The sequence below is a fragment of the uncultured Brachyspira sp. genome (genome assembly GCF_934747485.1).
Classification (GTDB): Bacteria; Spirochaetota; Brachyspiria; order Brachyspirales; family Brachyspiraceae; genus Brachyspira.
In genome coordinates this window covers 1-42775 of sequence record NZ_CAKVGN010000018.1, presented here as the reverse complement: position 1 = coordinate 42775, position 42775 = coordinate 1, and the positions used below count along the sequence as shown (strand labels likewise).

At 28.6% G+C, this 42775-nt stretch carries 38 protein-coding genes, 1 tRNA gene and 1 pseudogene; 19 read left to right on the top strand and 21 right to left on the bottom strand.

Going from position 1 to position 42775, the window contains the following annotated elements; genetic code table 11:
- Positions 1-451 precede the first annotated feature (451 nt).
- Both Q0H31_RS05055 and Q0H31_RS05050 read left to right on the top strand, forming a co-directional pair.
- Entirely contained in the window at positions 452-1852 is a 1401-nt protein-coding gene (locus Q0H31_RS05055) for a sialidase family protein (RefSeq protein ID WP_295296149.1), read from the top strand.
- A gap of 66 nt (positions 1853-1918) precedes the next feature.
- Positions 1919-3229, top strand: a complete 1311-nt coding sequence (locus tag Q0H31_RS05050; protein ID WP_295296148.1) for a sialidase family protein — start codon at positions 1919-1921, stop codon at positions 3227-3229.
- A 287-nt stretch (positions 3230-3516) separates the two neighbouring features.
- On the opposite strand, the pseudogene Q0H31_RS05045 reads toward Q0H31_RS05050, so the two are convergent.
- Positions 3517-3645: pseudogene (locus Q0H31_RS05045) on the bottom strand (IS1595 family transposase); the annotation flags it as partial.
- Positions 3646-3815: 170 nt separating this feature from the next.
- On the opposite strand from Q0H31_RS05045, the gene Q0H31_RS05040 reads away from it, so the two are divergent.
- Genes Q0H31_RS05040 through csrA form a run of 3 tightly spaced genes read left to right on the top strand, consistent with a single transcriptional unit; the run spans position 3816 to position 5830 of the window.
- Positions 3816-5069 (top strand): flagellar hook-associated protein 3, encoded by a 1254-nt coding sequence (locus tag Q0H31_RS05040; RefSeq protein WP_295296147.1) that lies wholly within the window; start codon positions 3816-3818, stop codon positions 5067-5069.
- Positions 5070-5110: 41 nt separating this feature from the next.
- Complete coding sequence (gene fliW, locus Q0H31_RS05035) at positions 5111-5581, top strand: flagellar assembly protein FliW (protein ID WP_295296146.1); 471 nt, start codon at positions 5111-5113, stop codon at positions 5579-5581.
- A 3-nt stretch (positions 5582-5584) separates the two neighbouring features.
- Positions 5585-5830: a carbon storage regulator CsrA gene (gene csrA / locus Q0H31_RS05030; RefSeq protein ID WP_014933220.1), complete on the top strand. Its 246-nt coding sequence runs from the start codon at positions 5585-5587 to the stop codon at positions 5828-5830.
- A 3-nt stretch (positions 5831-5833) separates the two neighbouring features.
- On the opposite strand, the gene murI is transcribed toward csrA, so the two are convergent.
- Entirely contained in the window at positions 5834-6637 is an 804-nt protein-coding gene (gene murI, locus Q0H31_RS05025) for a glutamate racemase (protein WP_295296145.1), read from the bottom strand.
- Between the two features lie 150 nt (positions 6638-6787).
- Here murI and Q0H31_RS05020 point away from each other — a divergent pair, with 150 nt between their 5' ends.
- The 6 genes from Q0H31_RS05020 (at position 6788) to Q0H31_RS04995 (ending at position 13157) form a co-directional block, all read left to right on the top strand.
- Positions 6788-7027 (top strand): OadG family transporter subunit, encoded by a 240-nt coding sequence (locus Q0H31_RS05020; protein WP_295296144.1) that lies wholly within the window; start codon positions 6788-6790, stop codon positions 7025-7027.
- 25 nt (positions 7028-7052) lie between these two features.
- A complete protein-coding gene (locus tag Q0H31_RS05015; RefSeq protein ID WP_295296143.1) occupies positions 7053-8852 on the top strand; it encodes a biotin/lipoyl-containing protein in 1800 nt (599 codons plus the stop codon).
- 29 nt (positions 8853-8881) lie between these two features.
- Complete coding sequence (locus Q0H31_RS05010; protein ID WP_295296142.1) at positions 8882-10261, top strand: sodium ion-translocating decarboxylase subunit beta; 1380 nt, start codon at positions 8882-8884, stop codon at positions 10259-10261.
- A 27-nt stretch (positions 10262-10288) separates the two neighbouring features.
- Positions 10289-10870: a biotin transporter BioY gene (locus Q0H31_RS05005; RefSeq protein ID WP_295296141.1), complete on the top strand. Its 582-nt coding sequence runs from the start codon at positions 10289-10291 to the stop codon at positions 10868-10870.
- A 149-nt stretch (positions 10871-11019) separates the two neighbouring features.
- On the top strand, positions 11020-12045 hold the full coding sequence (locus Q0H31_RS05000) for a DUF1385 domain-containing protein (RefSeq protein ID WP_295296140.1): 1026 nt from the start codon (positions 11020-11022) through the stop codon (positions 12043-12045).
- The gene (locus Q0H31_RS04995) at positions 12036-13157 is read left to right on the top strand and encodes a hypothetical protein (protein WP_295296139.1); all 1122 of its coding nucleotides are present in this window, start codon (positions 12036-12038) and stop codon (positions 13155-13157) included. Before Q0H31_RS05000 ends, Q0H31_RS04995 begins: the two co-directional genes overlap by 10 nt.
- Positions 13158-13239: 82 nt before the next feature.
- On the opposite strand, the gene Q0H31_RS04990 is transcribed toward Q0H31_RS04995, so the two are convergent.
- On the bottom strand, positions 13240-14712 hold the full coding sequence (locus tag Q0H31_RS04990; RefSeq protein ID WP_295296138.1) for a 4Fe-4S dicluster domain-containing protein: 1473 nt from the start codon (positions 14710-14712) through the stop codon (positions 13240-13242).
- Positions 14713-15015: 303 nt separating this feature from the next.
- Here Q0H31_RS04990 and ald point away from each other — a divergent pair, with 303 nt between their 5' ends.
- The gene (gene ald / locus Q0H31_RS04985) at positions 15016-16125 is read left to right on the top strand and encodes an alanine dehydrogenase (RefSeq protein ID WP_295296137.1); all 1110 of its coding nucleotides are present in this window, start codon (positions 15016-15018) and stop codon (positions 16123-16125) included.
- Between the two features lie 110 nt (positions 16126-16235).
- Here the strand turns inward: ald and Q0H31_RS04980 are convergent, their stop codons facing one another.
- From Q0H31_RS04980 to Q0H31_RS04960, 5 genes are all read right to left on the bottom strand, one after another.
- Positions 16236-17717, bottom strand: coding sequence for a M81 family metallopeptidase (locus Q0H31_RS04980; RefSeq protein WP_295296136.1), 1482 nt, complete (start codon positions 17715-17717; stop codon positions 16236-16238).
- Positions 17718-17981: 264 nt separating this feature from the next.
- Positions 17982-18833, bottom strand: a complete 852-nt coding sequence (locus Q0H31_RS04975) for a carbohydrate ABC transporter permease (protein ID WP_295296135.1) — start codon at positions 18831-18833, stop codon at positions 17982-17984.
- A gap of 13 nt (positions 18834-18846) precedes the next feature.
- Entirely contained in the window at positions 18847-19725 is an 879-nt protein-coding gene (locus Q0H31_RS04970; RefSeq protein WP_295296134.1) for a carbohydrate ABC transporter permease, read from the bottom strand.
- Positions 19726-19771: 46 nt separating this feature from the next.
- On the bottom strand, positions 19772-21073 hold the full coding sequence (locus tag Q0H31_RS04965) for an extracellular solute-binding protein (protein ID WP_295296133.1): 1302 nt from the start codon (positions 21071-21073) through the stop codon (positions 19772-19774).
- A 229-nt stretch (positions 21074-21302) separates the two neighbouring features.
- Positions 21303-22205 (bottom strand): hypothetical protein, encoded by a 903-nt coding sequence (locus Q0H31_RS04960; RefSeq protein ID WP_295296132.1) that lies wholly within the window; start codon positions 22203-22205, stop codon positions 21303-21305.
- A 151-nt stretch (positions 22206-22356) separates the two neighbouring features.
- Here Q0H31_RS04960 and Q0H31_RS04955 point away from each other — a divergent pair, with 151 nt between their 5' ends.
- The 4 genes from Q0H31_RS04955 to Q0H31_RS04940 all read left to right on the top strand — a co-directional run bounded on the left by Q0H31_RS04955 (position 22357) and on the right by Q0H31_RS04940 (position 27050).
- A complete protein-coding gene (locus tag Q0H31_RS04955; RefSeq protein WP_295296131.1) occupies positions 22357-23031 on the top strand; it encodes a hypothetical protein in 675 nt (224 codons plus the stop codon).
- Positions 23032-23048: 17 nt separating this feature from the next.
- On the top strand, positions 23049-24410 hold the full coding sequence (mgtE, locus tag Q0H31_RS04950; protein WP_295296130.1) for a magnesium transporter: 1362 nt from the start codon (positions 23049-23051) through the stop codon (positions 24408-24410).
- A 69-nt stretch (positions 24411-24479) separates the two neighbouring features.
- Positions 24480-26114 (top strand): ankyrin repeat domain-containing protein, encoded by a 1635-nt coding sequence (locus Q0H31_RS04945; protein WP_295296129.1) that lies wholly within the window; start codon positions 24480-24482, stop codon positions 26112-26114.
- Positions 26115-26162: 48 nt separating this feature from the next.
- Positions 26163-27050, top strand: coding sequence for a DMT family transporter (locus tag Q0H31_RS04940; RefSeq protein ID WP_295296128.1), 888 nt, complete (start codon positions 26163-26165; stop codon positions 27048-27050).
- Here Q0H31_RS04940 and fliD read toward each other — a convergent pair.
- The 3 genes from fliD to Q0H31_RS04925 all read right to left on the bottom strand — a co-directional run bounded on the left by fliD (position 27047) and on the right by Q0H31_RS04925 (position 30505).
- Positions 27047-29251 carry a flagellar filament capping protein FliD gene (gene fliD, locus Q0H31_RS04935; RefSeq protein WP_295296127.1) on the bottom strand — a complete coding sequence of 735 codons (2205 nt, stop codon included), beginning with the start codon at positions 29249-29251 and terminating at the stop codon, positions 27047-27049. The two genes, Q0H31_RS04940 and fliD, sit on opposite strands and share 4 nt — an antisense overlap.
- A 138-nt stretch (positions 29252-29389) precedes the next feature.
- A complete protein-coding gene (locus tag Q0H31_RS04930; RefSeq protein ID WP_295296126.1) occupies positions 29390-29809 on the bottom strand; it encodes a helix-turn-helix transcriptional regulator in 420 nt (139 codons plus the stop codon).
- 3 nt (positions 29810-29812) lie between these two features.
- Positions 29813-30505: a RadC family protein gene (locus Q0H31_RS04925; protein WP_295296125.1), complete on the bottom strand. Its 693-nt coding sequence runs from the start codon at positions 30503-30505 to the stop codon at positions 29813-29815.
- A 211-nt stretch (positions 30506-30716) separates the two neighbouring features.
- Between Q0H31_RS04925 and Q0H31_RS04920 the strand changes: the two genes are divergently transcribed.
- Together Q0H31_RS04920 and Q0H31_RS04915 are read left to right on the top strand one after the other, a co-directional pair.
- Positions 30717-31739 (top strand): hypothetical protein, encoded by a 1023-nt coding sequence (locus tag Q0H31_RS04920; protein WP_295296124.1) that lies wholly within the window; start codon positions 30717-30719, stop codon positions 31737-31739.
- 415 nt (positions 31740-32154) lie between these two features.
- Positions 32155-32227 (top strand) — tRNA-Asn (locus Q0H31_RS04915).
- A 70-nt stretch (positions 32228-32297) separates the two neighbouring features.
- On the opposite strand, the gene Q0H31_RS04910 is transcribed toward Q0H31_RS04915, so the two are convergent.
- From Q0H31_RS04910 to Q0H31_RS04880, 7 genes are all read right to left on the bottom strand, one after another.
- Positions 32298-33389: a PP2C family protein-serine/threonine phosphatase gene (locus Q0H31_RS04910; RefSeq protein WP_295296123.1), complete on the bottom strand. Its 1092-nt coding sequence runs from the start codon at positions 33387-33389 to the stop codon at positions 32298-32300.
- A gap of 71 nt (positions 33390-33460) precedes the next feature.
- Positions 33461-33829, bottom strand: coding sequence for a DMT family protein (locus Q0H31_RS04905; protein ID WP_295296122.1), 369 nt, complete (start codon positions 33827-33829; stop codon positions 33461-33463).
- Between the two features lie 56 nt (positions 33830-33885).
- Entirely contained in the window at positions 33886-34815 is a 930-nt protein-coding gene (locus Q0H31_RS04900) for a UDP-N-acetylmuramate dehydrogenase (protein WP_295296121.1), read from the bottom strand.
- On the bottom strand, positions 34790-36172 hold the full coding sequence (gene murC, locus Q0H31_RS04895; protein WP_295296120.1) for a UDP-N-acetylmuramate--L-alanine ligase: 1383 nt from the start codon (positions 36170-36172) through the stop codon (positions 34790-34792). The genes Q0H31_RS04900 and murC overlap by 26 nt, the downstream gene beginning before the upstream one ends.
- Positions 36173-36251: 79 nt before the next feature.
- The gene (gene rfaE2 / locus Q0H31_RS04890; protein ID WP_295296119.1) at positions 36252-36710 is read right to left on the bottom strand and encodes a D-glycero-beta-D-manno-heptose 1-phosphate adenylyltransferase; all 459 of its coding nucleotides are present in this window, start codon (positions 36708-36710) and stop codon (positions 36252-36254) included.
- Positions 36711-36821: 111 nt separating this feature from the next.
- Positions 36822-38228 (bottom strand): sodium/glutamate symporter, encoded by a 1407-nt coding sequence (locus Q0H31_RS04885; protein WP_295296118.1) that lies wholly within the window; start codon positions 38226-38228, stop codon positions 36822-36824.
- Entirely contained in the window at positions 38225-39046 is an 822-nt protein-coding gene (locus tag Q0H31_RS04880; protein ID WP_295296117.1) for an ElyC/SanA/YdcF family protein, read from the bottom strand. Before Q0H31_RS04880 ends, Q0H31_RS04885 begins: the two co-directional genes overlap by 4 nt.
- Before the next feature lie 116 nt (positions 39047-39162).
- Here Q0H31_RS04880 and Q0H31_RS04875 point away from each other — a divergent pair, with 116 nt between their 5' ends.
- Entirely contained in the window at positions 39163-39408 is a 246-nt protein-coding gene (locus Q0H31_RS04875; protein WP_295296116.1) for a hypothetical protein, read from the top strand.
- Between the two features lie 9 nt (positions 39409-39417).
- Here the strand turns inward: Q0H31_RS04875 and Q0H31_RS04870 are convergent, their stop codons facing one another.
- From Q0H31_RS04870 to Q0H31_RS04860, 3 genes are all read right to left on the bottom strand, one after another.
- Positions 39418-40131: a hypothetical protein gene (locus Q0H31_RS04870; RefSeq protein ID WP_295296115.1), complete on the bottom strand. Its 714-nt coding sequence runs from the start codon at positions 40129-40131 to the stop codon at positions 39418-39420.
- Positions 40132-41541, bottom strand: a complete 1410-nt coding sequence (locus Q0H31_RS04865; protein WP_295296114.1) for an AAA family ATPase — start codon at positions 41539-41541, stop codon at positions 40132-40134.
- 103 nt (positions 41542-41644) lie between these two features.
- Positions 41645-42499 carry a DUF368 domain-containing protein gene (locus Q0H31_RS04860; protein WP_295296113.1) on the bottom strand — a complete coding sequence of 285 codons (855 nt, stop codon included), beginning with the start codon at positions 42497-42499 and terminating at the stop codon, positions 41645-41647.
- Positions 42500-42775 lie beyond the last annotated feature (276 nt).

The following is a 42775-nucleotide window of genomic DNA, read 5'->3' as shown; positions in this document are numbered from 1 at the left end:
TTTAGTTAATTAAATTATAAGGAATACCTGCTTTTTTTAAACTAAAAAACGTGCAATATGTATGGCTCCTAAACAATTATTAAAATTTGTTTGACTTTAATTTTTATTTTATTATATTATAATTGGAAATAATAAATTGCTTTACAGATGTTTAGCGGTTTTTATTTCAATAATATTGACATAATTTTAATTTTGGATTATACTAATGAGTATGAGAACTAACAGATTGATAAAAATTACAGACAGTCTACAGTCTACAGTCTACAGTCTACAGTCTACAGTCTACAGTCTACAGTCTACAGTCTACAGTCTACAGTCTACAGTCTTAAAAATTTATACTTTACACTTAATGCCTTTTCTTTCGGCATTGCATCAGAAAATAAAAACTATAGCCTAAAATATAGTTTTTTATTTTATAAATTAAATTTATTTTTTATAGGGAGATTTTTATATGAGTAAAAAGATTATTTATTTATTATCTTTACTTATGGCTTTAAGCTTAGTGTTTGTTAGCTGTAAGAAAGCAGGCACTAATCCTATGGGGAACAATAATCCTCCAAGCTTAGATGAGGATAATACAGAGGGTGCAGACAAAGATACAGGTCTTTTTGAAGATTATGAAAAAATAGTTAATGATAAGTACATACTTATAAAAGAGCCTGCAACAAAATCTGGTGAAGATTATGTTAGAAACCCTGTTGTTGTTTCTATGGGTAAAGGCCAGATAATTCTTTTCGCAGAGAAAAGATGGAAAAGTCCCGGTGCAGCTAACGATGTAGGTATAGACGGAGAGCATGTTGTAGATGTAATTTATCATTACAGCAAAGACGGAGGAAAAACTTGGAGCGAAGAAAGATATGTAAATAAAGATAAAAATATTACTACAGATTTTAATAAAGCACATGCAGCTCCTGTAGTATTTAAAAAAGAGAGCAAAATAATTATAGCAGCTACATCAGGATCAGGAATAGCAAGAACATATAACACTGATAAAACACAAAAAATAGACTATATAGTAGGTACATATGATAATAATGGCGGTTTTACTTGGACTGATTGGAAACAAATAACTAATAATAATATTATTACTAATGGAATGGAAATAAACAGTAAAAAATTTAATGCTATAGGAACACAGGCAGGCAGAGGCGTAGTTGATACTACTGATGGCAATTTGTATTTTTCTGTTATAACTTCTTATCAAGGTACTATAAATGATGTGTATGATGCTATGAGTTATACGCCTCTTAAAGGCACTCTAAATAATGATGAAGTAACTTGGGAGATTTTTAGCCAGCCTCAAGGTATTTTTACAACAGTTGATGGCATAACAAGCAGACATAAAGAAGCTAAGCTTATAACTAAAGATAAGTTTATAGTTTCTCCTTATGGCGGCAGTGGTGGTAATAAATTAGCTTTAGGACAAGTAGGTAATGTTAATAATGAAGTTGAAAAATTAGAATCTGGTTTAAATGCTTTCGGATATTTTCTTACAGATAAGTGGTATGGCAAAGAAGGATATGCTATAACAAAAAACACTGATGGCAGTATTGTAGTTACTGAAGGAAGAAGTAAAAAGTACATATTTGCAAGTGCTAAGAGAAATAATGGAGATATGTACTATGCTCTTACAGATGAACAAATAAATCTTCAAGGACAATATTTTGTATTAGACGACACTTTTAGAGATGGCTCTACTCAAATAGGCGGAAGTTTTTCTGTAGATATGCTTGATGACGGCACTATAATTATAGCTAGTGAAGAAGGCAATAACGGCAATGGTGATACCCATTATAGAGTTACAGTCAGAAGATTCTCTCAGAAGTTTCTTGCAGAAAAAACAGGTAATTAATAATTATTTGTGAGTTTAATATATAGAAGGGGTATAATATGTACCCCTTTTATTTCATGTTAATTTATGATGAAAATGAAATATTTTTTTATTTTAATATTTTTTGCAGTATTGAGCTGCAGAACCGATTATATATATTCTGATTTCTATGTGAGAAAGGATAAGGATTGGATGAAGCTTCCTTCGGAGCATAAAGAATTAAATGATAATAATTATCTGATTAGGGGTTCTTATATATCTGAATATAACTCACCTGTCATATCAGAGGCAGGCCAACGTTTATTAATGGTATGTGAAAAGCTTGATCAGCGATGCAGTAATATAATATCTGTAGATGGGAATAATATAGTAAATATTAAAGTGATGATTTCTGATAATGCTAAAGATTTTTCAGAGGAGAAAAATATAGGCGGCAATTCGTCTTTTACGCCTAAAGGTTCTCATGGGTCGCCCGTTGTCTTTACTGCAGGCAGTGATGATGTCATAGTATTGGCTACTGAAGGATCTCCAGGATACGGCGGAGGGAATGCTAATGATATCACAAAATTATCCGTAAGCAGAAGCACTAATCAAGGCAGAACATGGACAAAATGGGCAGATATAGATACAAATGTTTTTGAACCGCTTACAAAAGAAGGGTACAATAGATTCTGTACTTCTGCGGGAAGAGGGCTTATGTTAAGAAACGGCACTTTTGTATGCATGATAGACTATAAGAAAGATACAGACGCTGATTCTAAAGGTACTGCTATGCTTTATTCTAAAGATAAAGGTAATAATTGGGCATTAGGTCCTAAAATGATTTATACAGCAGGTTATCAATTTGCAAGAGTAATGCTTGAAAGAAAAGACGGAAGCTTGCTTATAGCTGCTATGCCTAAAATCCCAAATAATATTTATGATGGGAATGGAAAGTTATATTGGGCATCGGCAGGCAGTCTGCAGGATAATTCTATCAAAGAAGAAAATGTATCAGGGCTTAGCAACAGCAGCGGCGGCAGTATTTCTATGGACAGTATCAAATTTACTGAAAACGGCATGTCTTTTAACGGCTTAGTGTTAATTCATTCTATACCTGATAGAAAGTGGAGAAACCCGAACGGCAGTACAGTTACAGTAAAAAATGCTATGAGTTTATCCATAAGCAAAGATGAAGGCAGAACATGGAGCTTAGTAACCAATGAATTTGGAGTGCCCCCAAATAAAACAAGCTTCAGACAGAGCGTAAAAATATTAAGAGACGGCACTATAGCTGTATGCACTGAGGAAGGAGAAGGTCCTAGTATAAATCCTGCTAGTGATTCTTTCAATATTGTATACAGGAGATTCGGGCTTTCTTATATATCTGATGATAAGTATATATATGAGGGGATGTAATTTATATGTGAGTATTAAATATAATAAAAGTAAAAATTCCAAAATAAAACTATAAAATATAAAGGGTGCGGATTCTGAATAAATTTAAAAAACTAACTTAAAAGATATGAAGTATAATTTTATATTAATAATATTTTAAAATCATGATAAATTTCTAATATATATTCTTATCTATATATACATAAAAAACTACTTAAGAAAAAATATAAAGAAGATAAAATAGTAAAATTACATTATTAAAAAATTTATAATCTAATTCTTATTAATTTAGGGGCTGTCCTAGATAACTAAAAAAGATCCTTTTTTGTTAAATTATATATAATTTCCAACTGTTTTTCAACTTTTGGATTATTAAATCTAAATTGAGATTCTTTAATAAATAAGTGAAAATGTTCTTTTGGTATTCCATTAAATTTGGGAAAAAGTTGAATAAAACAAAAACTTATATAACAAAATATATTTATTTATATATTTAAAAATAATAATAAAAAATCTTCAATAAAATAAAAAAATAATAAAACAAATTTGCATTATGACGATAAAACAAACTGGGATGATATATATTTTTTAATTAGGAGTTAAAAATATGAGAGTTACAGAGCAAGCCCAATATAATAGAGCTATAAGCAGTATTAAAAAAAATTATAGTGAAATGGAAGCATCTCAAACAAGGCTATCTACAGGTCAAAGAGTACAAAGACCACATGAAAATGTTACATCCACAATCAATTCTATTTATTACAGAACAAGAAAATCATCATTAGATAGATATCAAAACAACATAGTAGACGGTAAAGAAAGATTAAGCGTGGCACATGATTCAATGAGTTCTATTACACAAGCCTTAGCAAGAGCAAGAGACTTAGCAGTACAAGGTGCAAACAGCACATATTCTGCAGAAGACAGAGCTAAAATGGCTATGGAAGTAGAAGAAATGATAGAGAGAATATACGATATATCTAAAACTCAAAGCAAAGGAGAGTTTATATTCTCTGGCACAAGTGTAAAAACTGCACCATTTAGAGCATTATACGGACATGATGAAAAAGCAGGACGTTCAATAATTCAAACAGTAATGTATGAAGGTGATGCTAATGCACAAAACAGAGAAATAGAAAATGGTCAATATATAAATGTAGGTACTCCCGGAAACTATGCTTTTTGGGGTACAAATATGGAAATAATATCAACAGTTGATGCAGGCAATTATGTTGCTTCAGAAAACCAAGATATTATGATAGATGATATGGTTATAAACATAAAGCAAGGCGATAATATTGAAGCTATAGTTCAGAGAATAAATGATGCTAATGGAAATGTTAGTGCTACTATAGGAGATTTAAGAGGCGGAGCTAAAGTTATACAATTAAAAACATCTACTCCTCATAAAATACTTTTACAAGATTTAAAAGGCGGCACTGTATTACAAGATATAGGTTTAGTAAGGCAAGGAGCAGGAAACATTCCAGAAAACAATTATGAACCTAGTGCTGTTATTTCCGGTAAATCTTTATTTGAGAGTTTGATATATTTAAGAGATGCTATGCTTAACGATGATGTTAGAGCTATAGGCAGTGAAGCTTTAGGATATATAGATAGTGCTATAGATAATATTACAACTGTTCAGGCTAATGCTTCTTCAAAAGTAACAAGACTCGATATGGGTTACAATAGCTTTGAAGACCAAAAATTTGCAATAGATGAAGCTTTAGCAAAAAATGAAAATATTGATTATGCTGAAGAGATTGTTAATTTCAATATGTGGCAATATGCTCATAATGCAACTTTACAAACTACAGGAAAGTTGTTGGGAAGAACATTATTAGATTATATGAGATAATAAACTATTAAAATAATAATAAACTTAAAGGAAAATATTTAATGCCAGAAATAGAATCTAGAATATTAGGAAAAGTAGAAGTTTCTGATAACAATTTATATCACCTTAACGGAAGCATATTAGCATTTGAGGACTATGATGAGTTTTATTTGCTAAATATGGACGAGGAAGGTACTTTCAAAATACTTCAATCTAAAGATGATAAAAATATATGTTTTATATTGATAGATCCATTTCTGGTATTTAAAGATTATAAGCCAGATGTTCATGATAATGATATAAAATTATTGGAAATTGAAAAAGAAGAAGATATACACTTACTTACAATAGTAACAATACCAAATAACAATTTCAAAGCTATGAGCACTAACTTAATAGCTCCAATAGTTTTTAATATTAGAAATCATAAAGCGAGACAATGTACAGTTATTGGAGATAAATATAATACAAGACATTCTATATTTGCAGAAAACAATGCTGAAAATAATAATAAAAAAGAGGAGAAAAGTTGATATATGCTTGTACTATCTAGAAAAATCAATCAAAGCATTGTTATAGGCGATAACATAGAAATCATGCTTGTTGATATAAGAGGCGATCAAATAAAATTAGGCATCAATGCTCCAAGAGATGTAAAAATATTTAGAAAAGAGGTTTATGAAGAGATAGAAAGCCAAAACTTAGAAGCTTCTAAAACAAATCCAGAACAATTAAATATATTAAGCAGTTTCGTAAAAAACAAATTAGAGAAAAATAAATAATTTCTATAATACAATTCTTTCTAATTCATAATTAATTTTTATATATCGAGAAATAAAATCATTAAAAACTTTTTTATTGCCCGTTGTAAAAAATTTTAAATTTCCGCCGGAAGTATTAATTAAATTATTATCAATAAGATATTTTTTTATAGATAATGCTATTTTTGTACTTGGGTCTATTATATTTTGTATGTTAGTTTTTTTTCTGTTTACAATAGATTTTATATCTTCTAATATAAATGGATAATGTGTGCAAGCAAGAAGTAAAGTATCAGAATTATCATCTATTTTTTTTATATAATCTTCTAAAACTTTAAGCCTATCATCATAACTATACCAATCATTTTCTATCATAGGGCATAATTTTTTACAAGCTACTTGAGTAATTTTTATTTTTTTATTGTAATTAAGTATTTTATCATTATACACATTAGACTGAACCGTAAACTCTGTTGCCATTATAGAGACATTATTGTTTTTAGTATTATCAATAATATCCTCTACCCCATTAGATATTATTTCTATTATAGGTATATTATATTTTTCTTTTAATATATCATAAGAAGAAGCAGTGATAGTATTACAGGCAATAACTGCCATTTTGCAATCTTGCTTTATAAGGAAATCTAATATTTTTATAGATAACTGAGTTATTTCTTCTTTAGATTTATCTCCATATGGTATATTATAATTATCACCAAGATATATATAATTTTCATTAGGAAGAACATTTAACAATTTTTTTAAAACGCTTATACCGCCAAATCCAGAATCAAAAACAGCTATAGCTTTAGACAATACATTCATTAAATAAATCCAAATAAATTTTTGATATTATATATAGTATACTATAAAAGTCAAATATATTGTGATATATAGTTTTTATTTTGTATAAAGATACTTGTATATATGTGTAAAATATTGTATAATGTTTCCAAAATAAAAGAGGAGGATTTCATGAACGGAAGTATCATAGAAGCCTTACAAATAATGCTTATAGGTGTGGGCGTAGTAGTATTGTTCTTGATAATATTAGTTTATGTTATGAAACTAGTAAGTGCTATTATTGCACAAGTAAATAAAATTATGCCTCAAAAAGAGGAAGAACAAACTGCATTACCTGTTCAATCTGTGAGTAATGACAAAATGGTTGCTATAGCTATAGCTTTAGCACATGTTCATAGTAATAAAAAGTAATGGACAAGTATAAGGAGAAAATAATATGGCAAAAAAAGAAGTAAAATTTATGGTAACAGCATTTAGGGACGGATTTCAATCTGTTTACGGTGCGAGAGTATTATCCAAAGACTTTATGCCGGCTGTAGAAGCATTTGTAAAAGCTGGCGTTAAATATTTTGAATCTGGCGGCGGTGCAACTTTCCAAAGTGCATTTTTCTACAACAATGAAAACGCTTTTGATGTAATGGACACTTTCAGAAAAACTGTTGGACCAGATGTTAATCTACAAACTTTAGCAAGAGGAGTTAATGTTGTTGGTTTGGAATCTCAGCCTAGAGATATGATTAAACTTCATGCTCAGCTTTTCAAAAAACATGGTATTACAACTATTAGAAATTTCGATGCATTAAACGATGTAAACAACTTAATTTACAGCGGTCAATGTATTAAAGAAGCAGGTTTAAAACACCAAGTATGTGTTACTATGATGGCTCTTCCTCCAGGCTGTGAAGGTGCTCATGATGCTGCTTTCTACGGAAAAGTATTAACTCAAATTAAAGACAATGTAGATTTTGACTCTGTATGTTTCAAAGATGCTTCTGGTACTACTACTCCTCAGGTAGTTTATGATACTATTAAAGAAGCAAGAAAGATTTTAGGTAAAGATGTACATATACAAATGCATAGTCATGAAACTGCTGGTATTGGTGCTATACAATATAAAGCTGCTTTAGATGCTGGTGCTGATTGTATAGACGTTTCTTTAGCTCCTGTATCTGGCGGTACTTGTTCTACAGATTTAATAGTTATGTGGCATGCTTTAAGAGGCACTGATTTCTATTTTGATATTGATATAGACAAAATTAGAGAGGCTGAAGAAGTATTCAAAGAATGTATGAAAGATTACTTCCTTCCACCTGAAAGTAGAACTGTTGAGCCTATGATTCCATTTGCTCCAATGCCTGGCGGTGCGTTAACAGCTAACACTCAAATGATGAGAGATATTAATGTAATGAACCGTTTCCCTGAAGTTATTAAAGCTATGACTGAAGTAGTTAAAAAAGGCGGTTTCGGTACTTCTGTAACTCCTGTATCTCAGTTCTATTTCCAACAAGCATTTAACAATGTAATGCAAGGCGATTGGAAAAAGATTGCTGACGGTTATGGAAAAATGGTATTAGGTTATTTTGGTAAGACTCCTTCTACACCAGACCCAGAAATAGTAAAAATAGCTAGCGAACAATTAGGTTTACAGCCTACTACAGAGCTTGCTATGGATATAGATGACAGAAATCCTAAAAAAGGAAGAAAAGCTGCTGAACAAGCATTAAAAGATGCTGGTATAACAGACCTTTCTGATGAAAACGTATTTATAGCTGCTGCTTGTAAAGAAAAAGGTATACAATTCCTTAAAGGTGAAGCTAAACTTGGTATTAGAAAGAATGCTGGTGCTTCTTCTGAGGGTGTTAAAGCTACAAGCAATGAAGTTACTATTACTGTTGGCGGTTCAAGCTATGGAGTAAAAATAGAAAATGGTAAAGCTATAGTTGATGGTATAAGCTATGATTATACTATTAAAGATGGTATATCTGCTGCTCAATCTGCTGCTCCTGCTTCATCAAGCGGTTCTGCTACTCCTGTTACAGCTGGTTTGCCTGGTACAGTATTAAAAATAGTTGCTCCTGTTGGCACACAAGTTAAAGATGGTTCTACTATATTAGTTGTAGAGGCTATGAAGATGGAAGTTGAAATTAAATCTTCTGCTAATGGAGTTGTAAAAGAGTTAAAAGTTAAACCGGGTGATGCGGTAGTTGCTGGTCAGGAATTGGCTATTGTTGGATAATAGATGCTTGTTTTAAGGAGTGAAAAAGAATGAAAAGAATATTTTTAATATTTACACTTGTCTTGATGACGGCATCTGTAGTTTTAGCACAAGAAAATGAAGAATATAAACCTATTGATATAAAAGAATCGCTTATCTCTTTAGCTAGAAACACTGCTTTTGGAGGACTTTTCCCTAGAACTGAAAAAGAAATAGCTGAAGCTCAGGCAAAAGCTGAAAAAAGTAAACAAGAAAAGTATCAAACAAAACTTAATGATATTAAAGTAAAATCTGCTCCACTATGGCAGAACATTATCATGATTTGTGTAGGATTGCTTTTAGTATATCTTGCTATAGCTAAAGGTTTTGAACCGCTTCTTCTTATCCCTATAGGTATGGGAGGAATTTTGGCTAATATTCCTATTGCCAATATTGCGGCTTTACCTGTAGTAGAGATTATGAATGGCATACCTGTTACTATAAGCAGCGGCGGTTTCTTGGGTCAAATATACACTTTTGGTATTGAATCAGGATTATTCCCATTGTTCATATTTATCGGTGTTGGTGCTATGACAGACTTCGGTCCGCTTATTGCTAACCCTAAAACTGCTTTATTAGGTGCTGCTGCTCAAATAGGTATATTCGGTACTTTACTTGGCGCTATGATAATATCTACATACATACCAGTAATTTCTTTCTCATTGAAAGATGCTGCTTCAATAGGTATTATCGGAGGTGCTGACGGCCCTACAGCTATATTTACAGCTTCAAGACTTTCACCTCATTTGTTGGGTGCTATTGCGGTTGCTGCTTATTCATATATGGCTTTAGTACCTATAATACAGCCTCCTATTATGAAATGGCTAACTACTGAAAATGAAAGAAAAATTGAAATGAAACAGTTACGCCCTGTTAGTAAAAGAGAAAAAATCATTTTCCCTCTTACTGTTATAATACTTGTTGCTTTATTATTGCCAGATGCTGCTCCTTTAATTGGTGCTTTGATGTTTGGTAATTTAATAAAAGAATCTGGTGTTACTGAAAGACTTTCTAAAACTGCCCAAAATGAGTTAATTAACATAGTTACAATAATGTTAGGTTTATCTGTTGGTAGTAAATTAGCTGCTGATAAATTCTTACGTTTTGAAACATTGGGTATATTAGTATTAGGTTTAGTAGCATTCTCAATGGGTACAGCAGGCGGCGTACTTCTTGCTAAATTTATGAACTTATTCAGCAAAGACAAAATCAATCCTCTTATCGGAGCTGCTGGAGTATCAGCTGTTCCTATGGCTGCAAGAGTTGCTAACAAAGTTGGACAGGAATCTAACCCTCACAACTTCCTACTTATGCATGCTATGGGTCCTAATGTTTCAGGAGTAATTGGTTCTGCTGTTGCTGCCGGTGTACTGCTTGCTATATTAGGTTAATAAAAATTGAAAAGGAGTTAAAAAATTATGACTACAATATTAAAAAGATATAATACTGCTAGAGCTTATTTAATTAATGATGCTTCTATAGTAAAAAAATTATCACTTGCTTTAGTTTTTGCTGTTGCTTTAGCTATCGCTTCACAAATAAAAATATATTTACCATTTACACCTGTACCTATTAATTTTGCTACTTTTGCTGTATGTGCTAGTGCTTTAACACTTGGCGGTTTCTGGGCTTTTGTTTCTGTTGCTTTATTTATATTAGCTGGTTCTATGGGACTTCCTTCTACAATAGCTCCAAATGCTTTAGGTGCTACTACTGGTTATTTAGTAGGTTATGCTTTATGTGCTTTAATATTAGGTAAATATACTGAGAAAAATAATGCTGTAAACTTTGTAAAAACTTCTATAATATTATTCGTATCACAAATTGCTATAATACATATTTGCGGTATGATAGGTTTATACATTTGGTCTGCAAATGTTGCAACTCCATACACTTTAACAGAAGTTATAATGAAAGGAAGTGTTCCATTTATTCTTGGTGATTGTGTGAAAGCTATTGCTCTTTCTTCATTAATGACTGTAGTACTAAAAAACAAATAATACAATATTATTATTAATACAAAAAAAGGAGGTTCATTTTTTGAGCTTCCTTTTTTATTGTAAATATCATATCTATTAAAATTACACACTTGAAAAATAATATATTTGTTATATTATATACTACAACTTTTATTTTAGGATAATTATTGATGGCAAGTAAATTAGATGAAAATAGAATAAAACAAGGTGTAGGCGGACAAGCTGTAATAGAAGGCATTATGCTTAGAAATAAAACTCATTATGTTGTAGCTGTTAGAAAGCCTAATAAAAAAATAGATTTTATAAAACATAAGATAGAAGCTAATACAAACAAATTAAGTAAAATGTTTTTCTTTAGAGGTATTGTTAACTTTGTGGATATGATGAAACTTGGTTATAAGACTTTGGTTTTTTCTGCTAATACTGCTGGACTTGAAGAAGAAAAAAAAGAACTATCCAAAGAAGAAAACAGCAAAAAAGAAAGTGCAGCTATGACTTTAAGTATGTTGGTTTCCTTAGCTTTTGCGGTTGGACTTTTTATAGCATTGCCGTATTTCATTACAACTCTCATAGGTATAAATGAAAAAGAACATGTTATATTATTCAATCTTACAAGAGGTGTTATAAAATTAGCTATATTTATTGGATATTTACTTATAATTTCTCTATTTAGCGATGTGAGAAGAGTATTTGAATATCATGGTGCTGAGCATATGGTTGTTAATGCTTATGAACACGGGCTTAATCCTGATATAAACAATATAAGAGATTATACAACTATACACCCAAGATGCGGCACTACTTTTATGTTTTTGGTTTTAACTGTTTCAATACTTCTTTATATGTTTACAAGCTATTTTGTATATTCTTATATTTATGCTTCATATACCCCGCCGAAAATTTTAGGAAATCTCACAGTATTAGCTATGAATATAATTTTACTTCCTATAGTATCAGGAATATCTTATGAATTATTAAAATTGGGTTTTATATTTTATAATTTTCCATTGATGAGACTTGCAATATTACCCGGCCTATTGCTTCAAAAAATCACTACTAAAAGACCAAAAGATGATGAGTTGGAAGTTGCTTTATTTGCTTTGAATAAATTATTAGATGATTCAGTAGGAGAAAGAAGCGAAGAGGAAGTAAAAGCTGATATTGAAAAGGAAAATAAATCTGAGTTATGCGTATAAAAAAACGTTTAATAGTAAATGATGATTATTATGAATATTCAGCAAGCTATATAAAAAAATATATTTTAATAGCTTTCATAATAATTGCTGTAATATCATCTATATATTTATTTATATATATTAATTATAATATTGTTCCTGATAAATCTTTTGCCAAAAATAATATTCCTACTATTGAAAATGGTAATATTATGAATAAGAGAGGCACATATTATACTGGAACTTTTACTAATATTCCAAAATCTATAGCAATTAATGATAACATGAGAGAGACTGTTTATATGTGTCTATTTCATGATAACAATATAATATTGTGGAAATTGTATAAATATGGCATGAGAAGATATTTCTCATATAATGCATTTAATATATTAGACGGAGATTCTCAAGGTTTTATAATAAAAGAAGATAAAAAAAACTTTTTGGATTTCTATGATAATTTTATAAGAAGCCAATTCAAAAAAACAGAAGGGGCTTTTAATTTAGAAATACCTAATTTTGAAAATACAAAAATCAATTTAGAAACATCTATAAATAATTTAATAGATAGCGAATTAACTTTTAAATTTACAAACTTTCATGCTTCTATGATAAATTGGAAAGGCAATAGAGCATTATATAATGCATTTTATTTTGGTATTCCTAAAGGATATTTAACAGTACCCGGTAGTGATAATACTATAGATGAAAGAAGTTCTATTTTGATTTTTAATACTGTAGGAAGAATTCCATCAAGATATACTCATAATATTATAATGGCATTAGTATACTCTTCATACAGCACAAAACCAATACCTATACTTATATATGATAGTAAGCCGGAATCTCAAAATTCTAAAATCATAAAAATATTATATAAAAATAAATGGTATGTATATAATAATTTTATATCTCATCAATATAAAGACACCATAGATTTTTATTCTAAAGAATTAGGTTTTAGCTTGGTATTTAATCTAACAGGAAAAGAAAATAAAGACTCATTTGGAAATGTCATTAAAATGGATAACACCATATCTTTAGGTGTTCTAAATGGATATTTAACTATTAATGATGAACAATTAAATATTAATGGCAATGCTGTAAAAGAGTCTATGCATAGTGTATTTTGATATAATTTTTAAAGCAAATAAAAAGGCATATATTGTTATTCTAATATATGCCTTTTTTATATTTTAAGTATGTATATAAATTTTATTCTTTATTTAATTCTTTACCAGTAGAAGCATATCTTTGTAATTGTACAGCAGCAGCTTTAGGATTTTTCACAACGCAAGGACCGCCAACACATCCACCATTACAAGCCATAACCTCAACCAAATTCGGAGTATCATCACTAACAGGTGTCTCTCCAGATTGTACTTTACCATAAGCTCTTAATTGCTTCATACCCTCTTTATCAAGACCATTAATAACAGTAGCCTTTAATTTCTCAGGGTGTTTTAATCTTATTTTAACAGCCTCAGCAACTCCGCCGCTCATAGCATATTTTCTTCCAGAAGCAGTAGGAATCTCTCCTATATCTAATTCAGGCTCTTTAGAAACATCTGTACCTGTAGCTATAAATAAAGCATCAAGCTCTTCCATAGATAAACAATAATCTACTAAATCATCATCAATACTTTCTCTTCTTTTAGCAAGACAAGGCCCTATAAACACATTAACAGCATCAGGGTCGTCTTTGTGCATCATTTCGGCAGTGTAATGCATAGGAGTTTTAGTTTCAGATACGCAAGGCACCAATTCCGGAACATGTTTTCTAACAGCCTTAACATAAGCAGGACAGCAAGAAGTAGTCATTAATTTATCGCCTCTCTCCATTCTCTCTTCAAACTCAGCTGCCTCTCTGTCAGAAGTAACATCAGCACCTAAAGCTACCTCCCATACCTTATGAAATCCTATTTTTAATAAAGCACTTTTTAATTGACCCGGCTTAGCATTAAACTGAGAAGCTATAGCAGGAGCATACATTACATTAACTTTTTTATCTTTTTTCAAATGTTTAAGTACGTCTAAAAGCTGCCCCTTATCCATCATAGCACTGAAAGGACACTCTCTCATACAGTTACCGCAGAATATACATTTATGATAATCTATTACCTCTTTTCCCTGTTCATTCTTATTAATAGCACCAACAGGACAAGATTCTTCACAAGGAACAGGTATGTAAATAATAGCATGATAAGGACAGTTTTTTAAACATAATCCGCAGTTAATACATTTATCACTATCTATATAAGCCCTCTTCTCATCTAATATAGTAATAGCATTCTTCGGACAATTCATTTTACAAGGTCTCGCTAAACAGGCCTGACAAGCATCTGTAACCATAAAATTAGCCCTAACACAAGCATTACAAGCCTCATCCAATACTGTAAGCATAGGCCAAGTAGGTTTCTCTCTTTCTAATGCCAATTTAGCATATTCAGACAAAGGTATACCGCTATCTTCTTTACCCTCAACACTTATACCGAGTCTTGCCATAATCCTATTTTTTATTATCTCTCTATCATGATGAATACAGCATCTTATTGATTTACTATCTCTTGGTATTATTTCTATAGGCATTCTATCAATTTCCTCTATTAGCCTATCTTCTATAAAAAGCGTAGTTATTCTCACTAAGATGTCTTTTTTTAATTGAGCTGCATTATTATTAATATTCATATACACTCCAATTATATATTTTTGTACAATTATAACTTAAATAACTATTTTTTCAAGTTTAAACTCAATTATTAGTACAAAATAAGTATAAAAACAAACAAATAATAGAACAATTATAACAAATAATATAGAAATCACAAAATATAAAAAAATAATAGCTTTACAAGAACATAAAACAAAAATATAACTACTAAACTATCACTTAATAATTTTTTATTAAACTTCTTGACAACTAATATAAAAATAACTATATTTATTTATATGCTTTTAAAGGCAAATAATTTTATTGTTAAAGGAGTTTTTATGCTTATAGGCTGTCCTAAAGAAGTAAAAAATCAAGAATATAGAGTTGGTTTAACACCATCAAATGTTGCAGATTATATTAGTAACGGACATAAGGTAATTATAGAAAAGGGGGCTGGAGAAGGTTCTGGATTTGCTGATGATGAATATGTAAAAGCTGGAGCCGAGATAGCTGATAAAAAAAGAGTATTTGAAGCAGACATGATAATAAAAGTAAAAGAACCTATAGAAAGTGAATATGAATATTTTAGAGAAAATCAGATACTTTATACATATTTGCATTTGGCAGCAGACAAACCTTTAACTGATATGCTTTTAAAAAAGAAGATAAAATCTGTTGCTTATGAGACAATGAAAGATAATTTAAATCAATTACCTTGTTTAGCACCTATGAGCGGTATTGCTGGAAGGTTATCTATACAAGAAGCTGCTAAATATCTCGAAAAGAAATTTGGAGGCGAAGGAATTTTAATGGGAGGAGTTCCGGGGGTACAAAAGGCAAATGTTGTTATACTTGGAGCCGGAGTTGTGGGACTTAATGCTGCACAAATAGCTATGGGAATGGGGGCTAATGTATCTATTACAGATGTTAATCTCACAAGATTGGCTTATATAGATCAGTTATTTAATATGAGAATAAATACATATTTTAGTGCTCCTTCTACTTTAGAAAATTTATTTAAGAGTGCTGATGTTGTTATAGGAAGTGTATTGATACCGGGAGCAAAAGCACCTAAACTTTTAAGAAAAGAGCATTTAAAAATGATGAAAAAAGGTGCTGTAATAGTTGATGTAGCAATAGACCAAGGAGGCTGTTTTGAAACCTCTAAACCTACTACACATGATGAGCCTATATTTATATTAGATGATGTTGTTCATTATTGTGTTACTAATATGCCAGGAGCTGTACCAAGAACTTCTACAATAGCATTAACCAATGCAACAACATATTATGGAGTAATGTTAGCAAATCAAGGTTTGGAGGAAGTTTGTAAAAACAATAACACTCTTCTTACAGGATTAAACACTTATGATGGAAAATGTACTTTCAAAGGTGTAGCTGATGCATTTGGCTTGGAATATGTTGAACCGCTAAAAGCATTAAAATAATAATATAAATTATAAAAAAGCAGGGAATATAAAAAATCTCTGCTTTTTTATTTTATTAACAACTGCCAAAAAAAATTTATATATCAATTTGCAATTGTGAGGTTGTAAAATTATTTTATCAAAGCCTTTTCAATATCTATATTAAAGTTTTTGTCTAATGGATATATAGGTCTTGGAACTTTATTAAAAGGAAGGTCTTCTAATATTTCACAGCTTGCTCCTTTAGAAGCTGCCATTATAGCTCTTTTGCTGCTAGGCTTAAAACAATCTTCCAAATAGCCTAATTTCAATATTACTATATCACATTTATATTCATCAATGCCTATAGAATGAAGAAGTTCATTATCTCCAAATCCTATATGCTTTGAAGTTATTACTATAAATATGTTTTGATATTTTACTAATGCTATTTTTGACTTATATGTTCCATAACATTCATTAAGCTTTATAACTTTCACATTAAGCTTTACAGTTCCTTTGCTTATATTATCAAATTTACCTCCAAGTTCTATATCCACATCAGCATTTTCTCCCGCCTCAAAACATTTCTCGCATGATACAGGGTCAAAGAAACCAGAATATAATATATCTTTATTATACTGCTTTACTAAATCATTTTTTAATAAATCGTTAATAAAGTCTACACTGTCGCCTGCAGCACCTGCTGTAGGGTTATCTCCAGAATCTGATAAATATAAAGGTCTTTCTTTTGCATTAATTGCAATATTTATAGCTTCAGTATTGCTGTATGTTTCAACATGGAATTTAAAATCTTCTTTTCTATTCCAAAATTCAGCTGCAAGTTTTTTAGCACATTGATTAGCTATATTCTTATCATCTGCAACCACTAAAGCAGTAACTCCTGCATCCTTAGAATCAGCCCAAGGAAAGCCCAATAAATAGCTCGCAGCCAATATATTAGGGTTTTCTTCTTCTTTTTTTAATAAATTAATCATGCTTGTCATAGGCTCAACGCTTGTTTCGCTTTTCTCACCAGCTATTAGTATAGGTATCTTATAAGCTGACATATAAACATTTTTTCCAGATTCCAAATAACAATGAGTTAAATAAGCAGCATGAGCACCAGTTTCATAAGTATCAATATGAGGAGCTGTTTTATATCCCACATATCCGTTACAGTTTTCAGTCATATCTTTTGTTATAGTGGCATGCATATCAAGAGAAGCAAATATAGGAACATCTTTAAAAATCTCTTTTAAGCTTTTTAATAAATCTCCTTCAGCATCTCCAATCTCTTGAACTCTCATAGAACCATGCAAACTCAATGATATAGCATCAATTTCCCCTATCTCTTTCATTCTCTCTATCATTTCATTTTTTATTTTCAAATAAAACTCTTTAGAAACTACACCATTAGGAACAGCCCTCGCAAATACTGTAGGTATAACATCATAACCATAGCTTTTCAACTTTTCATATAAACCCTTAGCAGAATTGTATGTATCCCCTACTTTGCTTTCAAATTCCTTTCCTCTCAAAACTACAAATTCATTTTCACCTGTTATAATAGGGTTGAAAGTATTAGATTCATGATTCATTCCGCCCACAGCAATTTTATATTTTTTACTCATTTATGTTTCTCCTAATTATTAATGTTATAATAGACTCATTTCAAAACTACTTGAGAAAATTATAGTTTTATAATTGTTTTTCACAATGAGTTATTTTATTATCATAAGAACTTACTCTGCAAAGCTTTAAAGGATTTATTTCTGCCGTAAAAGACTAATTCTTTGCAAAGCTCTATAAATACTAAAATAAAAAACATTATAAATATTTCTTTATTTACTTTTGAAACAAGTCTACTAAATTATATTTTTTATGTTTATATATTATTATTCTTTCAACGCTCCCTCTCCAAAACCTTTTATAAGCTGCTGATGGAATATCAAATAAAATATTATCATAGGAATTATAGAAATAACCAAAGCAGCAAATTGCATACCATATTCAACATTTAATCTTCCTGCAAAATTATTTAAAGCTACAGGCAAACTTCTTTTATCATTTCCTGTTGTTAAAATAAATACAAACATAAACTCGTTCCAGTGTCTTAAAAATGATAGTATCACCATAGTAGCTGCAACAGGTTTTGAACATGGAAATATGATTTTAAAAAATATTTGAAAATAATTAGCTCCGTCGATTAAAGATGCCTCTATTAAAGCATCGGGTATACTCTTCACATAAGAATATGCTATCAATACACTCATAGGCAAATCAAATGCTATATACGGCAGTATTACACCTATTCTTGTATCTATAATACCTATTCTGCTTTCCATTAAAAACAAAGGCACTATAACAGCATGCACAGTTATTAACAAACCTCCTGTAAAAGCACCATAGAAAAATCCATTGCTTTTATATGGAAATTTAGTAAGCCCAAAAGCCGCCGCCATTGCTAATATCAAAGTACATACCGTTGCAATTGAAGTATAGAATATACTGTTAAATATGCTTATTCCCATATTCCCAATTTCCCAAGCATTTACATAATTGGAAATTGTTGGTTTTGAAGGCAATGATAATGGAGAAGCTAATATCTCTGCATGCGGCTTGAATGATGAATATAATAGCCATATTATAGGAAATATTGTTATTATAGTAAAAGCTATCATTATAACATAAGCAGGTATTTTCCAAGTTAATGGAGCATCATTTATTTTATTTTTTCTTTTTTCCATTTTTTAATACTCCTTAGTCTTCATATCTTTTTAGAAGCAGCTTAGAAATTGCTATAACAATAACACTAAATAACACCATCACTATAGATATGGCAGCACCAAATCCATAATTTTGATAGACGAAAGTATTATTATACATATAAATACCAATAACTTCAGTATAATGTGCAGGTCCTCCGCCTGTCATAGCGTATATTAAATCAAAACTTTTAAAGCTTCCAGATATAGCAAATATACTATTAATGAATATAACGCCAGCAAGCTGCGGAGCTACAACTTTTAAAAATATATCAGTTTCTTTTGCTCCGTCTATAACAGCTGCCTCTATAATGGCATTTGGTATTCTTTGCAAATTTGCTAAAAAGATAACCATATATAAACTTGTATGCTGCCATAATAATACAAAAAGTATAGGTATAATAGCCCAGTTTTTATTTTCAAATATTTTCACAACATATTCAGGATTTCCTGTTATTTTTCTTACTATATAAGGGAATATTCCTATAGGCGAAAATATTCTAAACCACATCAAAGCTACTATGATAGATGATATAGTTATAGGCAAAAATATCATTATTTCAAATATCTTACTGCCTTTCACCATCTTTCTATGGAGCATATAAGCCAAAATAAGTCCTAAAGGAATTTGACCGCACACAGATATAAGCATTATCCATAAGTTATTTTTTATACCCATTAGAAATATAGGATCTTTAAACATACGTATATAATTGTCAAAACCTATAAAATTTAAAGGTCCATAGCCTTTCCAGTTGGTGAATCCCAATACAAAACTCATTCCAACCGGAAACACTATAATAAGCAAATATATTAGTAAAGCAGGTCCTACAAATCCCGCATGGGCGATTCTTTTCTCTCTGCTATTAATCATAATTTAATCCGTAAAATTAATTATTATTATTTTTTATAATATATTATTATTTTATTCTATGACTGTCGTTTTGTGCCACCCAGTTTTCATATTCTTCTGCAACTTGTTCAGGAGTTTTTTCTCCAAGTATCATAGACTGTATAGCCGGATTTAATACTCCCATTCCTTCAGCATCCATTTTAGCATCTATTATGTATCCCATAGGAGTTTTATCTACAAACTCTACATATTTGGAAGTAATAGGGTCTAATTCTATAGTGCTGTAATCTAATTTATAAGTAGTAATGAGTCCGCCTTTAGCTTTTATTTCTGCAGCCTCTTTGCCTGTTACATAAAGCATAAACTCCATAGCAGCTTTAGCCTCTTCATCGCTTAATTTGCTACTTATGCCCCAACCCTCGCCTAAAGTAGAAGTGCTTGAATTATGAACAGTTTCTCCGGGTATTTCAGGATAAACATATAATCTTATATTTTCAACCATTTCAGGAGACATCATATTATTCATAGCACTTATTCTCCAGCCTGCATCTATAAGATATACTGCCTTTCCTTGTACAAATTCTTCCAATGCCTGAGTTTGAGTCATTTGAATCATACCGGGATTAAACATTTTATTTTTTGATAAAGTATCAATTACCTTAAGAGCATTTACAAAATTAGCATCAGTAAATTTAGCCTCTCCTTTCATAGCCTTATCAAACCATTCTTTTCCGCCGAATCTGTCTACTAAAGCTGATAAAAATAATGAGTTCATAACCCAATCAGCCTGATTTCCTATAGCTAAAGGAGTATATCCAGCAGCTCTTATTTTTTCGCCCTGAGCTAAAAGTTCATCTTGTGTTTTTGGAAATTCTAAACCTAATTCGTCCATTAATGCTTTGTTAGCATATATAACATGTGATACTGCTAAATTTGGAGATATAAAATATATTTCACCATTAGGTCCCTGAGGCTCCCATATAAGGTCAATATACTCACTTTTTATTTCGTCAGTTAAATAAGGTCTTAAATCTTTAACTAAACCTCTGTCTGTAATATATGAAGAGCGGCTTCCTAAATAAACTATAAATATGTCAGGTATGTTTCCGCTTGCTGCCATAGCTTGGAATTTTTGGTGATATGGCTCTCCGCTTACATACTCCCATTCTATTCTTATATTAGTATGTTCTGCATTAAAATTGCTTATTATCATCATTTCATCTCTATATTGAGGACTTACTGGGTCTATTTGACTGTATCCTTTTAAAACTATAACTCCGTCTTCGCTTTGTTTTTTTCCGCATGATATAGATACAAAAATAACTATCATCGAAACAATAAAGATGTAAAGAAATTTGGATTTGAACATAATGACTCCTTAAGTTTTTAATTAATTGTGTTCTAATATTATAAGTAAATATTTATCTATTTTCAATAAAATAAAGATATTATTTTTTCAAAAACCTATTTTTTTCACTATATATGTGGAATGTAATTATAAACAAGCTATATATTTTTAATATTTTTTATAAGACTATAGGATATAATTTTACTTTGAAGTTAATTTTATACTAAATAAAAAAGTATTTTAATATATATTAGAAAATCAAACTTATCTCTAAACCAATCTTATTTTCATATCCAAAATAACTTGAAGCTCCTCTCGGCTTACCGAATCCATATTTCAAAGCAACGGTAAATCTATAAAACTCTAAACCTATTCCAACATTAACATATCCATGCCAAGGCTCTTTTATAAGCCCTAACCTATCTTTCTTATCAAGTATAGCCCCAGTATTAATTCCAGCTATTAAACTAATAATATCTTTATAAAAAGGAAATCTATAATCTAAACCAGTATGCACTCTAAAAAGCTGAGGACTGTTTCCTACAGCATTATAAGACAATTCTGTACCTAAATATATAGTAAAGTTTTTTATATAATAATATGCTGCAACTGAAGCAAACTCATAACTGCTTCCGCTTCTAATTTTGTAATCTCCCTTAAACCCATCAACCAAATGCGTAGATTGGTGATACATAGGAATAAATCTTATCTTCATGTTAATACCAGCAATATTCTGAAGCCATAAATCAGTAAACACAGCAAATTGTCCTGAAAAGTCATAAACATCAAAAAGCCCATTGCTTCTTCCAAGTATAGAAATATCCATACCAGCCGCCATACCCACAGAAAAATATTTATTTCTGTAAAACATTATCTCACTAGCAAGCCTTCCTTCTATATAAATAGAAACAGATTTAAAATCCCAATTAGCACTATTGTCCATCGCCATTAGATTTTTATTAACATCAAAATTCTTAGCAAAAAGTAGTCTCCCTATAAAAGCCCTCGGGTCCTGCCAGCCAATATAATATTTATCAATATCATAAACACGAAAAGGATTTGTAAAACTATAATCATTTGATGATGCATCTTGCGAATATAATAAAAAATAACAATTAAAAAAAAGTATTGTAATGATATATATTTTTTTCATGATAAAAACTTAATATTAATTTATTTTGAACTATTCTAATATAATAAAAAATTTTTAACAAGTTTTTTAATAATAAAAAATAATTAATTTGACATTATATAGTTTTATTATATAGTAATATGTATAGTTGTTTATTTAGAGAGAGTGTTTTATGAAAAAATTATTCGTATTATTTTGTGCTATATTTACAATAACTTCAACAGCATTTGCAAGACATGGAGGCGGAGCTGCTTTATTTGTGCCTCTTACTGGAAGTTTTGCATTTACAGATATAAAAAACTCTGACGGTAAAAAAATTGATTCATTAAAATCTTCTGGAGCTTTTGATTTTGGAGTGCTGCTCCAGCCGGGATATTTTTATGATTTCTCTGGGCTAATTGGCGTAGATGTACTCGCTGATATTGGATATTATAGAAGCTCTTACAACTTTAGAGATACTGCTAATAATGGAAGTCTTGTTTCATATAATTTTGATACTTTAAATCTTGGCGGGATGGCAAGAGTGTCTATTTTATTTCTATCTTTAGGAATAGGCTCTGGGGTAAAATTACCTCTTCAAGCAAATATACAATATGCTGAAAATAAAATTACTTACAACTACGATAAAATTAAAGAAAACTTTTATAATGCTTATATACCATATATAAAATTTACTATAGACTTTAGATATTATTTAAATAGTTTCTCAGCATTAGCAGCCGGATTATATTTTAATTATGATTTTAATATAAATCAAAAAATTCCAAACTATTCAAGATATAATATATCTTCATTTGACTTTGGTTTCCAAATAGGGGTTTATTTAGTAGGGTCTAGTGATTATTAATAGTTGGAAAAGTAAAAATGCTAAAAGAATTATTATTGCCGGAAATAGAAGACTTAATAGAACAAAATCAATGGGAAGATATCAGTGAAATACTATCTCTCTGGCAAGAAGCAGAAACTGCAGATTTAATCACTTCTATTAAAAATGAAGATAAAATTAATATATTTAAAACTCTTCCAAAAGAATATTCTATAAAAGTTTTTCCAGAGTTAGTTTCTATAGATCAGCAGCATATTATAGAAAGTATGACTGATGAGGAAATTAAAGAATTACTTGAGAATATTAATCCAGATGACAGAACTTCATTCTTAGAATCTATAGATGAAGATATGTCTAAAAATATATTAAAATTACTTGGAAACGAAGAGAGAGAGATTGCTTCTTTACTGTTATCATATCCGGAAGACAGTATCGGACGTATGATGACACCTGAATATATAAGCATAAAGCCCGATTGGACGGTTGAAGAGGCTTTTGAATATGTTAGAAGCAATATAGAAGATGCAGAAACTTATACTACTATATATGTATTAGATAATAAAAGAACTTTGATAGGTTCTATTGCTCTAAGACAATTATTTTTCAGCGGACAAAAAGTTCTTATACAAGATATAGTTAATAATTGCCCATATATATTAGCATATGAAGATAAAGAAAATGCCATAGAAATTATAAAAAAATATAATCTGCATTCATTGGCAGTTATAGACAATAAACACTCTATGGTTGGAATTGTAACTGTAGATGATATATTAGACATTGCCGAAGAAGAATATACAGAAGATTTTCACAAGATGGCAGGTATTACTTCTGATGATAATCAATTTGATGACAATCTAAAAATTACGCCTATATTTACAATGTATAAAAAAAGAATATTATGGCTTTTAGCTTTGGTATTTGTAAATTTATTTTCAGGCGGTGTTATAAGCATATTCCAAAACACATTACAAAAGCATATAGTGTTAGTTGCATTTTTACCATTACTCATAGGAAGCGGCGGCAATGCAGGAAGTCAATCTGCAACTTTAGTTATACGTTCTCTTGCTATAGGAGATGTTGTATTAAAAGATTGGATATATTTACTTTCAAAGGAAGTGTTAGTTTCTTCAATATTAGGATTAAGTATGGCGTTAGGTGCTAGTATATTAGGTGTTATAAGAGGAGGATTTGAAATAGCAATAATTGTAAGCATATCTATGTTCAGCATAGTTTTTATTGGAAGCATTATTGGTTTAACTTTACCTTTTATATTAACTAAATGCAAATTAGACCCGGCTATAAGCGGTGCTCCGGTATTAACTTCTATATGCGATATTGCTGGTGCAGGTATATATTGCTCTATAGCTACTATAATTTTTTACATATTAGCTAAATAAAAAAATATTAATTTGATGTTTTTATAATATATTATATAATATAGAAAATAATAAAAGGTATATTCATTTATGATGAGAGAAATAGAAATAGAATTACATGAAGCTTCAGCTAACAATAATATTCTTGCTGTAGAAATTTTATTAAAAAACAATGATATAAATATTAATTTAGAAAATGTATTAGGACTTACTCCTTTAATGCATGCTGCTAAATTTGGTTATACAAAAATAGTAGAAATGCTCATAAAGGCAGGGGCAGATGTAAACAAGACAGATAAATTATTTATAACTCCGCTAATGAATGCAGCTACCAATGGTCATTATGATATAGTAAAACTCCTTATAGAAAATAAAGCTGATATTAATATGAAAGATGTAAATAATGCAACAGCTTTGCATTATGCTTCTTCTTCTAATCATACGGATATAATAAAACTATTAGTAGAAAATAAAGCTGATATTAATGCTAAAACTGATGTACATATTACACCTATTATGTATTCTTGCCAATTATCAAATTATGATGCTGTAAAATTTTTAGTTGATAATGGTGCTAAACTTGATGAATGCGACATATATGAAGAGAATGTACTTCATTATGCAATATCCAGCGGAAATATAGAAATAGTAGAATATATATTAAATAAACAAGAATTAGAAATACCAAGATATGCCCTTACGGTAGCTTCTATTAGCGGTAATTTATCACTCGTTCATTATATTCATTCAAAATTAAAAAATGATAGAAAAGAAAATATATTCTCTAGTGCCTTTATATCGGCAGCACATAATGGGCATTTAGATATTGTTAGATATTTTTTTGACACATCTAAAAAAGATGCTCCTAAAGCTATAGCTCTCGCCTCTTCCGGCAAGCATAAAAATGTGGTTGAATATTTGCTTATGAATGGAATATCACCTAATGGAATATCTGATGAAGGTAAATCGGCTTTAATATATGCCATAGAAACTTCTAATAGAGATATTGTTGATCTTTTAATTAAATATAATGTTGATATTGATATGCCTGATGATGATGATATAACGCCTTTAATGTATGCTGCAAGTGTTGGAGATATTGAAATAGTAAAAAAACTTTTGGACAATAATGCTAATGTTAAATTAGTGGATAATTTAGGAAGAAATGCTCTTGCTCATGCTGCAATGAGCGGAAATATTACAATCATTGAACTTTTACTAAATAATGGTTTAATTTTAAAAAACAAAAAAGAAAATATTAGCCTTTTAATGTGGGCAGTTATATACGATAATTTGAAATCAGTAAAATATTTGATACAAAAGGGAATGGACATAAAAGAAAAAGATAAAAACGGCTGGAATCCTTTTATGTTTGCTTGTGCTAAAGGATATATGGATATTATTGAATATACATTAAAAATATATCCAGACATATTAATAGAAAAAAGTAAAAATAATGAAACAGCATTAATAATAGCTGCAGACAATGAAAAAACAGAAGTAGTTAATTACTTACTGTCTAAGGGCATTTGCGTTAAAGAGAAAAACTCTGATAATTACACTGCTTTAGAAATTGCTATATTAAGAAATAACTTTGAAATATGTGAATTAATTATAAACTTCTATAAAATAAATTATCCAAATTATAGTTTACAAGAAGAATATAATTTTGCAAAAGATATAGGAAATAAAGAGATAATAGATTTTATTCAAAGTAAATTATAAATAAATATTAATCACAAATAAAAATAAGATATTAGGACTTTTATTAATATGACAGATAAAAATAATAACAAAGAAAAATTAGGAAGTATTGGACTTTTTTTAACTGCATTGATATGGGGATATAGTTTTGTTGCTGTGAAAGTTGTTGTAAATGAAGTTCCTCCATTCTATCTTGTTGGATTTAGAAATTTCATAGGCGGAATATTTTTATTTTTAATATTTTTTAAAATTACAAGAACTATAACTAAAAGAGATATTTTATTAACTTTACCGATTGGAATAACTTTATTTTTTGGTTTTTGGCTTCAGACAATTAGTGCTCAATTTATAACTGCATCAAAAATAGCATTTTTTACAGGGGCATATGTTATATTAGTGCCTTTTTTTACTTGGATAATATATAAAAAGAAACCTCATACAGCAGCATTCATAGCAGCACTTATAACTTTAATAGGTTTATATTTGCTCACATCAGTAGACGGAATAAAAAATATAAAAATTGGAGATTTATTTGCAATATTATGTGCAGTAGCTTTTGCTATTCACTTAGTATTAATAGATACTATAATACCAAAAGTTAATGGCATAAAAATGGCATCTCTGCAATTATTAACTGCAGGAAGCATATCATTAATATTAGGTCTTATAACAAGAACACCATTAAATATTTCAAGTCTTTCTAATGAAACTATATATTCTCTTTTATACTTAGCAATAGGAGCTACTGCGATGGCTTATTTGCTTCAAACTGTTTCGCAAAAATATGTATCTCCTCATAAAACTGGGATAATATTAAGTTTAGAGTCTTTTTTAGGAGCTTTATGCGGTATTATATTTATGCAAGACTCTATTAATATAAAAACAATTTTAGGCGGACTCTTTATAATATCAGCAATCTTTATATGTGAAATAGGAAGCAATATTAAAAAGAATTAATTTCCGTTATTTTGGTTTTGCATAGACTCAAGTCTTTTTCTCTCGCGTTCAGCCTGCTGCAATTCTGACTGCATTCTATAGTAGGAAGCTAACCTTTGCTGTCTATATTCTTCTATTCTATCTTTTTCTGCATCCATACGCTTTTTATTGTCATCAAGGCGAGTCTTTGTCATAGCAATTGTATTTTCAACTATTCCCCTAGTCTGTGAATAAGGCGTTACAAAGTCATTCATGGCATAAGCAACCCCAGTGTCTGGTATATCATCTCCAGAAGTATCATTAGCAAATAATTCCTCTATACCGTCCATCTGAGTTTCTATTTTATTCATAAACTTCTCTTCATCTATCTGTAAATAACCCTTTTTAACTACAGACCAATCTTCACCGGCATTACCTCTGTTAATACCTATTTGGTCTAATAAAGCTAACTCCTCTCCGTATTCTGTTTCATAAGGAGCAGCTATAATAGATTTAATTCTCTGAGATATATTATTAACTAAAGTATTGCCGCTAAACACACCAATATAGTATAATTTTTTTCTTAAAGCAGTATCGCTAAGCTCTGGGTCAAAAACAACACCCAATGTATTTGCCAAATCTATCATATCAGTTCTGCTCATAGTCTCTAAACTTTCCATTACATCATTATTTAAAGGCATATGAGTAGTATCATTAAGCAAATCTATAACATCATTATAAGCACTTACAAAATTAACTATAGCATCAACTACTCCCTCTTTATCTACTTCTATTGTAGTAGCAAACGCCTCCGGTGTAGGTTTTAAAGCTGTGATATTAAGACCATCTACAACATCTTTAAACTCATTGCTTTCACTAAGCACATCTATACCATCAACAGAAGCTCTTGCGTCCGTTGCCTCAGATATTAAATAGTTTGGAGCGTCCTCTTCTCTGCCCATATCCTCAACTAATAAATCCTTATAAAAAATATTATATCCTTCATTTTTATTTATAAGAACTACCTGAGTAATAACATCTCCCTCTTCAAACTGACTTCCTATAGGTATATTTAATCTCTGCCAACTAGAACTAATAGTAGGCAAAGCAAAGAATTTTTCAACCTCATCTCCTGTCTTATTAATATATTTAACACCTATTATCTCAGAATTAAACCCTGTAGCATCTATAGCTTCAGGTGCTTCAGCCTCAGCATCTTTCTTGGCCGCCCTCTCTGCTTCAAGTGCTTCTTTATATTTTTTTATATCCTCAAATGTCCTCGAACTGTCTGCGGGTGATAATCCCTCTCCATAAAGCTCAACATCTTTATATATTACGCTGTCTATTTTATTGAAAGTAAGTCCTGTATCTGGTATAGATAAATCAACAGTAGGAGGCATTATAGGAGCTTCCTCATCAGCATCATCTAAAGTATCAGATGCCCTCGCTGTAATTGAAATAGTGATATTCTCATTAGCTTCAGCCTCTCTATGTAAAGGCATTGATAATTTATTTATGCCTTTCAATACAATAAAATCATTCTTTATCATATAATTTGTAGTTAAATTATCAGATTCATCTTTCCATTTATTTATTAAACTTTCATTAAATATATGACCCAAATATCTATAAGGTCTTCTCGTAAACATATTAAGTTCTTTTAATATACCAGCATCATCGCTTACTACTTCTACTATGTTTTTAGAACCTGTTTTAACTAAGTCCATAGTGAGAACTTGAAGATTTCTTGATTTTTGGGTGATAGTTGTTTTTATTTTTTTGCCGAATGTTTTTTCTAAAGTTTTTTGCAAGTTAACTAAACTTCCTCCTGCAAAATCTATAGTATATTCCTCTTCTGCCACTTTTAATTTTATAGTGCCGGCAGGAAGCATATCATTCATGTTATATGCTTTTGAAGAGAATTTCTGGCTATTTGCTAATTCTTTAATTTCTATATCATAAGTAGTTGTGCTTGCAAGTCTGTTAGCAGATACAGTAAAATAATCAGGAACTCCCTCTCCTGTACCAACATAATTTTTAAATGGGGAGCGAAAACCGTACAATTCTTTAGAAGTAGTAGTTAATATATTTAATCTGTTTTTTAAATCTTCATAAGCAGATATTTCTCTTTGATAATTTTTAGCATTATCAGAAAGATTTGAAAGAGTAAGACTCCTCTTATTAACTTCAGCATCTACTGCATTTTTATAAACTTCTTCAAGAAAAGCATCACTAGTAGCCATATATAAAATTCCCCTAATTTTTTTATATATAATTAAAAACTAAAATACATATAATTATGTAAAAAAATATGTTTTCTTATTAAAATATATAAAATATTTCGGTATAATGTAAAATATAGTTAGCATAATATTTAAAAACTATTTTTCAATCCTTTTTATATCATTTATAATATTATCTATATTCTCTAACTCTTCAATAGAATAATTTTTTAGCTTCATAACAATAGAAAGAAGCTTTTTATTATTTTCTGTATTTTGATAATCATAAACTAAAAAAGATACAGGTATATTCAATACTTTAGCTATTTTATTTAAATTAGTTATGGATATATTCCTCTTTCCAACTTCTACCCCTTGCAAATATTTTGGAGACATTTGAGCCATATCTGCTATATGTGATATTGTTCTATTCTGATACTTCCTTATAATTCGTATGCTATTGCCAATATGAGATAAAATAGATAGCTCATCATTATTATCATCTATATCTTTATTTTCTTCTTTACAATCTGATACTATACTCTTAAAAAAATGTTTCTTTAAATTGTTTATATCCATTTATCATACTCCTACTTTTATACTATCTTTATATTTGTCCAATATTCCATTTTCTCTAAAACTATAATGAAGATTTCCCGCTATTATAATATGATCTATAACTTTAATATTAACCATAAAAAATGCTTTATATATTATCTCTGTTATTTCAATATCAGCATTAGATGGTTTAGCTATGCCGGAAGGATGATTATGAGATAATATAACATAACTAGAACCTAAAGATAATGCCTTCTCTACTAAATCCCTCGGATAAATAGTAGCAGAATCTATAGTGCCTCTAAATATTTGTTCTATAGAAATGAATCTCTTATTAATGTCTAAGCATATTATAGAAAAAGTTTCAAACTTAAGCCTTCCCAATTTTATAATAAGGTAATTTATTAAATCCTTCTTTTTAAACTCTAAAATATCACTTTTCAGGCTATTATTTAAATAATATTCTAATAGTATTGGTATGTTTTTTAATATAAAAATCTTTTTAGAGGTTATACCTTTAATTTTTAAAAGTTCTTTCTCATCAGAGTTTACTATATTATACAAATTATGAAACTTATAATAAAGCTTATCCGTTATAATATTAGCACGGTTTTGAGATATACCATTAGAAATTAAATATGATACTATTTCTTTTTCTTTCTCTAAACTAATGCTTTCAATATTAGAATCAAAAATAAAATTATCATTAACAAACATATTAATATATCCTTAAAATTAACTATAACCTATAGTTAAACAAATATTTTTTTAAAATAAGCCAAAATTAAATAAATTAAAACAATATTTAATTCATAATTTCCCCTTAAAAAGAATATTTGTTTATTTTTTTTAATTAACAATTAGATAAAATATTGACTTTTTATATAATAGTTATATCATTTTTTTATATAAAGTTTTGGAGTGGATTATGATAAAAAAAATAATTGTTATGATTATTAATTTATTTTTAATATCCTGCAAGTCAGATTCAACAACTCCATTTGATATAGAATATCTAATACTGTTATTGGGCGGAGGAAGTGTAATAGAAAAAGAAAAAGCTATTACTGATCCTACTCAAATATCATCATTTATAAAAGAACATAATGGAATATATTATGCAAAATATGAAGATGAAAGTCTCGATTTAAGATATATATTAGAAGAAGATAGAATATATACAGGCTATGGTACAGAAATTAATGCAACTAAAACATTATTTGGAAGTAAGCTGCAAATATATATTGATGGAAAAGTGGATGGTACCGGCTATGATAAAAATGATGAAATGTTTACCTTTAATTTTGCAACCAATAGAAACATATATCTATTTGCAAATGCAATATTCCATAAAGAGCCATATACACCTACAAAAGGATACGATTATAAAATAGGAGAACCTATAGCTGAATTAATAGAATACTCAGGAAATTACTATTATTATGATTATGATGATACCAAAAAATATTATATATTAATAGATGCTTCCGGACAGATATATATAGATAATAATTTAAACATCACATATTCAACTGCTTCAATAAAAGATAAAGTGTTAACTATTATATACACTAAAACAGGAGGAACTAAAATAAAACAAGAATTACATTTCTATAATGAAAAATTAATTTTCGGTAATTCTTGGATAAATGATCAGCTGCAGTATGAAGAACTAAAAAGACATGATTCATTTACTCCATATAGCGGTACATATACTGGAAAAGATGCAAATAATAATAGTATTACTCTAACTGTTAGTTTTGACGAAATAAGTTTAAGTACTCTTGAAAGATATGATACATTTACTCCTGTGATGAGCGGTAATACACTAATTTTATATCAATACTCATCTAAATATCCAACAAAAGAACATAAATTTGTATTTAATGATAATAAAGTTACATACACAAAACCTGATAATGCTGGAACTGTTGTATTATATAAAAATTAAATTATATGATAAAAAATATACATACTTATATCTTTTAAGATAATAGTTTAACAAATTATTTTAATCCCCCGCCCTATTAGTTTTTCTATACTATGTAATTTTTTTTACTTTAATCTTCTATAAATGCTAAATAAAAAAAGCATTCCCACCCAAGCTGTAATTAGATTATAAATTTTATCCTCCGCACGTTGAATACAGTTTTTTATATAATTCAATCTTTATTTTTTATTTAATTTATATTTTTTACTTAGCTTAGCGTGCGGTTAAGTAGATTTAAAATATAGTTTCATCTTATAATCAATTTCTTAATTTTTTATATATGTTAATAAATTAAAATCATAAAAAAAATGTTTTAGCTATTGACATTTTTTATCAAATATGCTAATATATTAAAACAAGTTAAGAAAAAAAATATTCCGAGATAGCTCAGTCGGTAGAGCAGGTGACTGTTAATCACCGGGTCGCAGGTTCGAGCCCTGTTCTCGGAGCATTATTTAGCCCTGTAAATTCGGGGCTTTTTTATTGCAAAAATTAATTTCAAAATAAATAAAATTCACATCAATAATTTACCTTAAAAATAACCATAGAACAATCATCATCAGGACTCCTATAATCTAAATATTCATAAAAATCTATTTTAATAGCTTCTATGATAGTTTCAGCACTATAGGCTTTATTGCTCATAAACATTTCTTTCAATCTATTTATACCATACACATCATATTTGTTCTTTGATTTGGAAGCCTCAATAATACCATCTGTAAAAAATAAAAAAACATCACCATTATTAAGTTCAATCTCCTCTTCATAAAAATATGCTGTAGGAAACAAACCTACTATAGTGCCTCCGTTTCTATATTCTTTAATGCTATTATTACGTATTGCAAGTAATGGAGTGTGCGATGCATTTGAATAACTTAAAACTCTATTTTTTAAATCTATTTTAGCAACTATCATAGTAGAGTAATATCCATTTGGCATCATATTAATTAAAGTGTCATTTATATCATGAATCAAATCTTTAACACTTGTGAAATTTTTAGATAAATCTCTAAATGCTGTCTTTATTACCGCAGTTATTATAGCAGCATCTATACCATGACCGCTAACATCAGATATAATAAAAAGTATCTGTGAATTATCATTATTTAAATAAACATAATCGAAAAAATCTCCTCCTATTATCTCCACAGGATTATAAAACGAATAAGAAGATAAACTTTCATTTTTTGGCATTTTTTTAGGAAGCATAGAACTTTGTATTTTTTTGGCATTCTTCATATCTTTTTTATATTTTTTTCTTATAGTATCTAATACCTCATATCTTCCTAATATATACATATTCTTTTCTTTTAATGTTTTTATGGCATTCTGATAATCATTTAATATATTGCTGCTAATTTTTGAAAGCCTATATGTAACCCCATTATTTTGAGTTTCCATTATCTCTTTATAATTGCTTATAGAATTATTTACAAAAAAGTATACAATAGAAAAAGAAATTAAAAAAATTAAAAATAATAAAAGCAAAACAGTAAATACTATTTTAGTTTCATAGTAAATTATGGAAGCAATATTTAATATAAGAAATAGCAAAGAAAATACTATAGCGATAATCTTAAAAAATATTAATAAATTTTCATTTCTCATATATAATTATTGATTATAACAAAAAGAAATAATTATGCAAATTTATTAATAAATAATAATTTGTAAATATTTTATTTTTTAAATATAAAAAATACAGCTAATATTAGACATAAAAATCCAATAAAGTGATTAATTCTTAAAGTTTCAGTTTTAAAAAATACAACAGTAAATATTGTAAATATAGTTAAAGTAATAACTTCCTGCATAACCTTTAATTGCATAAGAGAGAAAGGTCCTCCATTTCCATTAAAACCAATTCTGTTAGCAGGCACTTGGAAACAATATTCAAATAAAGCAATACCCCAGCTAATTAATATAACAAAAGGAAGAGACAATTTAGCAAAGCCTTTCATTTCACTAAATTTTAAATGCCCATACCATGCTATAGTCATAAATGTATTTGATAAAATAAGCAATACTATAGTAGTTATACCCTTCATAATTTTTTAATCTCCTGTTTTTTTATTATGATTTGTAAAAAAGAAATATTTATTTACTAACTTAAAAGTTTAATATTAATTTTAGGATTTAAAGCATAATGCTGTTCTATTTTCTTTTTTGTGTCATCTATTAAAGATAATACATCAGAAGCTTTAGACATATCAGTAGAGCAATTATCAATATAAATGCATTCATTAACTATATAATTAGGAAATCTTTTATGCCATCTCATAGTACCAGCTTTCATATCAAGCCCTCCAACTCTCTCAACCATCTCATAAGCCTTTATATTATCAAAATCTTCAAACACAGGACCAATATTAGCCTCCATTGGAGCAACAGAACCTCTTATATATCTAAACCAATCTATTCTATTGTCTATACTTTCCGGAGAATCTTTTTCTAATTTTAAAGTAGCAGATAAAATAATCATATTATCTTTAATTTCTCTGCTTGAAGATAAATATTCATTTTTGGATATATCTTTTATAATCATCAAATCCTGATAAAGCACAGTTAAAGTTTCCACAATGTTCATAAATGATATTCCAAAAGATTCAAGCTCTCCATAAATAGCAGATTCTATTCGGCTATTAACCAAAGCAACAAACTCTAAACCTGTCAAATTTCTAATACGAGCCTCATGCGAGAGTCTCTCCAAAATAGCAGAACTATTAGCTTTTAATATGCAATCATCTAAAAACTCAAAATCCTCAAAACTGCCTTCCATAGATATTATAACTCCATCATATCCATCATCAGATACAAGGAATTTATTTTTATCTTTTATCACAAAATATTTTATATTATTTTTATTTAAAAACACAAGTAAAGATAGAAGTTTATCTATATTCTTTACAGTAACATATAAATCTACTATTCCCCCAACACTAAAACTAGTACATTCTTTAAACGGACGGTTTTTAGTGTATGTAACCTTATTTTCTTGTAAAAAATCTTCAAGAGCCTGATAATTTTTTTGCATAGTCGTTGCTAACCTTTACTATATTGCCAGCTCCCAAAGTAATTATTACATCTCCGTCTTGTTTTATTTTTTCTAATTCTGGCAATATATCTTCTATATTTTTTATATATTTTATATTATTATTTTTTACTGTTTTGCATATAGTCTCCCCGCTAATTCCAGCAATAGGGCTTTCTCCTGCAGCATATATATCGGTAATTATTAAATTATCAGCATCTAAAAAAGCATTTTCAAAGTCATTTAAAAGCAGCTGAGTTCTGCTGTATCTATGAGGCTGAAATATTGCTATAATACGTCTGTCTTTATAGGCTTTTCTAAGAGAAGATAATGTAGCTTTTATTTCTGTAGGGTGATGTGCATAATCATCAAATAAAGTTATTTCTTTATCATATAATTTGTTTAATCTTCTTCCAACACCTTCAAAAGCTTTAAGTGCTTTTTTTATAGTATTAGTATCTATATTTAAATGATATGCTACAGCAATTGATGCCAAAGAATTAAGTATATTATGTTCACCTATTAAAGGAAGTTCAAACTCATCTAAAAACACATCTTTATAATAAGCCTTAAAATATGTTTTAAAGCCTTCTACCTTTATAGAGTTTTTATCAACATAAAAATCATACTCATTAGAAAAACCATAAGAATAATATTTCTTAGTTACACTTTTAGCCAAATCTTTTACAACATCATTTTCAAAACAAAGAAAAGAACAGCCATAAAAAGGAACTTTATTAATAAAATCTAAAAAAGCAAGTCTTAATTTTTCAACATTGCCGTAATAATCTAAATGGTCATTATCTATATTTGTAACAACGCTAAATACAGGCGAAAGCCTTAAAAAACTTCCATCGCTCTCATCTGCCTCGCAAACCATATATTCGCTGTTAAGATTACAATAAGCATTGCTCTTAAGATTAAAATGATTTCCGCCAATTATGCATATAGGATTTAATTTTGCCTCTATCATTATTTGACTTATTAAAGAAGTTGTAGTAGTTTTGCCATGAGAACCTGATATTGCTATGCCTTGCTTCAAACGCATAATTTCAGCAAGCATCTCCCCTCTTGGTATTACAATGATATTTTTCTTTTTAGCTGATATTATCTCTTCATTAGTAGGGCTTATTGCAGAAGAACTAACAACTGCAGTAACATCATCTTCTACATTGCTTTCTTTATGACCATAATAAACTTTTATGCCGCAATCTTCAAGCGACTGAGTCTTTGGAGTTTTAGCTAAATCGCTGCCTGTAATAGTAAACTCATCTATAGAATTAAGAACCAATGCTATAGCACTCATTCCTATTCCGCCTATTCCTATAAAATGTATCTTTTCTTTCTTTTTTGTAAACATTCACATATATCCATAAAAATTTTTATCTTTATAAAACAAAACAAATAATTTTTAGTTAAAATTACATAAAAAATTGTAATCATTTAATATTAATTTTTTTTATAATATTTGTGGTAGAATACCCATTTACAAAATCTATTAATACAGTCTGTTTAGCATATTCTCTGCCAACAACCTCTTCTATTTTATAATCTCCGCCCTTTACCAAAATATCAGGTTTTATAAATTTAATTAATTCTAAAGGGGTATCTTCATCAAAAATAACAACATAATCAATACATTCTAATGCAGATAATACTATAGCTCTATCAGTTTCATTATTTATTGGTCTGCTATCACCTTTTAACCTTCTTACAGAGTCATCACTATTTAAACCAAGTATAAGTATATCTCCAAGCTCTTTTGCCTTTTGCAAATATTCTACATGTCCCCTATGAATAATATCAAAACAGCCGTTAGTAAATACTATTCTTTTTGTCTCTCTTTTATTTAATATATTTTTTAATTCTTCTAAATCATTAACTATCTTTTTTTTCATATATCAGCAAAGTATAAACAAAACTATTTTGAAATTTTGATATTAATTATAACATAAAACTAATTAATAACAATAATAATTAACTAATAATTTAAATTAATTATATTTTTTTTAATTATTATATCTTTTTTTGTAAGCAAAAAACACTATAAAACCAAACAGCAAATATAAAGCAGAAGTGATTATTGCAGTGATTAAATTATCTATAGTAGAGCCAATAGCTAAAACTGTATTTAAAATAGGCACAACTAAAAGCCCAGTAACAGACATTAATGAAAATCCTAAAGAAAACTCGCTTAAAGCAGGACTTTTATAATCTGGGTCGCATATTTTTAGAAGTGTCATACCTGTTATAAGTACGCCTGTCAAAGTCCCCCAAGAAATAATAGCCCTTTCAAAACTATAATCATCTTTAAATAACATATTAGTAAAAGAAAACACTATTAGATATGTAAATATAAAGCCAAATACACACATAACAATTATAGGAGCCATATAAGTGATAACTGCCTCTATCGGCAAACTTGTTATGGCAGACACTATAGCAAAATCGCTTAAAGTACCCATTATCTTAGCCTTTACTTTAGAATCTACACACCAAGATAATTTTAGTTTTTTTATAATGAAGTTTAATGCAAACATTATTATCATAGCATAAGTCCAAACAGGCAAAACATTAAGCCCCTGTATGCCTACTTTTTTTATAAATCCTAATACAATGTATGCTACAGCACATACGCTAAATATAATGGCAAGGTGAAAAGTTATAGTTTCTATAGAACTGCTGAAAAAAGTCTCTCTTCCCAAACTCGCCTGCTTAGATATATCATTATTATAGCCCACCTTTGTAGGGTCTTCACTTGATATTTTTTTTACTATATTAGTTTTATTTTTTCTTATAGCAATATTAATAAAAACTATACCAAAAAGTATGCCACCTATAAGCCCAATAGTAGCCGTAGTTAAAGCAACACCCTGAGCAGTTTCTTGTATTATTATAGGAAGCCCAAAACCTTCAAGCAATTTACCAGTGGAAGCTGCAAGCCCATGTCCTCCAGCAAACCCTGCAGAAAGCTCATAACCAAATGTTCTATACATTGGCATATTTGGATTTATTTTTGTAAAAAGTATATTTGTAGCATAGCCTATAGCAGATTGAGCCATACTCGCACATTGAAATATAGCAAATAGCATTAAAACTTTAGCAGGATAAAGTGATTTTATACTTTTGTTTTCATTCAAAAACATACCCAAAGGAATGGCTGCAAATATTGGCACAGATAAAATACCCGGTAAAAGAGAATAAAACTTAATATATTCAACTGATATTGAATAACTTGAAAACCTACCTAAAATCTCTGGAGATATAATTAAACCTATAAATCCTCCTATTACAGAGGCAGGCAAATATAATTCTTGAAATAGTTTCACCTTTGCTCTTAAGAAAGTACCTATTAATAATAATATTGAAAGTAGTCCCAATGCCTGAAGTAATTGCGTTAATAATTGAGAAGTCATTTTTTTTCCTGGTATGATTTTTTATTTAATTTATTGCTTTTTGTTTTGATAATTTCTATCTCTTCTATTTTTATATGGTCGCCATAAAACTTTGGAGGTCTATTAAAAAGAATATCGGCAAACATTAGTAATCTTGCTCCAACCTCTCTTGGAAATTGCCTTATTCTATATAGCTTTCTTACATTATCAGCACTATAAGCTATTGCATTAATATTTTTTTCTCTAGCAATAAACACTGCCCTCTCATTGTGAAACGGCTGAGACACTATAGTAAAATTACTCAAATCAAAAACCCTATTCGCTCTCAATATAGAATCCCTCGTTCTGAATCCTGCAAAATCTAAAAATATATGCTTTTTATCAACTCCAAGTTTTATTAAGTCTAAACGCATCTGCCTAGGTTCATTGTAAGATTTATGCCTATTATCTCCGCTAACAAGTATGTATTTTACTTTGCCGTTGGTATATAATTCGTAAGCCGCATCCATTCTAAACTTAAAATACATATTTATTCTGCCGTCAGACAAATATTTACTTGTTCCCAATACCAAAGCAACATCATTATACGGAATATCTTCTATAGAGTCATATATATATTTCTTTGAATAACTCGATACGCTAAAATATGATATTAAAGCTATAAAAACAAAAATAATAACAATCTCTACAATAAATTGATATAAAGAATAAATAATTAGTAAAATATAATTAATTATTTTTAAAAATATATTATTATAATTTTTACTAATATAATTAAACTCATAGGCTATTAATTTTATTTTTTTTATATATTTATTTTTTAATCTATTCAACACCATACTAAAACAACAGAGTCCAAATTATTATATTTTTAATATTATCGTAAAAAATATTGGGAACTTTCCATATAAATAATTCGTCTAATATTACATAATAAAACACATTAGGATTGTTTATGTTAAAAGCAATATATATATCTATAATATCATTATTCTTGCTCTCTTGCCGAGGAGTACCATATCATCATTTAAGAAGATTTGATGGTCCGCCGCCGCCTATGCCGGGAGGTCCAGCATTCTTCGACCATTTCTTTGGAATACATGGAATACTTAATATTATCATTAAAATTCTAATAATTGTTGTTTTAGTTTTTGCAATAAAATATATATACGACAAAAACAAGAACAACAAAAAAGAATAGTTTTAATAATTATAAAGATATTTTATATTTATTTTCTATATCCTCTAAAAAATATGGAAAATCTGAATATGGATAGTTATTTATAGTTTCATAATTATCTAATTTTAAATCATAATTTGTGTATTGTTTATATTTATTTATGGCATCTCTATGCCTATTGAAAATTTGAGGATTTTTTTCATTTATCATAGACATAATATCCTTTTTTATACTTCTTAAATTTCTAACATTTTCTCCATTATCAATATAAAATTTCATCCAATCCTCAAATCCTCTATAAGAAAATATAAAATAATAATCAATCTTATTATTAATGTTATTTAAAACTTTTTTTACATCTTTTTTTAGTTTAAAAAAAGCATCATAAGGTCCTCTATCGCAATCTGTTATCATAACTAATATATAACCTAACTTATCATTTACTAATGCAAACTGATCTTCAAGTTTTAATTTTACAATTTCTAATATTTCATTTATTGCTTTAGAAGCCCCATCTGCATTTTTATAACGGTCATCTATCTGATTAAAATCTTTATTAAAATTAGGATATTTCCTTATATTTTCTATTAATTCTAATTCACTAGGGTTACAAATATAATCTATTATTTCTCTGTAATTCTCTAATAAAAAATATAAATATTTCTTCTCATAAATACCAGTTGAAAGACATATTAATTTATTCTTTTTACTTTCTTGTAGAAGATTAGGTATAGTAAAACTCATTTACAACTCACTATAATTATTAACATGCATTTTTATAGGTAAATCGTAAGCTCTAGGAAAATATTTTGCACCTAATTTATTATTTTTATAATTTTCAATTAAATTTTCTTTTTTTAATCCTTCTATCTCAGAAGCCGAATAAACATAAGTCTTATTATCTTCTTTTACTACAAATTTAATCTGTTCTAAAAGCAAATATTTAAAATCCATAAGCATTATATCATGTGTTGTCATAAAAAATTGAGCAGTTTGTTCAATATCTTTATATCTATTTTTTTTAAATAACAAAAATGCAGTTTTTATCAAATCAGGCTGAACTCCATAAAATTCATCATGTAATGATAAAGTTCCTTCTTTTAAGGCTGTAACTATATTAAACATATGAAATGCATATATTTTAGTCCCGTCAGATTCTATCTCATCAAATGGAGCCTTTTTACCATTCCTATATGAAAAAGCTTTCTTAAAATTTTTCATAAAGCCTAATTCATCATATTCATCTGTTATTTCTTGTATATTATTTAAAAATTTACATGCTACTTCGTATGCTTCTTTTTTATCAGAATTATTTTTAGTATATTTTTCTAATAATCTCATATATTTTTTTATATTATCAAACTCAGATAATTCAAATTTTATATCATCTATGCCAATATCTGCTATCTTTATAAGCTGCATATAAAAATCTAAGAGATTAAATTCCTCTAAAATATCATACATTTCATTAAATAAAACATTAGTAAAATCCGGTATTGATAAATAATTTGGTTTATTTATAGTAACAGATAATATAGAAGACATCGTTCTATTATAATTTATAATATTAGCAAATTCATCTTTTTCTTTTGTATAAATATCCATCAAAAAAGTAATGAACGTTCTATCAGATGGAATAACAATTTTTTTATCATTTGTTATAGTATTTTTTACCACATCATTATTAATTCTTTCAAAAACTATTTCACCATTTTCTGTAAGAATTTCTTTTGTAATTTGTATACTTTTTTTGTATTCATCATCTATTTCTTTATTTTTAACATTTAATTTGTAATTATATAATGAATATTCATTTTTATTTTCATTCAAAACATTAGAATAAAACTCTATTTCAAATTTAGACTCTTCATTTTCTCCATAAATCATATTAGGTTTATATATATCATTTAAAAAATTATTATTAGAATTGCTTAAACATATATCTAATATTGCTTCAAATATATTAGTTTTACCTGAACCATTATGTCCATAAAATAAGCATAACTTTGAAATATAGTCATTATTTATTTTTAATACAAAAGGATTATTATTTATACTTTCTTCATCATCGGAATTTTTAGGTTTTATTCTAAAATCCAATTCAATTTTATCATAAATAGATTTATAATTTTCTACTGAAAATTTTACCAACATTTTATAATTTTACCTTAATAGATTAGAATATAGTATATAATATTATATTTTTTTGTAAATACTCATAAAAAATAATTAATCATATAATTTTTATAAAATATTATTATCTATTATCCGGGTCAAATCTCTGTAAGAGCCTTATCAAAAAATAGGCCGCCAAAAACATTATAGTACATAAAGCCCATTCAATGCCTTTTGGAATACCGGGGAATACCTGTATAATAGAGCCTAATACAAAACCTGATATTATTAAGTAAGAAGATTTTACATAATGCTCCATCCAATATTCAAGCAATTTTGTAGTAAGCACAACACCTAAAATACTTCCTATAGCCAAAGGAATCAAATATGGAAAATATAAATTATGAACTGCATCAATAGTTTCTTTATATATCCCCAAAAGCAAAAACATATATGACACGCTTATACCCGGAAGTATCATAGCTATTGCTACAATTAAACCAGCAACTACAAGTATGAAATACATAAATGTTTCGCTTCTATCGCCTCCTCTGCTGAAAAAGCCTTCTGGTATCATTGATATTAAATATACTATGGCAGCCCCTAACAAAATATATATAATACTTAAAAAATCGAACTTATAAGATTTGGTTTTATTATAAACTGTATTAAAGCCGCCAAGTGCCGCCCCCATAAAAAAGAAAGAAGATACCGTATAATATTTTTCTATTAAGTTTGATAAAGGCTTTGAAATTATAACCATTCCCAAAACAGAGCCGACACAAAAAAATATTAAAAACAAAAAGTTGAGTTTATTTTTTGAAATATAGTTTTCATTCTTTGAAAAAGTTAGTATGCCGCTTAAAGAAGCTATTAATTTGTCATATATTCCAAGTATCATAGCCATAGTTCCGCCGCTGAAACCCGGTACAAGCATTGAAGCTCCTATTATAAAGCCTTTAATAATTGTGTATATATAATTGCCTATAATTTTCATAATTTTTAATAAACCTCTCATAAATTTCTAAATACATAATTTTTATACTTTATTTTGGAAAGTGATAATATATTAACAAACAATTTTAATCAAGTATTTTTTTACATTTTTTTTACATTTTTTTACAATAAAAACATATATACTTTTTTATGTAATTCATAATGTTTTATTAATATATATTGAACAATAATTATTTATAGTTGCACAGGAGCCAGACATATTGCAGTTAGGAATTCCTTAATTTCTTAAAGTATAGCATAGGTGTATCATAATTTA

Bases quoted from the DNA above. Each gene is read 5' to 3' on its own strand.
- Q0H31_RS04945 (WP_295296129.1), top strand. From the start codon at position 24,480: ATGATGAGAGAAATAGAAATAGAATTACATGAAGCTTCAGCTAACAAT.
- Q0H31_RS04940 (WP_295296128.1), top strand. From the start codon at position 26,163: ATGACAGATAAAAATAATAACAAAGAAAAATTAGGAAGTATTGGACTT.
- Q0H31_RS05015 (WP_295296143.1), top strand. From the start codon at position 7,053: ATGGCAAAAAAAGAAGTAAAATTTATGGTAACAGCATTTAGGGACGGA.
- rfaE2 (WP_295296119.1), bottom strand. From the start codon at position 36,710: ATGAAAAAAAAGATAGTTAATGATTTAGAAGAATTAAAAAATATATTA.
- Q0H31_RS04975 (WP_295296135.1), bottom strand. From the start codon at position 18,833: ATGGAAAAAAGAAAAAATAAAATAAATGATGCTCCATTAACTTGGAAA.
- Q0H31_RS04995 (WP_295296139.1), top strand. From the start codon at position 12,036: ATGCGTATAAAAAAACGTTTAATAGTAAATGATGATTATTATGAATAT.
- Q0H31_RS05000 (WP_295296140.1), top strand. From the start codon at position 11,020: ATGGCAAGTAAATTAGATGAAAATAGAATAAAACAAGGTGTAGGCGGA.
- Q0H31_RS04980 (WP_295296136.1), bottom strand. From the start codon at position 17,717: ATGAGTAAAAAATATAAAATTGCTGTGGGCGGAATGAATCATGAATCT.
- Q0H31_RS04870 (WP_295296115.1), bottom strand. From the start codon at position 40,131: ATGAGTTTTACTATACCTAATCTTCTACAAGAAAGTAAAAAGAATAAA.
- Q0H31_RS04960 (WP_295296132.1), bottom strand. From the start codon at position 22,205: ATGAAAAAAATATATATCATTACAATACTTTTTTTTAATTGTTATTTT.
- Q0H31_RS04860 (WP_295296113.1), bottom strand. From the start codon at position 42,499: ATGAAAATTATAGGCAATTATATATACACAATTATTAAAGGCTTTATA.
- Q0H31_RS04875 (WP_295296116.1), top strand. From the start codon at position 39,163: ATGTTAAAAGCAATATATATATCTATAATATCATTATTCTTGCTCTCT.
- Q0H31_RS04920 (WP_295296124.1), top strand. From the start codon at position 30,717: ATGATAAAAAAAATAATTGTTATGATTATTAATTTATTTTTAATATCC.
- Q0H31_RS04885 (WP_295296118.1), bottom strand. From the start codon at position 38,228: ATGACTTCTCAATTATTAACGCAATTACTTCAGGCATTGGGACTACTT.
- murC (WP_295296120.1), bottom strand. From the start codon at position 36,172: ATGTTTACAAAAAAGAAAGAAAAGATACATTTTATAGGAATAGGCGGA.
- Q0H31_RS05040 (WP_295296147.1), top strand. From the start codon at position 3,816: ATGAGAGTTACAGAGCAAGCCCAATATAATAGAGCTATAAGCAGTATT.
- Q0H31_RS04990 (WP_295296138.1), bottom strand. From the start codon at position 14,712: ATGAATATTAATAATAATGCAGCTCAATTAAAAAAAGACATCTTAGTG.
- csrA (WP_014933220.1), top strand. From the start codon at position 5,585: ATGCTTGTACTATCTAGAAAAATCAATCAAAGCATTGTTATAGGCGAT.
- Q0H31_RS05005 (WP_295296141.1), top strand. From the start codon at position 10,289: ATGACTACAATATTAAAAAGATATAATACTGCTAGAGCTTATTTAATT.
- Q0H31_RS04965 (WP_295296133.1), bottom strand. From the start codon at position 21,073: ATGTTCAAATCCAAATTTCTTTACATCTTTATTGTTTCGATGATAGTT.
- mgtE (WP_295296130.1), top strand. From the start codon at position 23,049: ATGCTAAAAGAATTATTATTGCCGGAAATAGAAGACTTAATAGAACAA.
- Q0H31_RS04910 (WP_295296123.1), bottom strand. From the start codon at position 33,389: ATGAGAAATGAAAATTTATTAATATTTTTTAAGATTATCGCTATAGTA.
- Q0H31_RS04925 (WP_295296125.1), bottom strand. From the start codon at position 30,505: ATGTTTGTTAATGATAATTTTATTTTTGATTCTAATATTGAAAGCATT.
- Q0H31_RS04955 (WP_295296131.1), top strand. From the start codon at position 22,357: ATGAAAAAATTATTCGTATTATTTTGTGCTATATTTACAATAACTTCA.
- Q0H31_RS04880 (WP_295296117.1), bottom strand. From the start codon at position 39,046: ATGGTGTTGAATAGATTAAAAAATAAATATATAAAAAAAATAAAATTA.
- Q0H31_RS04905 (WP_295296122.1), bottom strand. From the start codon at position 33,829: ATGAAGGGTATAACTACTATAGTATTGCTTATTTTATCAAATACATTT.
- Q0H31_RS04865 (WP_295296114.1), bottom strand. From the start codon at position 41,541: ATGTTGGTAAAATTTTCAGTAGAAAATTATAAATCTATTTATGATAAA.
- Q0H31_RS05055 (WP_295296149.1), top strand. From the start codon at position 452: ATGAGTAAAAAGATTATTTATTTATTATCTTTACTTATGGCTTTAAGC.
- Q0H31_RS04930 (WP_295296126.1), bottom strand. From the start codon at position 29,809: ATGGATATAAACAATTTAAAGAAACATTTTTTTAAGAGTATAGTATCA.
- Q0H31_RS05020 (WP_295296144.1), top strand. From the start codon at position 6,788: ATGAACGGAAGTATCATAGAAGCCTTACAAATAATGCTTATAGGTGTG.
- ald (WP_295296137.1), top strand. From the start codon at position 15,016: ATGCTTATAGGCTGTCCTAAAGAAGTAAAAAATCAAGAATATAGAGTT.
- Q0H31_RS04900 (WP_295296121.1), bottom strand. From the start codon at position 34,815: ATGCAAAAAAATTATCAGGCTCTTGAAGATTTTTTACAAGAAAATAAG.
- Q0H31_RS05010 (WP_295296142.1), top strand. From the start codon at position 8,882: ATGAAAAGAATATTTTTAATATTTACACTTGTCTTGATGACGGCATCT.
- murI (WP_295296145.1), bottom strand. From the start codon at position 6,637: ATGAATGTATTGTCTAAAGCTATAGCTGTTTTTGATTCTGGATTTGGC.
- Q0H31_RS04970 (WP_295296134.1), bottom strand. From the start codon at position 19,725: ATGATTAATAGCAGAGAGAAAAGAATCGCCCATGCGGGATTTGTAGGA.
- fliD (WP_295296127.1), bottom strand. From the start codon at position 29,251: ATGGCTACTAGTGATGCTTTTCTTGAAGAAGTTTATAAAAATGCAGTA.
- fliW (WP_295296146.1), top strand. From the start codon at position 5,111: ATGCCAGAAATAGAATCTAGAATATTAGGAAAAGTAGAAGTTTCTGAT.
- Q0H31_RS05050 (WP_295296148.1), top strand. From the start codon at position 1,919: ATGATGAAAATGAAATATTTTTTTATTTTAATATTTTTTGCAGTATTG.